At 65.8% G+C, this 57,671-nt stretch carries 48 protein-coding genes (2 of these 48 running past the window's edge); 27 read left to right on the forward strand and 21 right to left on the reverse strand.

What is annotated here, in order from left to right:
* Nucleotides 1-87 carry the beginning of a CPBP family intramembrane glutamic endopeptidase gene (locus RFA01S_RS02035; protein WP_032385340.1) on the reverse strand. The gene continues 723 nt to the left of window position 1, outside the view, so 87 of the gene's 810 nt are visible here — the first part of the coding sequence; the start codon lies at nucleotides 85-87; its stop codon lies off the left edge, out of view.
* A 35-nt stretch (nucleotides 88-122) separates the two neighbouring features.
* Nucleotides 123-893 carry a DUF2470 domain-containing protein gene (locus RFA01S_RS02040; RefSeq protein ID WP_032383014.1) on the reverse strand — a complete coding sequence of 257 codons (771 nt, stop codon included), beginning with the start codon at nucleotides 891-893 and terminating at the stop codon, nucleotides 123-125.
* A 124-nt stretch (nucleotides 894-1,017) separates the two neighbouring features.
* Here RFA01S_RS02040 and RFA01S_RS02045 point away from each other — a divergent pair, with 124 nt between their 5' ends.
* From RFA01S_RS02045 to RFA01S_RS02055, 3 genes are read left to right on the forward strand one after another with little or no spacing between them, the layout of a single operon-like run.
* Nucleotides 1,018-1,740, forward strand: coding sequence for a hypothetical protein (locus RFA01S_RS02045; protein WP_032407186.1), 723 nt, complete (start codon nucleotides 1,018-1,020; stop codon nucleotides 1,738-1,740).
* A gap of 9 nt (nucleotides 1,741-1,749) precedes the next feature.
* Nucleotides 1,750-2,682: a prephenate dehydratase gene (gene pheA, locus RFA01S_RS02050; RefSeq protein WP_032374194.1), complete on the forward strand. Its 933-nt coding sequence runs from the start codon at nucleotides 1,750-1,752 to the stop codon at nucleotides 2,680-2,682.
* The gene (locus RFA01S_RS02055) at nucleotides 2,679-3,344 is read left to right on the forward strand and encodes a histidine phosphatase family protein (protein ID WP_032374193.1); all 666 of its coding nucleotides are present in this window, start codon (nucleotides 2,679-2,681) and stop codon (nucleotides 3,342-3,344) included. Before pheA ends, RFA01S_RS02055 begins: the two co-directional genes overlap by 4 nt.
* Here RFA01S_RS02055 and RFA01S_RS02060 read toward each other — a convergent pair.
* The 4 genes from RFA01S_RS02060 to RFA01S_RS02075 all read right to left on the reverse strand — a co-directional run bounded on the left by RFA01S_RS02060 (nucleotide 3,337) and on the right by RFA01S_RS02075 (nucleotide 6,420).
* Nucleotides 3,337-4,200 (reverse strand): ESX secretion-associated protein EspG, encoded by an 864-nt coding sequence (locus RFA01S_RS02060; protein ID WP_072691979.1) that lies wholly within the window; start codon nucleotides 4,198-4,200, stop codon nucleotides 3,337-3,339. The genes RFA01S_RS02055 and RFA01S_RS02060 overlap by 8 nt on opposite strands.
* On the reverse strand, nucleotides 4,197-5,387 hold the full coding sequence (locus RFA01S_RS02065; RefSeq protein WP_052060675.1) for a PPE domain-containing protein: 1,191 nt from the start codon (nucleotides 5,385-5,387) through the stop codon (nucleotides 4,197-4,199). Before RFA01S_RS02065 ends, RFA01S_RS02060 begins: the two co-directional genes overlap by 4 nt.
* A gap of 66 nt (nucleotides 5,388-5,453) precedes the next feature.
* Nucleotides 5,454-5,765 (reverse strand): PE family protein, encoded by a 312-nt coding sequence (locus RFA01S_RS02070; RefSeq protein WP_032407187.1) that lies wholly within the window; start codon nucleotides 5,763-5,765, stop codon nucleotides 5,454-5,456.
* A gap of 88 nt (nucleotides 5,766-5,853) precedes the next feature.
* Entirely contained in the window at nucleotides 5,854-6,420 is a 567-nt protein-coding gene (locus tag RFA01S_RS02075; protein WP_032407399.1) for a histidine phosphatase family protein, read from the reverse strand.
* A gap of 248 nt (nucleotides 6,421-6,668) precedes the next feature.
* On the opposite strand from RFA01S_RS02075, the gene RFA01S_RS02080 reads away from it, so the two are divergent.
* Both RFA01S_RS02080 and RFA01S_RS02085 read left to right on the forward strand, forming a co-directional pair.
* On the forward strand, nucleotides 6,669-6,863 hold the full coding sequence (locus tag RFA01S_RS02080) for a CbtB domain-containing protein (protein ID WP_027494840.1): 195 nt from the start codon (nucleotides 6,669-6,671) through the stop codon (nucleotides 6,861-6,863).
* Nucleotides 6,854-7,624, forward strand: coding sequence for a CbtA family protein (locus tag RFA01S_RS02085; protein WP_032407188.1), 771 nt, complete (start codon nucleotides 6,854-6,856; stop codon nucleotides 7,622-7,624). Before RFA01S_RS02080 ends, RFA01S_RS02085 begins: the two co-directional genes overlap by 10 nt.
* A gap of 130 nt (nucleotides 7,625-7,754) precedes the next feature.
* On the opposite strand, the gene RFA01S_RS02090 is transcribed toward RFA01S_RS02085, so the two are convergent.
* Entirely contained in the window at nucleotides 7,755-8,087 is a 333-nt protein-coding gene (locus RFA01S_RS02090; protein WP_027494838.1) for a metallopeptidase family protein, read from the reverse strand.
* Between the two features lie 13 nt (nucleotides 8,088-8,100).
* Nucleotides 8,101-9,183, reverse strand: coding sequence for a septum formation family protein (locus RFA01S_RS02095; protein WP_032407189.1), 1,083 nt, complete (start codon nucleotides 9,181-9,183; stop codon nucleotides 8,101-8,103).
* A gap of 34 nt (nucleotides 9,184-9,217) precedes the next feature.
* On the opposite strand from RFA01S_RS02095, the gene RFA01S_RS02100 reads away from it, so the two are divergent.
* Nucleotides 9,218-9,610, forward strand: coding sequence for an ankyrin repeat domain-containing protein (locus tag RFA01S_RS02100; protein ID WP_032407190.1), 393 nt, complete (start codon nucleotides 9,218-9,220; stop codon nucleotides 9,608-9,610).
* A gap of 11 nt (nucleotides 9,611-9,621) precedes the next feature.
* The gene (gene serS / locus RFA01S_RS02105) at nucleotides 9,622-10,875 is read left to right on the forward strand and encodes a serine--tRNA ligase (protein WP_032371704.1); all 1,254 of its coding nucleotides are present in this window, start codon (nucleotides 9,622-9,624) and stop codon (nucleotides 10,873-10,875) included.
* 7 nt (nucleotides 10,876-10,882) lie between these two features.
* Here the strand turns inward: serS and RFA01S_RS02110 are convergent, their stop codons facing one another.
* Entirely contained in the window at nucleotides 10,883-11,770 is an 888-nt protein-coding gene (locus RFA01S_RS02110; RefSeq protein ID WP_032407191.1) for a hypothetical protein, read from the reverse strand.
* 100 nt (nucleotides 11,771-11,870) lie between these two features.
* Between RFA01S_RS02110 and RFA01S_RS02115 the strand changes: the two genes are divergently transcribed.
* Nucleotides 11,871-12,611: a lysophospholipid acyltransferase family protein gene (locus RFA01S_RS02115; protein WP_027494833.1), complete on the forward strand. Its 741-nt coding sequence runs from the start codon at nucleotides 11,871-11,873 to the stop codon at nucleotides 12,609-12,611.
* 9 nt (nucleotides 12,612-12,620) lie between these two features.
* The gene (locus RFA01S_RS02120; RefSeq protein ID WP_032407192.1) at nucleotides 12,621-13,106 is read left to right on the forward strand and encodes a GNAT family N-acetyltransferase; all 486 of its coding nucleotides are present in this window, start codon (nucleotides 12,621-12,623) and stop codon (nucleotides 13,104-13,106) included.
* 9 nt (nucleotides 13,107-13,115) lie between these two features.
* On the opposite strand, the gene RFA01S_RS02125 is transcribed toward RFA01S_RS02120, so the two are convergent.
* Together RFA01S_RS02125 and RFA01S_RS02130 are read right to left on the reverse strand one after the other, a co-directional pair.
* Nucleotides 13,116-14,531 carry a sensor histidine kinase gene (locus RFA01S_RS02125; protein WP_238325100.1) on the reverse strand — a complete coding sequence of 472 codons (1,416 nt, stop codon included), beginning with the start codon at nucleotides 14,529-14,531 and terminating at the stop codon, nucleotides 13,116-13,118.
* Complete coding sequence (locus RFA01S_RS02130) at nucleotides 14,528-15,211, reverse strand: response regulator transcription factor (RefSeq protein WP_072691980.1); 684 nt, start codon at nucleotides 15,209-15,211, stop codon at nucleotides 14,528-14,530. Before RFA01S_RS02130 ends, RFA01S_RS02125 begins: the two co-directional genes overlap by 4 nt.
* A 127-nt stretch (nucleotides 15,212-15,338) precedes the next feature.
* Between RFA01S_RS02130 and RFA01S_RS02135 the strand changes: the two genes are divergently transcribed.
* Nucleotides 15,339-15,944, forward strand: coding sequence for a hypothetical protein (locus tag RFA01S_RS02135; RefSeq protein WP_139278358.1), 606 nt, complete (start codon nucleotides 15,339-15,341; stop codon nucleotides 15,942-15,944).
* A gap of 80 nt (nucleotides 15,945-16,024) precedes the next feature.
* On the opposite strand, the gene RFA01S_RS02140 is transcribed toward RFA01S_RS02135, so the two are convergent.
* The 6 genes from RFA01S_RS02140 to RFA01S_RS02165 form a co-directional block, all read right to left on the reverse strand.
* Nucleotides 16,025-17,374: an HNH endonuclease signature motif containing protein gene (locus RFA01S_RS02140; RefSeq protein ID WP_052060679.1), complete on the reverse strand. Its 1,350-nt coding sequence runs from the start codon at nucleotides 17,372-17,374 to the stop codon at nucleotides 16,025-16,027.
* Nucleotides 17,375-17,577: 203 nt separating this feature from the next.
* Entirely contained in the window at nucleotides 17,578-18,171 is a 594-nt protein-coding gene (locus RFA01S_RS02145) for a DinB family protein (protein ID WP_052060730.1), read from the reverse strand.
* Nucleotides 18,172-18,176: 5 nt separating this feature from the next.
* Entirely contained in the window at nucleotides 18,177-18,920 is a 744-nt protein-coding gene (locus RFA01S_RS02150; RefSeq protein WP_027494825.1) for a CPBP family intramembrane glutamic endopeptidase, read from the reverse strand.
* 19 nt (nucleotides 18,921-18,939) lie between these two features.
* Nucleotides 18,940-20,238, reverse strand: a complete 1,299-nt coding sequence (locus RFA01S_RS02155) for a YhgE/Pip domain-containing protein (protein WP_371829086.1) — start codon at nucleotides 20,236-20,238, stop codon at nucleotides 18,940-18,942.
* Nucleotides 20,239-20,385: 147 nt separating this feature from the next.
* On the reverse strand, nucleotides 20,386-20,898 hold the full coding sequence (gene msrA, locus RFA01S_RS02160) for a peptide-methionine (S)-S-oxide reductase MsrA (protein ID WP_027494823.1): 513 nt from the start codon (nucleotides 20,896-20,898) through the stop codon (nucleotides 20,386-20,388).
* Between the two features lie 55 nt (nucleotides 20,899-20,953).
* The gene (locus RFA01S_RS02165) at nucleotides 20,954-21,985 is read right to left on the reverse strand and encodes an NADP-dependent oxidoreductase (RefSeq protein WP_032374181.1); all 1,032 of its coding nucleotides are present in this window, start codon (nucleotides 21,983-21,985) and stop codon (nucleotides 20,954-20,956) included.
* A 75-nt stretch (nucleotides 21,986-22,060) separates the two neighbouring features.
* On the opposite strand from RFA01S_RS02165, the gene RFA01S_RS02170 reads away from it, so the two are divergent.
* Nucleotides 22,061-22,897: a Cof-type HAD-IIB family hydrolase gene (locus tag RFA01S_RS02170; RefSeq protein ID WP_027494821.1), complete on the forward strand. Its 837-nt coding sequence runs from the start codon at nucleotides 22,061-22,063 to the stop codon at nucleotides 22,895-22,897.
* 78 nt (nucleotides 22,898-22,975) lie between these two features.
* On the opposite strand, the gene RFA01S_RS02175 is transcribed toward RFA01S_RS02170, so the two are convergent.
* A complete protein-coding gene (locus RFA01S_RS02175; protein WP_032407196.1) occupies nucleotides 22,976-25,180 on the reverse strand; it encodes an N-acetylmuramoyl-L-alanine amidase in 2,205 nt (734 codons plus the stop codon).
* Nucleotides 25,181-25,428: 248 nt separating this feature from the next.
* On the opposite strand from RFA01S_RS02175, the gene cobM reads away from it, so the two are divergent.
* From cobM to RFA01S_RS02255, 16 genes are all read left to right on the forward strand, one after another.
* Nucleotides 25,429-26,172 (forward strand): precorrin-4 C(11)-methyltransferase, encoded by a 744-nt coding sequence (gene cobM, locus RFA01S_RS02180; RefSeq protein WP_032407197.1) that lies wholly within the window; start codon nucleotides 25,429-25,431, stop codon nucleotides 26,170-26,172.
* A complete protein-coding gene (gene cobF / locus RFA01S_RS02185) occupies nucleotides 26,169-26,918 on the forward strand; it encodes a precorrin-6A synthase (deacetylating) (protein WP_032407198.1) in 750 nt (249 codons plus the stop codon). Before cobM ends, cobF begins: the two co-directional genes overlap by 4 nt.
* A 67-nt stretch (nucleotides 26,919-26,985) precedes the next feature.
* Nucleotides 26,986-28,215 carry a UDP-galactopyranose mutase gene (glf, locus tag RFA01S_RS02190; protein WP_032366753.1) on the forward strand — a complete coding sequence of 410 codons (1,230 nt, stop codon included), beginning with the start codon at nucleotides 26,986-26,988 and terminating at the stop codon, nucleotides 28,213-28,215.
* Complete coding sequence (locus tag RFA01S_RS02195) at nucleotides 28,212-30,119, forward strand: glycosyltransferase (RefSeq protein WP_032407199.1); 1,908 nt, start codon at nucleotides 28,212-28,214, stop codon at nucleotides 30,117-30,119. Before glf ends, RFA01S_RS02195 begins: the two co-directional genes overlap by 4 nt.
* Nucleotides 30,097-30,633 (forward strand): phosphatase PAP2 family protein, encoded by a 537-nt coding sequence (locus tag RFA01S_RS02200; RefSeq protein ID WP_174557191.1) that lies wholly within the window; start codon nucleotides 30,097-30,099, stop codon nucleotides 30,631-30,633. Before RFA01S_RS02195 ends, RFA01S_RS02200 begins: the two co-directional genes overlap by 23 nt.
* Nucleotides 30,630-31,535: a decaprenyl-phosphate phosphoribosyltransferase gene (locus RFA01S_RS02205; RefSeq protein ID WP_027494814.1), complete on the forward strand. Its 906-nt coding sequence runs from the start codon at nucleotides 30,630-30,632 to the stop codon at nucleotides 31,533-31,535. Before RFA01S_RS02200 ends, RFA01S_RS02205 begins: the two co-directional genes overlap by 4 nt.
* Nucleotides 31,513-33,378 (forward strand): arabinofuranosyltransferase AftB family protein, encoded by a 1,866-nt coding sequence (locus tag RFA01S_RS02210; RefSeq protein ID WP_032407200.1) that lies wholly within the window; start codon nucleotides 31,513-31,515, stop codon nucleotides 33,376-33,378. Before RFA01S_RS02205 ends, RFA01S_RS02210 begins: the two co-directional genes overlap by 23 nt.
* A 213-nt stretch (nucleotides 33,379-33,591) precedes the next feature.
* Entirely contained in the window at nucleotides 33,592-34,602 is a 1,011-nt protein-coding gene (locus RFA01S_RS02215) for an alpha/beta hydrolase (protein WP_174557192.1), read from the forward strand.
* 331 nt (nucleotides 34,603-34,933) lie between these two features.
* Entirely contained in the window at nucleotides 34,934-35,947 is a 1,014-nt protein-coding gene (locus RFA01S_RS02220) for an alpha/beta hydrolase (protein WP_027494811.1), read from the forward strand.
* A 219-nt stretch (nucleotides 35,948-36,166) separates the two neighbouring features.
* The gene (locus RFA01S_RS02225; RefSeq protein ID WP_081371246.1) at nucleotides 36,167-38,068 is read left to right on the forward strand and encodes an alpha/beta hydrolase-fold protein; all 1,902 of its coding nucleotides are present in this window, start codon (nucleotides 36,167-36,169) and stop codon (nucleotides 38,066-38,068) included.
* A gap of 83 nt (nucleotides 38,069-38,151) precedes the next feature.
* A complete protein-coding gene (locus RFA01S_RS02230) occupies nucleotides 38,152-38,703 on the forward strand; it encodes a DUF732 domain-containing protein (RefSeq protein WP_032374174.1) in 552 nt (183 codons plus the stop codon).
* A gap of 9 nt (nucleotides 38,704-38,712) precedes the next feature.
* A complete protein-coding gene (locus RFA01S_RS02235) occupies nucleotides 38,713-39,666 on the forward strand; it encodes a cutinase family protein (protein ID WP_027494808.1) in 954 nt (317 codons plus the stop codon).
* Nucleotides 39,667-39,955: 289 nt separating this feature from the next.
* Nucleotides 39,956-40,954, forward strand: a complete 999-nt coding sequence (locus RFA01S_RS02240; protein ID WP_027494807.1) for an LLM class F420-dependent oxidoreductase — start codon at nucleotides 39,956-39,958, stop codon at nucleotides 40,952-40,954.
* A 179-nt stretch (nucleotides 40,955-41,133) separates the two neighbouring features.
* A complete protein-coding gene (fadD32, locus tag RFA01S_RS02245) occupies nucleotides 41,134-43,032 on the forward strand; it encodes a long-chain-fatty-acid--AMP ligase FadD32 (protein ID WP_027494806.1) in 1,899 nt (632 codons plus the stop codon).
* Nucleotides 43,033-43,074: 42 nt separating this feature from the next.
* Nucleotides 43,075-48,114, forward strand: coding sequence for a polyketide synthase Pks13 (gene pks13, locus RFA01S_RS02250; protein WP_032407201.1), 5,040 nt, complete (start codon nucleotides 43,075-43,077; stop codon nucleotides 48,112-48,114).
* Between the two features lie 3 nt (nucleotides 48,115-48,117).
* On the forward strand, nucleotides 48,118-49,662 hold the full coding sequence (locus RFA01S_RS02255; protein WP_027494804.1) for an acyl-CoA carboxylase subunit beta: 1,545 nt from the start codon (nucleotides 48,118-48,120) through the stop codon (nucleotides 49,660-49,662).
* 163 nt (nucleotides 49,663-49,825) lie between these two features.
* Here RFA01S_RS02255 and RFA01S_RS02260 read toward each other — a convergent pair whose 3' ends face one another.
* From RFA01S_RS02260 to RFA01S_RS02270, 3 genes are all read right to left on the reverse strand, one after another.
* Nucleotides 49,826-50,797, reverse strand: a complete 972-nt coding sequence (locus tag RFA01S_RS02260) for a hypothetical protein (protein WP_032366761.1) — start codon at nucleotides 50,795-50,797, stop codon at nucleotides 49,826-49,828.
* Between the two features lie 316 nt (nucleotides 50,798-51,113).
* Nucleotides 51,114-54,431: an arabinosyltransferase domain-containing protein gene (locus RFA01S_RS02265; RefSeq protein ID WP_032407202.1), complete on the reverse strand. Its 3,318-nt coding sequence runs from the start codon at nucleotides 54,429-54,431 to the stop codon at nucleotides 51,114-51,116.
* 75 nt (nucleotides 54,432-54,506) lie between these two features.
* Nucleotides 54,507-57,671, reverse strand: partial view of an arabinosyltransferase domain-containing protein gene (locus RFA01S_RS02270; RefSeq protein ID WP_238325101.1) — the 3' portion only. It continues 6 nt past the right edge of the window; the window shows 3,165 of its 3,171 coding nt (coding positions 7-3,171); the start codon falls outside the window, past its right edge; it ends in the stop codon at nucleotides 54,507-54,509.

Consider the following 57,671-nt stretch of genomic DNA (forward strand, 5'->3'; position numbering starts at 1 on the left):
CTTGATGGTCGTGCGTTCGCGAGCATCGGGCGGTGGAGCGGCGCTCTCCGGCGGCGGTGGCGTCAACCAATTCCTGAAGTCGATCACGGCACGAGTGTGCCCTGTTGTGCCTCGCGGCGGCGTCAGCCCCGGGCGCGCAGACCGTTGAGGAACGGGCAACCGGCGAGGACCCGGAGGGCCCGGCTCAGGGAGATCGTGTCGTCGACGGGCGCGGCGAAGCCCAACCGGACGTCGTTGTCGCCGCACTCGCCCTCGATACGCAGACGAATGCCGTAGCGGTCGATGCCCAGCGGACGCACGCGTCCCTGCCGCAGCGACGGTGGGAGGCGTCGGGACAGTTGCGCGAGGAGGTCGGGATGGTCGGAGTCGAGGTGCTCGAGCCAGCTCGTTTCCATCTCCCAGAACGGATCGGGCTCGGCTGCCAGCAGCGAGTCGACGTCGACCGGCTCGGCTCCGGTGCTGTCCGCCACCACTGCGGAGCCGACGATCAGACGCACCAGGGAGGTGGTGTGGCCGACGTCGAGCAGAGCCGCGTGGGGATGCTCGGCGGCCACCGCGCCGGCCATCGGGCGCATCAGCGATTCCGGCACCGGGCGTAATTCTCCGCGCAGCCACACCAGTGACCGCACCGGTTCGCGCAGTGCGAGAGGTGCGTGATCGGTGAGCTCGACGACGGCAGGAACGCCGGCGCGGGAGGACTGCCACCTGATCGCGTCGTCGATGGAATCGGTGGGGACGGCCAGAATCATCTCGCCGTTGGGTCGCAAGTGGTGCAGGGACGTCACGACGGGGTCGCTGCCGTCGATCACGAGAGCTGCGCCCTCGGCGCGCATGCAGGCGCTGCGTACGCGCTCGGCGGTGGACGGTCCGGTGGTGGTGGTTGCGCCGAGCATGGGCTCCTCCGATGCGATCGGTACAGTTGAATGGCCAGTAGGTGAGGCATACCTAAGTAATGTGCCCCTAAGTTAGCCGGATGTGGCGGGTATCGCAAGGGCAAGCTGGGACTACCGTGAAGACGTGCCGATTCCGTTGACCCTCGGTGTGCCGCACCGACCAGACCCGAACGCGCTCGTCGCCGGACTGCTGCAGCCGTTCTGCGCCGATGCCCCGGCCGTGCAGGCCGCTCCACGCGCCGCCGAGTACGGCCCGCCCGTCGTGCTGGCCTCGACCCTGCTGACGCTGCCGCCCACCGAGAACCTCGGGCGCATCGTCGTGCGACTCGACATCGACCCGGACGAGCTCCGGGGCTCGAGCGCAGGCAACTACGAAGCCGTTCGATTCGAGGTCGACGCGGTCCCCGAGCATCTCGCCGACGCGCTCGGGTTGCGACTGCCCTCGCCCCTCGTCGTCTTCCCGGTGTTCGACGCGATCGACGTGGCCGAGACCGCGGAGACCATCGTTGCCGCTCATCGGACCCCCGGCATCGGTGTCGGCGACACGGCGAGGCGTATCGCCGACGTGCTCGCCGTCGTCTCGCATGCCGATGTCGGTCTGGTCGCCCGCGCCGACACCGGAGACGACGTGATCGCGATCCTCGCGGCGACGGTGGCGTCGCTGCGCGGAGACGACATCGCGTCGGCTCTGGCCGCGCCGAATGTCGACGCTCTGCGCAAGCTCATACCCGAGGCCGCCGAGGCCGTGCGGGAGGTACTGCTGGGGGTCGAGATCGCCGACGCCGTCGCCGCCCGCGCCCGGCTGGTCGACGTCGGTTTGATCGCTTCGGGGACGTCGACAACGTAACCTCGAGACGTGCCTCGCATCGCTTACTTCGGCCCATCGGGAACGTTCACGGAGATGGCGCTGGCGCAGTTCGAAACGCTCGGCGCATTCGATGGGGTCGGCCTGGTCGGGGACGTCCAGAGAGTGTCGGCCGCGAGCCCGCCCGCGGCGCTCGAGGCCGTCCGATCCGGTGCCGCCGACGCCGCAGTGGTTCCCATCGAGAGCTCCATCGAGGGGGCCGTGCCGCCGACGCTCGACGCATTGTCCGAAGGACGGCGATTGCAGATCGTCGCCGAGACCGAGATCGAGGTCGCGTTCACCATCGTCGGCGGGCCCGGTGTCACGCTCGACTCGGCCCGCACGATCAGCGCGTACCCCATCGCCCTCAGCCAGGTCCGGCAGTGGTTGCAGGCCACGATGCCCGACGCCGTCGTGCAGTCTGCGACCTCGAATGCCGGTGCGGCAGAAGATGTTGCCGCCGGCGTGGTCGACGCCGCTGTCTCGACACGGTTGGCCGGGGAGCGATTGTCTCTGCCGACGCTGGCCGACGGCATCATCGACGTCGAGGGTGCGCGCACCCGCTTCGTGCTGGTGACTCCGCCGCAGCCGGTGCCCGCCCGCACCGGTGCCGACCGCACCTCGGTGGTGCTGAAGCCGCCGAACGACCCGGGTACGCTGCCGGCAGCGTTGGCGGAGTTCGGAATTCGCAACATCGATCTGACGTTCATCGAATCACGCCCTACCCGTTCGCAATTGGGCACCTACATGTTCTTCGTCGATTGCGCCGGGCATGTGGACGATCCCCTCGTCGCCGAGGCGCTGACCGCGTTCCACCGGAAGATGCCGCTACGTTTCCTCGGATCATGGCCCACGGCAACGACATCGGGAGGTTCGGTGCCGCAACCGATCGACGAGCACGTGCAGTGGTTGTCCGAAATTCGTTCCGGTCGGGGTGATCTGTGATGGGCAAGCTCATTCTCGTTCGGCACGGGCAGACCGTCTCCAACGTCGCGAAGAAGCTGGACACAGCGCCGCCGGGAGCCGAACTCACCGAGCTCGGGCACCGGCAAGCCGAGGCGTACGCGCAGACACGGCTGGGTAATCCTCCCGCCGTGTTGGTCTCGTCGATTGCTCTGCGCGCCAAGCAGACTGCGGGCTACGTCGAGCGCGGCACCGGAGTGCCCCTCGTCGTGACCGACGGTATCCAGGAGACGTCCGCCGGAGAGCTGGAAGATCGAGACGATCCCGAGGCGCACCGACTGTTCACCGAAATCTTCTACCGGTGGCATACCGGAGATCTGGATGCAGCCGCGCCGGGCGGCGAGAGCGGGCGCGCAGTGTTGGCGCGCTACGTCCCGGTGCTCGACGAGCTGCGTGGACAGTACTTGGGTGACGACACCGCCGGAGACGTCGTCGTCGTGAGCCACGGGGCCGCAATTCGATTGGTCGCGGCGGCCCTCACCGGTGTCGACGGCACCTTCGCCGCCGACAACCATCTCGACAACACCCAGACAATCGAGCTGTTGCCGCTACCCGACGGTGGCTGGGCATGCGCCAAGTGGGGCACGTTCCTGCCGCCGTTCGAGGGCAAGGGCAGCGACAAGGCAGACAACCCGATCAGCTGATCGCTGGATTGCCGATCGCTGGGTTCGTGGTCGCTGGGTTGGTGGTCGCTGGGTCGTTGGCCGACGAGATCAGCTCTGTCAGAGCCGCTGTCACCCGGTGATCCGACGCGCCGGTCAACGAGCTCCACGAACGACCGTCCGCGGCGACAGCGGAGGTGGCGACGATCCGTCCGACGCGGGTTTCGAACAGGGCCACCGGACGCCCGGCCCCGCGCCGAGTCCCATGCCTGCGGGTCACGGCCGTGATCTCGGTCCTGCCCGCGCACGTGGCCATCGCCGAGGCCAGAGTGAGGGCCCGGTCGTCGGCGATTCCGATGCTGCGCAGACGGGAAGCGGTGCCGCCCACGTCGGACGGTGCCGCGTCCAGTGCCTCGGCCAGCAGGTCGGTGGGCGCGTTGATGCTGCCGGGATCGAACGGCGGTGCCGATCCCAGCGACGAGACGAGATCGCGAGCCGGATCCCCGGCGATGACGCGCAGGGTGACGATGTTCTCTCGCCGTACCGCCGACACCGCGATGGTGTCGTCGGATGCGATGCAGATCCGAGTCACGGGAACGGTGTCGCCCTCGAACTGTCGAGCCGAGACGTACCAGCGGGGTTGTTCCAGGACCCGCAGCCAGTGGCGAACGTCCTCGTGGACCGCGGTGCCGTCCCACAGTCCTGCCGCCGCAAGGGCCTGACGGCCGCGGTCGACAGCACGGTCGCGGGCTTTCGCGTCGTCGAAGCGCGGGAAGACGTCGAGCACGACGGGTAGTTCGGCAATCGAGAGCTCGTCGACCAGGAAATCCATCTCGTCGACACCGAGTGCGGCACTCGGCAGTGTGTGGCCCACCGGCACGGTTCCCAAGTCGATCACCGACCGTTCTCACTCGTGTTCTCGAGGGCTGGGTCCGGCAGTGCCGGGTCTGCTCCGATGACCGACGGTGCCACCGTGCGGCCGTCGGCGAAATGCTCGAACTGTTTCAGGTATTCCGGGGTGTCGTGTTCGTCGTCGTCCTGCGCTCGTGTTCCCGACGCAGGCGCAGCACCAGCTCCGGTTCCGCGCTGAGCGAGACCACCCTCGGCTGCGGTCGGTGCGCCGACCGTGGAAGCAGGAGTGCTCTGTACTGCACCCGCGAGTGCCGATCCACCGCCGAGGGGACTCGACGCCGAACCGGGCATTCCCGGTCCGCCGCCGATGCTGCCGCTGCTTCCGCCCAGTCCGCCGTATGCCACCGGACGGGTGGATGCCGGCCCGACGGCGAGAGGTCCTGAACCACCGGGTGCGAAAGAGTGGCCGATGCCGGATCCGGGTCCACTCGGCGGCGGCGTCGAGACCAAATTCGATGCCGCGGTGGCCACCGTGGATACGCCTGTTCCGGCGATCGAGGTGGCGGCACTGCCGAGCTGCCCGGCTGCGGCCGCCACGCCAGGGTTCTGCGTCGCGGCCATCAAACTGCCGACCGCAGCCTGAACGGGAGACGTCATCAGCGCACCGTTGGCGAATTTGCCGAGACCACTGCCGGATTCGGACACGATGGCGGGCGCATGATCGAACGTCGTCTTCGCGATCAGGTGCGAGGAGACCAGCTCGAATCCCTCCATGACCATGGCTGCGCGGATGTCGAGCAATCGATCTGCGACCTCGGCTGCCTCGTAACTTCCGTTCAGTGCACCGCCGGTCGACGCAGCCGTCACCTTGGCAGCTTGCACGGCACCGATCTCGACGAGCGACGGCATCGTGGCCAGTGCGACGCCGTACGAGGTTCCCGCGGCGGGGGCTTCGATCGACAGTGCCGCTGCCTTCAGTGCGGTGGCTCCGGTCCACGTGGCGAACCGGGCGAGGGCGGCCTGCGCGAGTAGGGCCGACTCACCCTCCCAGCCCGCGGTCAGGGCTGTCGTGATGGCGGCGATGCTCACCGAGGCCTCGGTGAAGGCCGCGGCCACCGAACCCCAGGCCCCGCCTGCGACGTGTAGAGGCACCGGTCCGGGCCCCAACAGTCGCGTCGAATTTCCTGTCGCAGTTCGTGGTAGCCACACCACACCTGTCACACCGAGCGTCATTGTCCAGCCCCCATGATGTTCGAGCCCCCGTGTCGTTTTCGAAACCGCTGCCGGTCGATGAGTGCGTCAGATGCCGGCGAGCCCCGGCAGGCCCCCGGCGGTGTCGTCGTCGGTCGCCAGGTAGTCCGCGGCCTGCTTGCGCAGTTCCTCGGCGGCCCGGTGTAGCTCCGAAATGCCTCGTGCTGCAGCAGGTCCGAAGGTATCGGCCGCGGTGGCGAAGAAGCGATCGGTCAAGAGCGACACCTCGTCGGTGCCCGGCGGCAACGGCCGAACAGGAAGAGCCGTGGCAGTGACGGCGGCCTGCAATCGGGCAGCGACCGCATCGAGTTCCGAGGCAGCGAGCTGCAGAGCCACCGGATCGACTTTGATGACGGTCATGAGCACGCTCCCTGCGATCGACGAACTGGGCTGTCGGTAGGTAGGACGCCGCCGTGCCCGGATCGGTTCCATCGATGCCGGAAAGAATTCAGAGAGACTTCTGTGCCACCGAATCCATCGTCCACAGCGAGCCTCGGCGATGGATCGAGGTGCGCGTCAACGGTGCGACGTCGACCCGCCAGAACGAGCTGACCGGTGCCGCCAGCACCAGCACGACCGCGGCCCTGATCACTGCGGGTGCGGTCACGGCCAGCGTGCGGCCCGGCGTCGAACCGGCCTCATCGAGCCACGTCCGGACGCGAGCGAACAACGCCTCCAGAGATTCACCGCCCGGCGGTGTGAATGCCGGGTCGCCGAGCCAGGCCATCGCGTCGGCATCGGGCAGATCGGTCATCTCGAGACCGGACCACCCGCCGTACGCGACGTCGGCCAACGCGGGTTCGACAGCGACGTCGCTGCCGAAGATGTTGGCAGTGGATCGGGACCGCAGCTCCGGGCCGGACATCACTCGGTCGGCACGCGGAAAATCGGTCACCTCGGCCAGTGCACGCACGCCCGCCTCGTCGAGTGGCTCGTCGGCAGGAAAGCGGCCCGAGCGCATCGCATCGGTCCTGGCGTGGCTCACCAACGTCAGGCGGGTCGCAGGCGCAGTCACCGCGTCATTGTGGCATCGGACGATGTTTCTCGAGGACAGTGATTGACACAGAGTCGAACGCGGTGCCACAGTGCGCAGGTAAGACGCGATGTACGCAGGTAATCCGGTGAAAATCCGGAACGGTTGCGCCACTGTGATCGACGTCGGGCAGATGTCCGAATTCGAGAGCCAGAAAACTCGTACATCGCATGGCCGTCCCTTCATCTCCGAAGGGACTACGGGACGCACAATCCCAGGAGGACACCCCCATGGCAATACTTCATGCACCCAGCAACACGACGGAATCGGCGGCCCTCGCCGTCATCGTCGCCGCGACGATACTGCTCGCGTTCGTTGTGCTCTACCTCGTCGGATTCGACCAGGGCGCGATCTCGCGCAGTGGCATGTACATGCACGAACTCATGCACGACGGCCGCCACCTGCTGGGCCTGCCATGCCACTGACCGGGACATTCGTTCAGTTGCTGGTGCGAGGTCTGCTCGCCGGTCTCGTCGCGGGACTGCTCGCCGGCGGAGTTGCCTTCGTCATCGGTGAGCCGCACATCGATTCGGCCATCTCCATCGAAGAAGCAGCAGGCGAGGCACACCACGCCGCCTCCGATGCGACTGCTGCGCATTCGCACGGCGACGAGGACGCCCTCGTCGGTCGCGACGGGCAACGCGTCGGACTCTTCCTCGCCACTGGACTCGCCGGGCTCGCACTCGGCGCGATCTTCGCATCGGTACTGCACTACGCCCGACGGTTCAGCTCGCTCCCGGGCTCGATCCTCGCACTCCTCGGAGCCGGGGCCGGATGGCTGGCAATCGAAGCGGTGCCGTTCTTCAAGTATCCGGCCAACCCACCGGCCGTCGGGGACCCGGAGACGATCACCCAGCGCACCTGGCTGTGGTTAGCCTCGGTGATTCTCGGTCTGCTGGCCGTGGGCGTCGCGATCTACGTGGCGAAGGCGGTGGCGTCGCAGTCGTCGGTGGCGGTTCGCGTCGGTGCTCCGACGGTGGCGTTCCTCGTGATCGTCGGTGTGGGTTATGCACTTCTACCGGGTGTGAACGAAGTGGGTTCGGACTTCCCGGCGACCCTGCTGTGGGAATTCCGACTCTCGTCACTGGCCACGCAGGCAACTTTGTGGCTGGCTCTGGGACTGGGCTTCGCATTCCTGACCGACCGCGCGGTGCGACCTGTTCGCCGAGAGGCTGTCTCGGCTTAACCCTGTTTTGCCCGCCCCCCCAGGTTGGGATCAATGCGCCTTTGTTGCAGTCTGACCGACTGAAACCCACATTGATCCCAACCGGGGGTGGCATTACGGGGGTGGGGGTGGCGATCGGGGGCGAGCGCGATCAGCCGAATCCCAGTTGATGCAGGCGTTCGTCGTCGATGCCGAAGTGATGGCCGATTTCGTGCGCGACGGTGATGGCGATTTCGCGTCGAGCCTCGTGTTCGTCGTCGACCATGTCGAGGATCGGCTTGCGGTAGATCGTGATGACGTCGGGCAAGTGGCCGCTGTATTCGTAGCGTTCGGTCAACGCGATTCCCTCGTACAACCCGAGGATGTCCTCGGTGGGGTGTTCCTCCTCGACGAGTACGACCACGTTGTTCATGAAGTCGGTGAGTTCTCGCGGCAGGGTGTCGAGAGCGTCGGACACCGCTTCTTCGAAATCGACGCGGGTCATGTGCGTGGGGATGTCAGCCTCCGGTGGTGATCGGAGCGGCACCGGGCAGCGGAGTCGGGAGGGCGCGGCCGTCGGGGGCTGCGGGCGGCGGTACGGGCGCGGCACCGTTGATGAGGATGTCGCCCTTCGCGCTGCCGACGATGGTCGCGAATCCGCCGGAGTCGAGTTCCTTGCCCACCGAGCAGGTCACCTGACGGCTACCGGCGAGCCAGCTCGAGACGTCGATCGTGTCCCAGAACAACGTCAACGTCTTGTCCCGCAGCGCGTTCTCCGAGCCGAGGTATCCGTTGACGGCGTCGGTGCAGGTCTTCTCCAGGTACGCGTCCTGGTCGCCTTCCGACGGATGCCCGCCGGGGAACTGCTGCGTGAGGTTGATCACCGAGGCAACCTCGAACGCGTGGGGAGTCGAGCAGTCCACCGGGTCGGCAGGCACGTTCTGGTTGATTCCGATGCACGTGCCCGTCGGCCACACCTTGGACTGGTCCTCGTCGAGGATCGAGCCGGTCATCTCGAGCAGCGCACCGGTGTTCGACGGCATCTGCACACCGCACCGCAGCGTGCGCTCGCCCTTGGCCCATCCGGCCTGGCTGGGGAACATCAGGCCGACGCCGTAGCGGCCGTTCGGGTCGAACTTGGCACCGACGTAGCCGTCGACGGCGGCGGTGCAGTGCTCGTCGCGCAGTTCGCCGAAGCGCAGCGCTCCCGGGTACGGCGCGCCAGGGCCGAATTCGATGCCGGGGTAGACGCTCATGTCGATGTCGCGGGCCACCTCGAAGCGGTGGGCGTCGGCGCACGGCACTTCGCTGAGGTCCTGACGATCGGTCTCGGGATCGTCGGTGGGCGTCCACTGCAGGCATACGCCCGGGTCGGCGGCACCGAAGGACTTCGCGGACACCGGACCTGCGGTGGCGGGGCCACTGGCCGTCGAATGCGTGGTGATCTTCTCGGGAGTCGAGAATCCGCCGGACAGGAACACTGTTGCCCCCGCGGCCAGGACTGCACCGACGGCCACCATGGCGAGGCCGCGTCGAGCAGTGGTGGCCGAGAGAGTTCTCCGACTCTCGCTCGTCGTGGGGTCTGGTTCTGTAGCGGACATCGCCCTCCATCATGCCCGAGTATGTTCGGTCGACATGAGCGACCCAACGGGTGACGACGACATCAGTGAGCTGGCCGGTCGACTGTTCGCAATGGCACGTACCGGTGACGCCGTCGGTCTGGCGAGTTACGTCGACGCCGGAGTTCCGGTGAATCTGCACAACGAGTCGGGGGACACCCTGCTCATGTTGGCCGCCTATCACGGTCACGCCGATGCGGTACGGGTGCTGGTCGAACGCGGTGCCGATGTGAACAAGGCCAACGACAAGGGTCAGAGCCCACTCGCGGGCGCTGTGTTCAAAGGCGAGGACGAGGTGGTGCGGCTGCTCGTCGACGGCGGAGCCGACCCACACGGCGGCCACCCGTCGGCGATCGACGCAGCCACGATGTTCGGACGCGAGGACTACCTGGGCTTGCTCGGCAAGTAAGGTTTGCTCTCGTGATCGACCTGAAATTGCTTCGCGAGAACCCCGACGCAGTGCGCGCCTCGCAGCGCACCCGAGGCGAGGACCCCGCTCTCGTCGACGCTCTTCTGGACGCCGACGCCTCCCGCCGCGCCGCTGTGTTGGCCGGGGATCAGCTGCGCGCTGAGCAGAAGGCGCTGGGCAAGAAGGTCGGCAAGGCTTCGGCCGAGGACCGTCCCGCGCTGCTGGCCGGGGCATCGGAACTGGCCGCGAAGGTCAAGGCGGCCCAGGCAGCCGAGGCCGAGGCCGACGCAGCTCTCGACACGGCTCACCGGGCGATATCCAACATCGTCGAGGAGGGAACGCCCGCGGGCGGCGAGGACGACTTCGTGCTGCTCGAGACCGTCGGCGACGTCCCCGAGTTCGACTTCGAGCCGAAGGACCACCTGGAACTCGGCGAGTCGCTGAACCTGATCGACATGGAACGCGGAGCCAAGGTGTCGGGCTCACGCTTCTACTTCATGACCGGCTACGGCGCGTTGCTGCAGCAGGGGCTGCTTCAGCTCGCCGCGCAGAAGGCCGTCAAGAACGGGTTCACCATGATGATCCCGCCGGTTCTCGTGCGGCCGGAGATCATGTCGGGAACCGGCTTCCTCGGCGCACACGCAGACGAGATCTACCGCCTCGAAGCCGACGACCTCTACCTCGTCGGAACCTCCGAAGTTGCTCTCGCCGGCTACCACTCGGGCGAGATCATCGACCTCGCCGACGGCCCGAAGCGCTACGCCGGTTGGTCGTCGTGCTTCCGTCGTGAAGCGGGCAGCTACGGCAAGGACACCCGCGGCATCATCCGCGTCCATCAGTTCGACAAGATCGAGATGTTCTCGTACATCAAGCCCGAGGACGCGGCGGCCGAGCACCGGAAGCTGCTGCAGTACGAGAAGGAAATGCTCGCCGCAGTCGAATTGCCCTACCGCGTCATCGACACCGCAGGCGGAGACCTCGGGTCCTCGGCCGCTCGCAAGTTCGACTGCGAAGCTTGGGTCCCCACGCAGAAGGCATACCGCGAGCTCACCTCGACCTCGAACTGCACGACCTTCCAGGCCCGACGCCTCGGCGTGCGATACCGCGACGAGAACGGCAAGCCTCAGACCGCCGCCACCCTGAACGGCACCCTCGCCACCACGCGGTGGATCGTGGCGATCCTCGAAAACCACCAGCAGGCCGACGGCACCGTCCGAGTTCCCGAGGCCCTCGTGCCTTTCGTCGGGACCGATGTCCTGAAGTAATTCAGGATCAGGCGATGTCGCCGATGCAGTAGCCCTCGCCGCCGATCGCCAGCAGGAACGTGCGATTCTGGTACACCCCCGAGGCGTCGATGATGTCCGCATTGACCTGCGTGTAGACGCCGTTCTGAGCCGTCACGAACACACTGTCGGGATCGAACGAGGTGATGCTCGGCAGAATTGCCGGGTTCTCGGCCAGAGGTGGGGAAGTAGGAGACCCGGTGCCGTTCGGATCCCACGTGCCGCGGCTGTCGCACACCAGCGGGTAGCTCTCTTCGACGTCGCCCCGATTGACGGGGATACCGGCGATGCGTCCCAGATAACGATCGACGGTGTAGACCGCGTCCGTCGCGTCGAACACCGGCGTCGTGCCGGTGGGATAGACGGTAGGGCAGGCGTAGCCCGACGCGATCTCGCTGCGCTTGATGGCGACCGTTGCCGCGGGTCCGGTCCACGTCACCGCGTACTGACCGTCGACCGCGGGAGCCGCCACCGCTGCGAGGATGGCGCCGGTGTCGAAGTACATCGTCGGAATGTCGGTCGGCGGCACAGTCCAGCACCTCGCGGTGACGACACCTATTCCGCCGCCGGTGAGATCGTTGACGAACGGCCGTAGCGCCGCGGCGGCCGCAGGATTTCCGGGGGCTTCGCCGACGGGCGGACCCGGTGGGATGGGCGGCGGTGCCGGGGTGGTGGCCGAGGGCTCTGGGGTGCTCGGCTCGGCGGCATTCGCGGACTCGGCGGTGGACTCGGCACTGCTGCTGGACGGGGCTGCGTCCTGATCGGATGGGATCCCGACCGCGGAATCGCAGGCACCGACCAGCGCAATCATCGCTATCAGCGGCAGCGCGGTTCGGCAGACTCGGCTGCGCCGCGGTGAAGCCGCTCTGTTCTTCACGTGAATTCTCTCCCCCGTAGCTTCTCGAACTGCGCACGACCCGACCGCGCTCCTGGCCGGACCTTTCTCCGACCCCGTCCACCGACTACGCTAACCGACTGTGGAACCCGTCTACCGATCAGTCATCGGCATCGCTCGCACAGTGTTCGCGTTCGAGGGCCTGAAGTTCGAGGTCGAGGGCGAGGACCACATCCCTGCTACCGGTGGAGCGGTCATCGCCGTCAACCACACCGGATACATGGACTTCACCTACGCCGGGTTGCCGCCGCGGCGAGTGAAGCGCTACATCCGCTTCATGGCCAAGAAGGAAGTCTTCGACAACAAGATCTCCGGACCCATCATGCGCGCGCTCAAGCACATCCCCGTAGATCGTGGGGCAGGTGCGGAGTCCTACAAGTCGGCCGTGCAGAGTCTGCGCAACGGCGAACTGGTGGGCGTCTACCCCGAGGCCACCATCAGCCGGAGCTTCGAGATCAAGGAATTCAAGTCCGGTGCAGCGCGGATGGCCATCGAGGCCGGCGTCCCCATCATCCCGACGGTCATCTGGGGTGCGCAGCGAGTGTGGACCAAGGGCTACCCGAAGCGATTGGGCCGCACCAACACTCCGATCTCCATTGCCGTCGGTGAACCGATTGCGCCGGTCGGGCCGCCGAACGAACTGACCGACAAGCTGCGGTCGGTCATGCAGAAGATGCTGCTCGAGCTTCAGGAGGGCTACCACCACGAGCCCGGCGCGTACTGGGTTCCGGCCCGACTCGGTGGCAGTGCCCCGACCCTGGAGGAAGCCGACAAGCTCGACGCCCAGGATCTGGCGGCGCGCGCAGCCAAGCGCGTCGAGTAGTCGGCGGGCATGAACCTCCGCGGTGAACGGGTCGTGTTGCGGCCGATCACCGCTGAGGACGTGCCGGAGCTACGCCGAATACTGCACACCCCCGAGGTGCATGCGCGGTGGGGTGACGAGGACGCCGACGAGAGCTGGCCGTTCGACAACCCTGAAGAGACCCGCCTGGTTGTCGAATTGGACTCCGCGACAGTCGGTTTGATCCAGTACGGCGAAGAGACCGACCCGATGTACCGGCACGCGTCGATCGACATCTTCCTCGATCCGGCTGTACACGGCCGCGGCGTCGGAAAGGACGCGGTAGGCACGCTGGTGCGCTACCTGACAGTCGGTCTCGGTCATCACCGCCTGGTGATCGATCCCGCCGCCGACAACGCAGTGGCCATAGCCTGTTACAGCGCAGTCGGTTTCGAGCCCGTCGGGATCATGCGCAAGTACGAGAAGGGGCCGGACGGCTGGCACGACAGCCTGCTGATGGACCTGATCGTCGACTAGCTGACATGTTCACGCGTTCAGGGGGAGAGTCAGCCGGAATCGCGCGCCCGAAGGCCCTGCGAGGCAGACGAGTTCGCCGCCGTGGGCGCGCGCCAGTGTTCGAGCGATCGACAGCCCCAGTCCGACGCCACCGGATGCTCGGTCACGGGCGGAGTTCAGCCTGACGAGTCGTTCGAAGATGCGCTCACGGTCTGCCTCTGCGACACCCGGCCCTTCGTCGTCCACGGTGATGAATGCGTGGGTGTCCCTGCCGACCGCTACCCGAATCGTGCCGCCGGACGGGGTGAAGCGACCGGCATTGTCGAGCACGTTCGACAGGATCTGTTCGATACGTCCGACGTCGATGTGAACCGGAATCGGTTGCGCGGCAGCGACATCGAACCAAATATCCGGCATGAGTAGAGCTGCTCGCTCCACTGTGCGGCGGGTGATGTCGGCGAGGTCGGTATCGGTTGCGTCGAGATCCGACGTGTTCTCCGCGCGGACGGAATCGAGCATGTCGCCCACCAACCGTGACGCCCTGCTCGATTCCCCGACCAGCAGTTCGCTCCAGCGTGCGACTCGATCGGGGCGATGCTCGGCGTCGCGCTGCAGCGACTGCGCCAACGCCGAGATCCCGGCGACGGGAGTGCGCAGCTCGTGTGCGGCGTCGGCCAGAAAGCGCCGCATGTCCTCCTCGGCGAGGCGGGCTGTGCGCGCCGCTGCTGCCTCGCGGCGCTCGGCGTCCTCGAGGGCGTCGAGCATCTCGTCCACGGCCGAGGCAGTACGGCCGAGGTCGGTGTTCGGTTTGGTGGGAAGCAGCCGTCTACCCCTGTCGCCGTTGGTTATTCGGCGCGCGACCGATGTCATCGAGTCCAGCGGGGACAGTGCTCGCCGTACGGCAAAGGTGAGTGCAGCGGCGGCCAGTAGCAGCGTCACAGCACCCGCTACCAGCATGAGGATGCGCAGTTGTCGCCGAACATCGGCGATAGCGGTGGTATCGCCGAGGAGAGACAGCGTCGAACCGTCGGGCAACGGTTCGGTGATCTCGAACGAATCGGACGGGGGCGCAGGAGGATCCGGCGGACCAGGGGGACTCGGAGTTCGCGACTGGCGCGCAGGCGGAGCCGGGGTGGCAGGCTGGATGTCCGGGCCAGGCGGTCCGCTGCCGGGAGCGCCGTACACCGTGCCGTCCGCAGCGGTGACCCGAACTCGGATGGCGTCGCCCTGCAGGGCCTGCACCAGATCCCCGGGCCCGACGCCGCTCTCCACGAGCTCGACAGCCCGAGTTGCCCGGTCCGACAACCGCGCCTCCAGATCACGCCGAAGCTGTTGACCCAGAACGACATCCACCGACGAGCCGACAATCACCAGCAGTGCCGCGAACAACACGACGACGGTGGCGACCACCCGCATCCGAAGCGACGGGGTCGGCGTCCGCTTCACTGCGGAGCCCGCAATGCATAACCCAAGCCGCGGACGGTATGGATCAACCGCGGCCCATGCGCTTCCATCTTGCGACGCAACGCACTGATGTGAACTTCCACCAGGTTACCGTCGTACGCGCCGTAGCCCCAGACCGATTCCAGGATAGAGGTTTTGGAGACGGTACGTCCGCGCTGTGCGACGAGGAACGTGGCCAAGCGGAGCTCCGTCGCCGTCAGATCGAGAACCTGACCTGCCCGAGTGACCACTCCGGCGGGCTCGTCGACCAGTAGATCACCGACCTGGACCGCGTCGGACGAACGACCGCGACGCCGCAGCACGGATTTGGCGCGGGCGACGACCTCGTCGAGTTGGAAAGGCTTGACCACGTAGTCGTCGGCGCCGTCACCTAGGCCCCGCAACCGGTCGGCCAGCTGGTCTTTCGCGGTGACCATGATGATGCCCGCGTCGCTGCTCTGCCGGACGACGTCGATGAGATCGAACCCGTCCCGTGCACCGGGCAGCATGACGTCGAGGATCACCACATCGGGACGAAAGCCTGCCATCGTGGTTTCGAAGTCGTCGCCGTCGGGCAGGGACACGGCGGTAAAACCCGCGTCCTCGAACGCGGCCACCAGCGCTTCCCTGATGGGTAACGAATCCTCCACCACCATCACCCGGGGAGCGGAACTGTATGTCATGCCTCGATTGTCACCCACCAGCTGAAGTGATCCTGAAGATGCGCTCGGCTTCAGGGTGACTTCAGCTAGCGGCGGCAGTGTCGGTGACAGACCGAAACGAACGACGCAGTCCGAACAAGGAGTGAACGTGAACGATCAGACCCAACCGATTCCCGCCGCATCGAACCCCGAGCCCACCCCGAGCGCCCAGGCAACTCGGGAGAGCAAGCCCAAGCGGTGGACGGGACGGGTACCGCTGGCCGCGACCGCAGCAGCGGGACTTGCCATCGGAGCCCTGGTGACCGCGGCTGTGTTCGCAGCCACCGGACCCGACGCCTCGCCTGGCGTGTCGACCGTGGCGTCGTCGTCTGCCCTCGGACAGCGAACCGATGGCGGCGGCGGGTCCGATGTGCCTACTGTACCGACAAGCCCCGAGGCGACGGATTCCGGCGACGGATCTACGGTCCCCGCGGTTCCGACGCCACCGGGACCCGCGGACGGAACAACTCCGGCCGTGCCGGATAACGGCGCAACTCCGCCTGCCCCGCCCGCGGGTGGTCCGGGCAAGGGCGGACCGGGCGGGCCACTGTGCGCTCCGGCCGGTGCGACGCCCCCGGCTCCGGCTGATGGTGCGACGCCTCCCGCACCGCCGACTCCGGGTGCCGAGGGTGACGGTGCCACGCCGCCTGCACCGCCCGCTCCGGCTGACGGTGCGACGCCTCCCGCACCGCCAGCAGCTCCCTCGGGTTCCTGAGCCCAATCTCTTCCAACCCCGCACCGTGTTCTCGGTGCGGGGCTGGTGTGTTTGTGTGGGGCTGGTGCGTTTGCGCGGGCCTAGGCGATGTGAGGGCCTGCTCGGGCGTGGGATTGTCTCGGTTGTCGGTAAGGGTCGACGGATGCCGGGGGTACGAACCAGGGGTGCTGATCGGTGCCGATGAACACTTCCCAGTCGGAGTGGTGAACGAGGCGGTGATGAAACCCGCACAGGAGGACGAGGTTGTCCATGTCGGTGGGTCCACCGTCGGCCCAGTGCCAGATGTGGTGACTTTCGGTCCAGGCGGCGGGTTTTCCGCAGCCGGGGAACGCGCACCCGTGATCGCGGGCAGTCAAGGCGCGTTTCTGTTTCGCGGTGACGGTGCGCGCGGTGCGGGCGAGGTTGAGTGGGTTGCCGTTCTCGTCCATGACGATGGCGGTGAGGAGGCAATCGCAGGCCAGTTGGCGGGAGGTCTCGCGGGAGAGGGGCCCCATCCAGGGCAGCCACCCGACCGAAGTGCCGTCACCGAACAGGTCACGATACGCACCACGATTCGCGCCAGGGTCACGATCTACACCCTCACCGTCACTCCGGCTATCACCCTCGTTGTCGGATTGTTCTGCAGCGCGGGTGGTTTCGTCGTCGGTGATGTCGCTGTTGTTCTGGCCGCTCTGGCTTTGGAGGTCTCGTAGTCGGATGTGCAGGTTGACGTGTGGTTTTTCGCCGCCTTCGGTGGGGCGGTCACTGGAGGCGAGGTAGCGGTCGAGGATGTGCCCGAAGGCGTCGGCTCTGCGCTTGGCGGGGCTGCGGTCGTCTGGGGTGCCGTCTGCGGCGGGTCGGGGTTCGGTCAACGGCGAAAGCGCGGTGAGCAGTTTCTCGCCGGTGATCGCATCGAAATCACCTTTCAACACCAGCCGCCCGTTCAAGGTCTTCGAGGCGAAGAGTTCGTTGCGGTCGGTGTCTTCGGCGGGCGGCTTCTTACCGGCGAAGGTGTCCTGCAACTTGGTGATGGCTGCGCGGATGCGGTGGGTACGGGCTTCGGGCCCGGTGGCGGCGGCGATCAGAGCTTTACGAGCGAGATCGCGGCCCTCTTGGGGGAGGTTCTTCGGGGGTGTTTCGGCGAAGGTGAGGATCAGGGCGGCGTGGTCGACGGTCATCACGCCGGTGTTGACGGCGTCGGCGATGTCGGGAAAGTTCTTCATGCCGCGGGCGAGGGCAACGATCTTGGTGGCTTTGGACGGTGAGAGAAGGGTGGTGGAGGTCAGCCAGCCGGCGGGTCCGGGGAAGCCGCGCTTCTCTCGGCTCACGCGGGTGTCGATGTCGGCGACCAGAGCAATCCGCCGTGCTTCCAGCAGTTGGATCCGGTGGGAGACATCAGCGGCGTCGGCGAGGAGTTCGCTCTCGCTCAGTTGCCAGATCTCCGTTGCCATGGACCAAGTGTATCGAACGGGTGTTCGATGCGCAATGATGGTGCAATCGAAAACTATTGCTGTGCATAAGGATTCGTGAATCGAAACCTGTCGGTGGCCCGTGGTAGCAGCCGGTCAAGTGCGATCTCTCGCCCTTATGGCTTGCCCACACTCCTTCCGGCGGTCGATCGCCGGAATCTCGAACGGAGAGGCAGATCAATCCGTCAGGTCGTCGGCGAATTCCGATCCGCTTCTTGCGCAACGGTTTCGAGCTCGGTTCGGTACTGTGCCCACCATGCTTCGTCGCCGTCGGCCATGTTCTCGTTGCCGTGACGCATTCCGACGGTCTGGTCGATGAGTTCGCGCACGATGTCTGCGTGCCCCGCGTGCCGGTTGGTCTCGGCAATCATCTGGACCAGGACTCGGTGCAGCGTCACTTCTTGCTTCTCCACCGGCCAGTGGAGGACGCGTCCGGCCGAGTCGAGTTCGTGGGCGTCGATGGACTTGTCGGAGTGTTCCCAGGCCTCTCGGTACAGGGCGACAATGGATTCCGACGATTCTTCGACGGTGGCCCACATGTCGGAATTCAGCCGGGCCATGCCCTCTGCTTCCAATTCCGCGAAACGAGCTGGAAACTCACGACCGAACGTGAGGCCGAAGTAGCCGTATTCGACGATGGCGAGGTGTTTGACCAACCCCAAGAGGTTGGTTCCCGTCGGCGTCATCGGTCGTCGCTTCTGGTATTCGGTGAGGCCGTCGAGCTTCCACAGCATGTTCTGGCGAGCGATCCGAAGGTATTGGTGTAGCTCGTCTTTCATGTCGTTCAGCTCGTCGATGCGTGCCACACGAGTGCTGCGGCCAGTGCGCCGAGTCCGTTCAGCGACCAGTGCAGGGCGATGGGTGCAATGAGGCTCCCGCTTCGACTGCGCAGCCAGGTGAAGACGACCCCGGCTGCGGCGGTCGCGACGACTGCGAGCGCGATCCCGACGATTTGCCCGAACAGCCCGCCGCCGAGAAATCCGCTGAGTCCCACGTTCCCGGCGGTCAGGCCGAGCGAGGACGCGATGTGCCACAGGCCGAACAGTAGGGATCCCGCCGCGAAGACTCCGCGGGCACCGTAGATGCGGCCCAACGTGCCGTGCAGCACTCCACGGAACGCGAGTTCTTCCGGGATGACCGTTTGCAGCGGGATGACTATCATCGAGGCGACCAGCGCCGCGGAGATGGTGGCATAGCGATCGGCCATGAAGAAAGGCCGCGTCATCGGCAGTAATGCACCGATGGCGATGACCGTCAGGACGATGCCGACGGCACCGAGTGCGTAGAGCGAACCAGTCTTCCACTGCTTGGGTGACAGTCCCAGCTCGGCCCATCCGAGTCCGCGACGGTTCGACAGGATCACCAGGAGAACGGCGGCGATCGGAACCGTCGCGATACTCGCCCACACCGTGGTGAAGTGTGCGATGAGGTTGGTGCCCACGAGGACGAGAACGACGATGGCGACGTCGAGATAGGCGCGGACGGCCCGTCGGGGTGCCACGCTCCCGGCTGGATTGACGGCAAGCATTGGATCGAGTGTACCGGCGTCAGCTGATGACACCCGGAGAATCGAGGCTTCTGTCGAGGCCCTTACGGTCGTAGAGAAGGGTGAACACCAGGCCGAACACGAGCCCGATGAGCAGCCCGAGGGACGTCATACCCACCGAATGCAGCAGGCCGGCGTCGGGCGAGGCGTTGAAGTACAGGATCGATCGGGTGCCGAGGAAAATCTGATGCATCGGCTCGAACTGGGCCAGCCACGTGAAAATCGGCGGGCTTGCCTCGAGAGGAATCGTGCCACCCGAGGACGGCAGGGCCAGGATGATGAAGACGACCAAGTTGACCAGCAACCCTGCTGTGCCGAATGCGGACATCACCGCCAGCGCAGTGAATCCGACGGCGGTGATCGCGAACGCGCCGTACATCCACAGGGTCCACGCATGGGTGATGGGCATACCCAGTAGATGGCTGATCAGTAGGTACAGGGCAGATACGAGCATGGCCAGAACGAACATCACCAGCCACTTGACCAACAGCGTCTGGAACCGGCTGATCCGGGTGGGTCCGCGGTGGATGTACTTCGGGCCGATTTCGGTTGGAGTGAACCCCAACAAGCCGTCGACGAGGGTGCTGACGATGGTCGCACCGGTGAATCCCGCCAGGACGAGCAGTAGCGCGTAGTAGAACGCAGACAGGCCACCGCCGGTACCGTCGGGCAGTGGATCGTGCTGGGCAACAATCACATTGATCGGCTGCGCCAACGTCAGAGCGCTCGCGCCCGCCAGGGGAGTGTCGCCGAGCTGCTGGCGAACCTGATCGGTGATCTGTTGGCCCACGGTCTGATTCACCGATTCGAATGCAGGAGTGGCCACTCCGGTCACGAGCGACATTCCGAAGCTACCCGCCCGCGGATTGGTGTAGACGGTGATGATCGGCTTCTCGATATCACCGGGAACGATGCTGCCCTCGGCCAGGATTCCCATTCTCTTGGTGAAATCACTGGGGATGACGATGGAGCCGTAGACCTCGGCCGTGGACAGCAACGATTCGGCCTGCGCCGGGCCTACCTCGCGGAAAGCGACCTTCTCGGAGTCGACGTTCTGAATCAATCCGTCGACGATGTCGTTGCCGATATTGCGTTGCTCACCCGCAAGGGTGTCGCCCTCGTCCTGGTTGACGATCGCAATGGGCAGATCGTGCAAGTTACCCCGTGGATCGAGAACGCCGCCCAGATACAGGGCCGCGAGAAACGACATGAGGGTCGAGACGACAAGGATCGGAGCGAGCCAGAAGCGCGGCGAACGAAGGACGTCGGCCATCGACCGAGGGGTTCTGTCGGAGGTCACCGGATCAGTGTCGCAAGTTCGGCTGCTACGTGCGCGGTAGTTCTACCTGTGGACCGTCGGCCGTCCGGAATGGGCGTTACGCCCACCCATGTGCATGGAACTTCGTAGCAGGCTACGAAGTTCCATGCACATGCGGCGCAGCCGCTCCTAGGCGGTTGCCCGACGCGGCAGCTTCCAGTCCGGGCGAACCCAGTGGCAGGTGTAGCCCTCGGGGTACTTCTGCAGGTAGTCCTGGTGCTCGGGCTCGGCTTCCCAGAAATCTCCTGCCGGGGTCACCTCGGTGACGACCTTGCCCGGCCACAGGCCCGACGCGTCGACATCGGCGATCGTGTCCTCGGCCACGCGCTTCTGCTCGTCGTTCAGGTAGAAGATGGCCGAGCGGTAGCTGGCTCCGATGTCGTTGCCCTGACGATTCTTCGTGGTGGGGTCGTGGATCTGGAAGAAGAACTCCAGCAGATCCCGGTACGACGTCTGGGTGGGGTCGTAGATCACTTCGAGGCCCTCGGCATGGTTGCCGTGGTTGCGGTACGTCGCGTTGGGGACTTCGCCGCCGGTGTAGCCGACGCGAGTGGAGACCACCCCGGGCAGCTTGCGGACGAGCTCCTCGGCTCCCCAGAAGCATCCTCCGGCGAGAATGGCGGTTTCGGTGGCTGCAGACATGTGCTCTCCTAGTTCTCTATCGAGCGATACGTGGGGTTCAACGAACGGGTCGTCCTCATAATTCCGAATCGTGGGTGCGTTCGCCGACCTCGAGGACGAGTTTGCCGGTATTGGCACCGTCGAACAACAGGTTGAGCGTCGATCCGAACGCTGTGATTCCGCCGATCTCGATCTGCTCGCGCGCGGTCATCTTGCCGCTGGTGAGCAGCTCCGACAGAGCGTCGACGCCTTCCTGGTAGCGGTCGAGATAGTCGAAGATGATGAACCCGGTCATCGACGCACGGTTGATCAGCAGGGACAGGTAGTGCGCGGGTCCGGGCTGCGGTTCGGTGGCGTTGTAGCCGGAGATGGCCCCGCACAACACCACTCGCGCACCCTTACGCAGGCGCGAGAGCGCCGCATCGAGAATCTCGCCGCCGACGTTGTCGAAGTAGACGTCGATGCCCTTCGGTGCGGCGGCCTTCAGGGCCTTGTACACCGACTCGTTCTTGTAGTCGATCGCCGCATCGAAACCGAGTTCCTCGGTGAGCCAGGCGCATTTCTCGGGTCCGCCGGCAATCCCGATCACGGTAGCTCCCTTGGCTTTCGCGATCTGACCCGCGATGCTGCCGACGGCACCAGCCGCCCCGGAGATGACGACGGTATCGCCCTCGGCCAGCTTGCCGACGTCCATCAACCCGAAGTAGGCCGTCAATCCCGGGAAGCCGAGGGCACCGAGCCACGTGGGTGCCGGTGCGATCGATTCGTCGACCTTCTGCACTCCCGACCCGTCCGAGATCGCATGCTCGGTGACGCCGAACGAGCCCGAAACGACCTCGCCGACAGCGTAATCCGGATGCCGGGACTCGAGGACGCGGCCGACGGCATGAGCACGCATCACCTCACCGATGCCGACGGGAGGCACATACGAGCGCGCATCGTTGAGCCAACCGCGCATGGCGGGATCGAGGGAAACGTAGTCGACGGTGACGACGAATTCGCCGTCGCCCGGGGTGGGGATGGGTTCCTCGGTGAGATCCCACGTCGACTCGTCGGGACGCCCCACGGGCCGCTGAGCCAAGCGGATCTGACGGTTCACGGATGTCATCTACCGTTCCTTCCACATCGAAGACGTGCATGTCGAAAACAGGGTCCTTCGACACTAGGGCAGAATGACGTCACGATGACCAACGCGCCGAACACCACCCGCCTCGCCCCTCGCCTCGTCGCCAGCGATGTCGACGGGACCCTGCTCGACCAGCACGAACGTGTCAGTGAACGCACCAAGCGAGCTGTCGCGGCCGTCGTAGCGGACGGAGTGCCGTTCGTGCTGTCCACCGGTAGGCCGCCGCGGTGGATCCACCCCGTCGTCGACGGTCTCGGATACGCGCCGATGTCGGTGTGCGCCAACGGTGCGGTCATCTACGACGCGGCCACCGATCGCGTTCTCAGTGCGGAGACCCTCGATGTCGAGACGTTGCAGTGGCTGGCCGACGTCGCGTACCGCGCGCTACCCGGCTGCGGTCTCGCGGCCGAGCGCGTCGGCCGATCGGCGCACGACGCGGCCACGCCGCAGTTCGTCAGCTCGCCCGGCTACGAGCACGCGTGGCTCAATCCCGACAACGTCGAGATGTCCGAGGACGACGTCGTCGACGTCCCCGCGGTGAAGCTGCTGATACGACTGTCGGGATCGACCAGCGGCCACATGGCAAACATTCTCTCGCCGCTGATCTCCGGCCGCGCCGACCTGACCTTCTCCACCGACAACGGGCTCATCGAACTGTCGGCCCCGGGCGTCACGAAGGCGTCGGGCCTGGCCAAGGTCGCCGAGACCCTGTCCGTGGACGTCGCCGATATCGTCGCCTTCGGGGACATGCCCAACGACGTCCCGATGCTGTCGATGGTCGGCCTGGGCGTCGCCATGGGCAACGCGCATCCGGCCGCCGTCGCCGCCGCGGACGAAGTGACCGTCACCAACGCAGACGACGGAGTGGCGCAGGTACTCGAACGCTGGTGGTGATTCGCTGGTAGGGCGGCGCATCGAACACGACAAGGGCCGAGTCACCACGGTGACTCGGCCCTTGTCGACTGTCCGAACTCAGCCCGCGGGTGCGGGCTCCGGTGCCGGAGCGGGCTCCGGTGCCGGAGCGGGCTCGGCAACAGGTGCCGGCTCCACCGGCGCGGCGACCGGCTTCTGCATTTCTGCGTTGTACGTGTCGTTGTACGTCTTGATCACCGTGGTGACGATTCCGGTGAGCTCGTTGAAGATCAACGAACCGTTCTCGAAGTCCGTGCGGAAGCCCTCCGGCACCTTGAACTCGTCGGTGAGCGGCAGACCGAGGACGCCGTCGACACCGCCCTGCTGCAGGTACTGCTGGAAGATCTTGCCGATGACGGCCACAGCCTGTCCGGCCATGTTGGTGATGATCTCGCCGTTCTGGAACTGCGCCTTCTCACGGCCGCCGCTCACCTGCACCAGGCCGCTCACCGGCACACCGAGTGAGCCGGTCTCGCCGCCCGAAGCCAACCACTTCTGTGCAACAGGACTGGTCGATGCGAGACGCTGCAACTCGGCGACCAGCGCCGGGATGTTCTCGCCCAGAGTCGAACTGACGTCGGTGCCCGGGCGTGACGGTGCCGGGTCGGTCACCGCGGTGTCCGGTGCGGTGGCATCGGGCGCGGTCTCGGGTGCTGCCGGTGTGACGTCGCCGCCACCGCCGAGGTTCGCGGCCGCGATGTCGCGGATCTCCCCGAGCCTGGCGTATCCGGCATCACCGGGGCATTCGGTGTTGCCGACGTCGCGGTGACCAAAGATCACCGGCAGGTCGACGCTCTTGCCTTTGCCGATGAACGTGAAATCCGTTCCCTCGGAGGTCATCGTCGTGGTCCCCTTGGGATCCAGACCTGCCTTGCCGAGTCGCCAGCCGAGGAACTTGCCGACCGAATCGACGGTCTCCTGCGACGGATCCTGAGTGGAGTAGTCGCCCATCATGGCCACTCCGACGGTGTTCTCGTTGAATCCACCGGCGTGCGCACCCTGGACCGGCTTGTCCAAGCCGCCGGCGCGACCCTCGAAGATCTGGCCGTACTTGTCGACCAGTGCGTTGTAGCCGATGTCGCACCAGCCCAGAGTCTGTGCGTGGTACGCGTAGATGGCGCGGACGATCTCGGCCGACTCGGACTTCGAGTAGTCGTTGCTGCCTGCGGTGTGGTGCACGGTGGCACCGCCGATGAAATCGTCGATTGTCGGGTTGGCGCAACGGATCGACTCGTCAGCACCCCACTGGGCTCGGGTGATGACGTTGGGACCTGCATCGCCTGCCACCGGAGTGGCGAGGTCGCTGAGTACGGAATCGGCGGGGGATGTGCCGGGGGTGATGAGCACGGCGCTGATGTCGCTCACTGCCGACGCCAACTGCTCGGCCGACACCTCAGGAGCGGCGTCGGGCGCAGCGGGCTCTATCGGTGCCGGATCCTGTTGGCGCAGCGGCTTGCTCGACGACGCGGGTGTGTAGCCCAAAGGCTGCTCCGCAACGGCGGGAGCAGGTGCAGGTGCCGTGGCATCGGAAGGCAGCGGAACCACCGGGACCTCCGGAACCGGCGGCGTTGCAAAGCTTTCGGGAGCAGCGCTGCTCGTCAGCGGAGTCAACAGCACCTGCACGGCCTTGGTGAGCCCCACGAAGATCGGTTCGGTGCCCTGCTTTTCCGCAGCGGGAACGGCGTCGCTCGCAGTGGTATCCACCGGTGCGGTCTGCAGCCACGGGCCCCAGGATCCGTCCTCGAGCTGCCGACGAACCTGCGCGCTCGCGCCGTTCAGCTGCTCGGAGGTCAACGCCACCATGCTGAACGGGGTGTCCTGCGAGATCTCCTTGACTGCGGCTCCGAGCGGCGGACCGGTGGGGTCGGCAGCCTCAGGATTGACCGGTGCCGAGGCGTCCACCCTGGGGATCGGGGCCTGCGCGGTTGCGCCACCCGGAGCCGGCGTCGTGAGACCCGGGATGTCGGGAATCTCGATCGGCGGGATCACGATGGAATCCGGCAACGGCAGGTATTTCAGATCGGAGAGCCGCAGATCGGGCAGCGGCAGGCCGGTGAGCTCCTGCAGCGGAATGACGATGTCCGGTGCTGCGCTCAGCGCGGTCTCGACGATCTTCGTCGGCACGGTGACCGGGGTTGTCTCGTTGGCCGGTCGAACTCCGGTGGTCGTGCTGTCTGTCAGCCCTGCGACCGCAAACGGGGTCGCGACGGCGAGTAGTGCGACAGCACCGAGAACGATCGACGGCTTCGTTCGACGGTTCGGCAAGGCGGTACTCCCTGGTTGGTGGTAGGTACGCGTCGTAGGATCTCTACTGCTGAACAACATGAATCACATCAGCAACATGAGTCCCATCAGACACAAGGCTAAACCTTAGCTTGACAGTTAGCCACAGCCGGGAAGTTCCAGTGGCGCGGCGCGTCGGGGCTTGCATTCCTGGGTCATTCCGCAGGCTCCACTCCCGCCTTCATGGGTCATTCCGCAGGCTCCACTCCCGCCCCCTACGCTTTCCACCTGTGACTGTGCACTTCATCGGAGCCGGACCCGGAGCGGCAGACCTGCTCACATTGCGGGCCGTCGAGTTCCTGCGATCCAGTCCGGTGTGTGTCTACGCCGGTACCTACATCGACGACGCCATCCTCGAACATTGCTCGGCCGGTACTCGCCTGGTCGACACCGCGAAGCTCGATCTCGATGCCATCACCGCCGAACTCATCGCCGCCGACCAGCGCGGGGACGACGTCGCACGCCTGTGCTCGGGTGATCCGTCCCTCTACTCCGCGATCGCAGAACAGTCGGCTCGACTCGACGCCGCGGGTGTGCCGTGGGACATCACGCCGGGAGTGCCCGCCTACGCGGCCGCTGCGGCCACGTTGGGCGTCGAGCTGACCGTTCCCGAGGTGACGCAATCGGTGGTCCTCACTCGCGCGCAGGCCCGCTCGACGGCGATGCCGGACACCGAGGCGCTGGCCAATTTCGCCGCCACTCGCGCGACGTTGGCACTGCATCTGGCCATCACTCGCACCCGCATCATCGCCGACGAACTGACGGAGTTCTACGGTCCGGAGTGCCCCGCCGCAGTCGTCTTCCACGCCAGCAAGCCGGACGAGCTGATTCTTCGCGGCACCCTGGGCGACATCGCCGACCAGGTCGAGGCCGCCGGGCTGCGGCAAGCTGCGGTGATCCTCGTCGGTCCTGCTCTGGCTCGTCGCGTCGTCGCCGAATCCCACCTGTACGACGCCTGCCGGGACCGCTCGTGAAAATCCATCTGATCGGCATCGGCGGTGGTCACCCGGATCAGGTGACGGTGCAAGCCGTCGAGAAGCTGCGGGCTGTGGACGTGTTCATCGTGGCCGACAAGGGCGCGTCCGTCGGGGATCTGGCAGCAGCCAGGCAGGAGATCCTCGAGCGCCACCACGGTGGCAGCTACCAGGTCGTCGAGGTGCCCGACCCCCCACGCGACCGGTCACCTCGGCAGTACGAGACCGCCGTCCTCGATTGGCACGACGCCCGCGCCCGGGCGTACGCCGACGTGCTCGACGGTCTCGCCGACGGCACCGTCGTCGGGTTTCTCGTCTGGGGCGACCCGGCGCTCTACGACAGCACTATCCGCGTCGTCGAGCGGATCGCCGAACTGCGCGGCGACATCGAGTTCGATGTCACACCCGGCATCTCCAGCGTGTCCATGCTGGCGGCGAGTCATCGACTCGTGCTCAATCGCATCGGGGGCCCGATCGTCATCACCACCGGCAGAAACCTGGCCGGCGACGTCGCAGCCGGGCTGGACAACCTCGTCGTCATGCTCGACGGCAACCTGGCCTGCAGTGCGCTGACCGGCGCAGGCTGGGGCATCCACTGGGGAGCCAACCTGGGTACGACCGACGAGAAGCTCGTGGCCGGGCCGCTCGACGCCGTGCTCGACGACATTCGCCGCGCCCGCGCCGAGGTCAAAGAGGCGCACGGCTGGGTGATGGATACCTACCTGCTCCGACGCCTGCCAGGTTGACACCGGACCGGCCGGGCGGTGCCTGGCGGGGTGGAGCCGTCACGATCGTCGGATACCCTGGTTGCCCGTGACTGCTGTAAGCCCCGAGACCACCTCTTCCGACGCCACCGCGACCGGCCGCTACGACCTCATCGTCGTCGGATCCGGGTTCTTCGGTCTGACCGTGGCAGAACGGGCGGCGTCCCAGCTGGGCAAGCGTGTTCTCGTTCTCGACCGGCGGCACCACCTGGGCGGCAACGCGTACTCGGAAGCCGAGCCCGAGACGGGTATCGAGATCCACAAGTACGGTGCGCACCTGTTTCACACGTCCAACAAGCGCGTGTGGGACTACGTCAACCAGTTCACCGACTTCACCGGCTACCAGCACCGCGTCTTCGCGCTGCACAACGGTCAGTCGTACCAGTTCCCGATGGGCCTGGGGCTGATCTCGCAGTTCTTCGGAAAGTTCTTCTCCCCGGCCGAGGCGCGGGCCCTGATCGAGGATCAGTCCAGTGAGTTCGACTCCAAGGACGCGCAGAACTTCGAGGAGAAGGCGATCTCGCTGATCGGACGTCCGCTCTACGAGGCGTTCATCCGGGACTACACGGCCAAGCAGTGGCAGACCGATCCGAAGGAACTGCCCGCGGGCAACATCACCCGGTTGCCGGTGCGTTACACCTTCGACAACCGCTACTTCAACGACACCTACGAGGGGCTGCCGGTCGACGGCTACACCGCGTGGCTCGAGAACATGACACGCGACGAGAAGATCGACGTTCGCCTGAACACCGACTGGTTCGATGTACGCGACGAGTTGGTCGCCGAGAGCCCGAACGCCCCGATCGTCTACACCGGGCCGCTGGACCGCTACTTCGACTACTCCGAGGGCGAACTGGGCTGGCGCACCATCGATTTCGAGACCGAGGTGCTCCCGGTCGGCGATTTCCAGGGAACGCCGGTGATGAACTACAACGACGGCGACGTGCCGTTCATTCGGATCCACGAGTTCCGGCACTTCCATCCCGAGCGTGAGTACCCGACCGACAAGACGGTCATCATGCGCGAGTTCTCACGTTTCGCCGAGAGCGGCGACGAGCCGTACTACCCGATCAACACCCCCGACGACCGGCAGAAGCTCGAGGCGTACCGCAACCGCGCGAAGGCCGAGACGGCCTCCAACGGTGTGCTGTTCGGTGGTCGACTCGGCACGTACCAGTACCTCGACATGCACATGGCCATCGCGAGCGCACTGAACATGTACGACAACACCCTGGCCCCGCACTTCGAGACCGGCACCGCTCTGGCGGGGGACAAATGACCGCCAAGCACCTGCTCGAGGACGGGGTCGCAGACGTCGCGCCGGTCCTCGGAAAATCGCTGTTGCAGCGTGTACTGCTGCCCCGTTCGGGTGAGCCGCTCGACGTGCGCACGCTGTACCTCGAAGAAGCGACCACCAATGCCAAACGCGCGCACTCGCTCTCGCGTACCTCGCTCACCATCGGCGGCGAGTCCGAGGTGTCGTTCTGTACCTACTTCAACGCATTCCCGGCGAGCTACTGGCGGCGCTACAGCATCCTGAAGTCCGTGGTGTTGCGCGTCGAGGTGTCCGGCCACTGCCGAATCGACGTCTACCGGTCCAAGGCCGATGCGTCGCGCATCCACGTCGAGGGCCGCGAGGCCGTGGACGGCGATGCGGCGCAAGAGTTTCTGATCGACCTCGGCCCGTTCGAGGACGGCGGGTGGATCTGGTTCGACATCACCTCCGACTCCGAGGTGGTCCTCGAGAGCGCGGGTTGGTACGCGCCGATCGACGCTCCCGGCGAGGCGACCGTCGCCGTCGGCATCCCCACGTTCAATCGACCCACCGACGCCGTCAAAGCGCTTGTCGCCCTTGGCTCGGACCCGTTGGTGCTCGACGTGATCCAGGCCGTCATCATGCCGGATCAGGGCACCCGCAAGGCAAAGGACGAACCCGGCTTCGACGAGGCCGCTGCTGCGCTCGGTGGCCGTCTCGCGATCCACGATCAGGCGAACCTCGGTGGGTCCGGCGGCTACAGCCGGATCATGTTCGAGGCGCTGAACAACACTGCCTGCCAACACATTCTGTTCATGGACGACGACATCGAGATCGAGCCCGACTCGATTCTGCGGGCGTTGGCGATGTCGCGTTTCGCCAAGGTGCCCACGCTCGTCGGCGGCCAGATGCTGAATCTGCAGGCGCGTAGTCACCTGCACGTCATGGGTGAAGTGATCGACCGCGGGAACTTCATGTGGACCGGCGCGCAGAACGTCGAATACGACCACGACTTCTCCGAGGACCCGCTGCGCACCAGCAAGCTGCTGCACCGCCGCATCGACGTCGATTACAACGGCTGGTGGATGTGCATGATCCCGCGCGTCGTCGCCGAGGAACTCGGGCAGCCACTGCCACTGTTCATCAAGTGGGACGACGCCGAATACGGCTTGCGCGCACGCGAAGCCGGCTACCCGACGGTGACGCTGCCGGGTGCCGCGATCTGGCACATGGCGTGGAGCGACAAGGACGACGCCATCGACTGGCAGGCGTACTTCCACCTGCGCAACCGTCTCGTTGTCGCGTCGCTGCACATGCCCGGCGACGGCAAGGGCCTGGTGCTCGACACGATCAAGGCCACCGTCAAGCACCTGCTGTGCCTCGAGTACTCGACGGTCGCCATCCAGAACCTCGCGATCCGTGACTTCCTGGCCGGTCCCGAGCACATCCTCGACATCCTGCCGACGGCACTGCCGACGGTGCACGCACTGCGCAAGGAATTCCCCGACGCCGTCGTTGTCGGCAGTTCCACGGAGTTGCCGCTCGCATCGGGTGAGGAAGTCGGAGCCGTCGGCCTGCCGACCAACCCGATCTCCAAGGTCCGTCGTCTGGCCAAGGGCTTGCTGCGCAACGTCAAGCCTGCGCACGAGCAGCACCACGAGCGTCCGCAGCTCAACGTGCCGACTCTCGACGCACGCTGGTTCCTGCTGTCCCAGGTCGACGGCGTCACCGTCACGACGGCGGACGGCCGAGGTGTCGTCTACCGCAAGCGCGACCGCGCGCAGGCGGCGGCGTTGCTGAAGGAAGCGCTGTCGTTGCGCAAGCAGTTGGCAGCCGAATTCCCTGCGCTCAAGGCTCGATACCGTGATGCCGTGCCGCACCTGACCAGTAAGGAAACGTGGGAACGTGTCTTTCGTTACCAGGCGTAAAGGCCAGACCGAGGTGCCGACCGAAGTGCGCATCCTCGAAAAGGTGCAGGCCACGGTCGGCAGCGCCCCCGGTGCGATCACCGTCGCGCGCGGGATGTCGCACTTCGGCGAACATGCCCTCGGCTGGGTGGCGATCGCAGGTATCGGCGCTGCTCTGGACGCGCCTCGGCGACGCCAGTGGGCGTCGGTGGCCGTCGGTGCCGTCGGATCACATGCCGCGTCCATCGTCATCAAGCGCATCGTGCGCAGGCCGCGTCCCCACGATCCGGCCGTCCGGATCAATGTCTCGACGCCGAGCAAGCTGAGTTTCCCGTCGTCGCATGCGACATCCACCACAGCGGCTGCGGTTCTCCTCGGCCGCGTGACCGGGCTACCGTTACCGGCGGTCCTCGTCCCACCCATGTTGCTCTCGCGCTTGGTGCTCGGAGTCCATTACCCCACCGATGTGCTGGCCGGATCTGCACTCGGCGCGTTGACGGCTGCTGCCGTCGTGAAGTTCGAAGGAGACAAATGAGCGAGGATGCCGCACCCGTAGGCGCACCGCCGAAGAATCTGGCGGACGGCATCGTCAAGGCGCTTCGCCCGCGTCAGTGGGTCAAGAACGTGCTGGTCCTGGCCGCGCCGTTGGCGGCAGGCTCGGTCACCGATCGCGACGTGCTGCTGTCCGTCGCGCTCGCGTTCATCGTGTTCTGCTTCGCCGCCTCCGGTGTCTACCTGGTCAACGACGCCATGGACGTCGAAGCCGACCGCGCGCACCCCACCAAGCGGTTCCGGCCGATCGCTGCAGGAGTCCTGCCCGTCACGATCGCCTACGCGATGGCCGTGGTGTCGCTCGGACTCGCCGTCGGCCTGTCGTTCTTCGCGAACTGGAAGCTCGCGCTGGTCATCGGCGTCTACATCGTCATCCAGCTGGCGTACTGCTTCGGCCTCAAGCACCAGGCCGTGCTCGACATCTGCATCGTCTCCTCGGGCTTCCTGCTCCGGGCGATCGCCGGTGGCGTCGCTGCCTCGATCCCGCTCTCGCAGTGGTTCCTACTGATCATGGCGTTCGGCTCGCTGTTCATGGCGGCAGGCAAGCGCTACGCCGAGCTGCAACTGGCCGAACGCACCGGGGCGAAGATCCGTAAGTCGCTCGAGAACTACACCACGACATATCTGCGCTTCGTGTGGACGCTGTCCGCGACGGCCGTCGTCATCTGCTACGGCCTGTGGGCTTTTCAACAGGACGCCGAAACGGACTCCAACTGGTTCGCCATCTCGATGATTCCGTTTACTATCGCAATCCTGCGATACGCAGTGGATGTAGACGGCGGCGAGGCAGGCGAACCCGAAGAGATCGCGTTGGGAGACAGGGTTCTCCAGCTACTCGCCATAGCGTGGATCGGAGTGGTTGGTGTCGCTGTCTACCTCGCCTGACCAGCGAGACACGCGAGAAGACACCCCGGCACCGGCGGTCTCGACCAGGGCGGTCTTCTGGGTCGGGACCGTCGTCACCGGTGCCCTGTTTCTGTGGGGTGCCTGGGAACGTCGCTGGATCGCCGACGACGGCCTGATCGTCCTGCGCACCGTCCGCAACCTGTTGGCCGGCAACGGCCCGGTGTTCAACGCGGGCGAGCGGGTCGAGACCAACACGAGCACCATCTGGACGTACCTCGTCTACGCGGGTAGCTGGCTCAGCGACGGCCGGCTCGAGTACGTGGTCCTGACGATCGCGCTCGTGCTGTCCACAGCGGCCGTCGTCATCGCGATGATCGGCACGTTCGCCCTGCGTGGGCGCACTGCGTCACGCACTCTCTTCCTCCCCGCCGGTGTACTGGTGTACATCGCGGTACCGCCGGCCCGCGACTTCGCGACGTCCGGGCTGGAGACCTGCCTGGTCATCTTCTGGCTGGCGGTTTTGTGGCTGCTGATGGTGCGCTGGGGGCAGCGCCGCGGAGGTGGCGTCGAGCTGCTGCTGCTGGCCTTCTTCGCCGGCCTGGGCCCGCTGGTGCGCCCCGAGCTGTCCATCGTGTCGGTTCTGGCACTCGCGATGATCTTCCTCGCCCCACAGACGTGGTTGTCGAGGCTGCGCGTGTTCGCATTCGCGGGCGCGGTTCCCGTGCTGTACCAAATTTGGCGCATGGGCTACTACGGCCTTCCGTACCCCAACACCGCAGTGTCCAAGGACGCCGGCGGTGCCAAGTGGTCGCAAGGGTGGGCGTATCTGACCAACCTGATGGGACCGTACCTACTGTGGCTCCCGCTGGTGCTGCTCCTGCTCGGTGCCGCCCTGTCGGTGACACGAGTGCGCCCGACGCTGCCCAGAACAGTGGGCGGCCTGCTCGCCGCGTTGCGCACGCCGACCGCTGTCGTCGTATTCGTGCTCGTCAGTGGATTGTTGCTCGCGGTCTACGCAATTCGAGTCGGTGGCGATTTCATGCACGGGCGAACATTGTTGCCCGCCCTGTTCACGCTGCTGTTGCCCATTTCAATATTGCCCGTCGCGCTCCCGCAACGATGGTCCGGTAATCGTGCGACTGCTGCTTTCGTCGCAGATGTATTCGTCTGGGGTGGGATCGTCGTCTGGGCTGTGATTGCGGCGAACACGACGGGAATGCCCCAGGGCTCGATCGTCGGACGAAGCGGAATCGTCGACGAACGAGCGTTCTATTCGCTCAACACCGGGCACGCTCATCCGATCCTGGCGTCGGACTATCTCGACTATCCGCGAATGCGGGCGATGGTTCAGGCGATCGACGACACCCCGGACGGCGGATTGCTGCTGCCGTCCGCGCAATTCACCTACTGGGATGTCGTCCCGCCGCCCCTCCCGATCCCCGAGGGTGGATTCGGTCACACCGTCTACTTCCTCAACCTGGGGATGACGAGCATGAACGTCGGCCTCGACGTGCGGGTCATCGATCAGATGGGGCTCGCGTACCCGTTGGCATCGCACACCGAACGCCTCGAGAACGGCCGTATCGGTCACGACAAGAACCTCTACCCGGACTGGGTCGTCGCCGATCTGGGACTGGTCGGCATCCATCCGTACCTGCCCTGGTACATGGACGAGGACTGGGTGACCGAAGCTCAGGTGGCGTTGACCTGCCCGGACACCCAGGAAATGCTGACGTCCTACCGAGCACCGTTGACGAAGGATCTGTTCGTCCGGAATGTGAAACGTTCGTTGTTCTATGCCGGTTATCGATTCGACCGGGTGCCGAAATACGAAATACAGCGATGTGATCTTCCGGCGCCTGTATTGAAGGCCGATAATTAGCCAGCAGAACACGAGAAGATCACCGGGTTGCGCCGATTCGGTCTCGACGCGAAGATGAGCTGTCTCGATCCTGTAACGGACGACGTACTTCGTGCGATAAGTGCGGAGGATATGTATGCGCCAGACCCTGGGTCGGGCGCGTACATGATGAACTTGCGAGATCAATCGTTGATTGCGTAACCGATGTGACGAAGCTGCTGAGAGGTCGAGTGCATGCTGGGTAGATGGAAGAGCCGGTCCGGGGACAAGCGAGCGGGCTCCTGGGGACGCCGCGCCGCAACATCCATGCTGATGGCAGTGGTGCTACCACTGGGATTGGCCGTGGCGGGCGGTGGCGCAACTGCCAACGCAGCGTTCGACGGCAATGCCATCGACGTCTGGACGGACTCGAGCATGGGCCCGATCAAGAGCCGGGTGTGGCGGGCAGCGGACGGTAACACCAACCGCGTCGTCTACCTGCTCGACGGCCTGCGCGCCACGACGGACATCTCGGGCTGGGAGCACGAGACCGACGCCGGAGCAGTTCTCGCCTCGTGGAACATCAACGTCGTCGAGCCGGTCGGTGGACAGTCGAGCTTCTACTCCGACTGGTACGCACCGTCCAACTTCAACGGTCAGAAGACCACCTACAAGTGGGAAACCTTCCTGACGCAGAACCTCCGCGAGAACCTGCGCGCGAACTACGGCTTCAACCCGAACCGCAACGGTGTCATCGGCATCTCGATGGGCGGCTCCGCAGCCCTCACGCTGGCTGCGTACCACCCGGACCAGTTCAGCTATGCCGGTTCGCTGTCGGGCTACCTGAACATCTCCGCGCCCGGCATGCGCGAGGCGATGCGCCTGGCTCTGCTGGACTCCGGCCGCTACAACATCGACGCGATGTGGGGCCCGCCGTGGGATCCGGCATGGCTGCGCAACGACCCGTTCGTCTTCGCGCCTCGCTTGCGTGACAACGGCACGCGCGTGTGGGTCTTCGCAGGCAGCGGTTTGCCCGGCGGTCTCGATCGCCCGCAGAGCTTCATCGATTACTACAACACCGCGAACGGTATGGGCCTCGAGGCCATCGCCCTGGCGAACAGCCGTGCTTTCCAGATCCGCATGGCGAGCATCGGTGCCAACAACGTCACGTATGCGTTCCCGGCCGTCGGTACCCACCAGTGGGGCTACTGGGGCGAGCAGATCCGCGTCATGGCACCGGACCTGAGCGCCAACATCGGTAACTGATCCACCCGGCAGCGTTTGCTGTCGCAGTCCCCGCTTTCGGCCCTGTAGTGATATTTCACGACTTTTCAGGGCTGTTCAGCGGGGACCGCGCAGGATAGTCTCCTGTTTCAGAAACTTGCAGAGGCGAAACTGGGACGCTGATCACAGTTTTGCCTTGGAACCGCTCGATGGAATAACCTCCATCGAGCGGTTCGCCTGTTATGCAGCAGAACCTCGACGTTTCGACACACCACAGCTTCACCCCGGCCTCATGGGCCGTCAGTCAGCCCTGTTCGATTGCCGGGGGCCGCTACGACAGCGGAGACCGCGTAGATGAGAGAGAGCACGATTCATGCGATTTGCCGGCCTCAGCAGTAACCCGAAGGCGTCATCACGCTGGCGTCAGCGCCTGCTCGGCGTGGGTGCTGCCGCACTCGTTCTGCCGATCGCAGCCGGTGTCGTCGGCGGCGCAGTCGCAGTCGCTGCCCCCACTGCCGTCGTCCATCAGACCCCGGCCGGTGGCCGCGAGGACCTGATCGTCCCGTCCGAGATGGGTCCGATCAAGGTCCAGGTCCAGTGGGCGGCACGCGGCGGAAACGCTGCTCTCTACCTGCTCGACGGCCTGCGTGCCCGCGACGATCGCAACGCCTGGACCTTCGAGACCAACGCGCAGGATCAGTTCGCCAACGACGACGTGACTCTGGTCATGCCCGTCGGTGGACAGTCCAGCTTCTACAGCGACTGGTACACCTCGTCGAACTTCAACGGCCAGGAAGTCACCTACAAGTGGGAGACGTTCCTGACGCAGGAGCTCCCGGCGTTCCTGGAGAACTACGGCGTCTCGCGCAACAACAACGGTGTTCTCGGACTGTCGATGGGTGGTTCGGCTGCCCTGACGCTCGCCGCGTACCACCGCGACCAGTTCAAGTTCGCCGGCTCGCTCTCGGGTTACCTGAACATCTCGGCCCCGGGCATGCGTGAGGCGATTCGTATCGCGATGCTCGATGCCGGCCGCTTCAACGTCGACTCCATGTGGGGACCGCCCTGGAACCCGGCGTGGCTGCGCAACGACCCGTTCGTCTTCGCACCCAGGTTGCAGGGCCTGTCGCTGTACATCTCCGCAGCCAGTGGCCTGCCCGGCCAGTTCGACCGCCCGGCCGCGCCGATCGATTTCTACAACACCGCCAACGGCATGGCGCTCGAGGCACTCTCGCTCGCCAACACCCGTGCATTCCAGATCCGCATGGGCACCCTCGGTATCCCGGCGACCTACAGCTTCCCGGCCAACGGAATTCACGCCTGGCCGTACTGGGGTGCCGAGCTGTGGAAGGCACGCACCCAGATCCTGGACGCGCTGAACGCCTGATTCGGTTCCGTAACGTGCTCTCCGACAATGCCGCCCCACGCTCTCGCGTCGGGCGGCATTGTCGGTTCGAGCGCCGGCTCTTCGAGCCTCCCCAATTCACATTCGCACCACCAGTCACAGCGAGTCTGCTGTTCGTGGCCATCGGGCACGTGTAGAAAGACATACGAAGCATGTCTCGAGACGAGACCTTCGGTCGTCACAGGAAAGAGAGTCACCATCATGCGCACTGCGCTTGTTCGGTTCGGTCGTACCCCATCGGCCGGCACACGGGCTCGGCGAGCGGCAGCAGCAGTGACTGTTGCCTCCGCGCTGATGATTCCCTTCGCGACGACGACGTTGGCCACTGCAGCCCCGGTTGCTCATGCCGCCCCGATGGCGCAGACCGGCCCCGCCTACACCCAGGCCGGTGGAGCAACCGTCACCTCGGTGGACTGGCTCTCCGATCGCCGCGTCGCACTGTGGATCCAGTCGCCCTCGATGGGAACGCCCATCCAGGTGCAGCTGCTGCTCGCGCGTGACTGGAACATCAACCCGCAGGCCACGTTCCCGCAGGTGTACATGTTGGACGGACTCCGGGCGACCGACCAGGAGAACGGCTGGACGGCCGAGACCGACGCCGAGGCGTACTTCGCCGACAAGAACGTCAACGTCGTCCTGCCGATCGGCGGACAGTCCAGCTTCTACTCCGACTGGGTCGATCAGGACAACGGCAAGAACTACCAGTGGGAGACGTTCCTGACCAAGGAGCTGCCGCCCATCCTGGCCAAGGACTGGCGCAGCACCGACAACCGCGGCGTCGTCGGGTTGTCGATGGGTGGCACGTCGGCAATGTTCCTCGCGGCCCGCAACCCCGGCTTCTTCAAGTTCGCCGGTTCGCTGTCGGGCATCCTGACCACCACCTCCCTCGGCATGCCGCAGGCCATCCAGTACGCGATGACCGACGCCGGCGGCTACAACTCCAAGGCCATGTGGGGCGCACCGTCCAACTCGCTGTGGGCTCAGCACGATCCGTACCTGCTGGCCGACAAGCTCAAGGGCGTCAGCCTGTACATCTCGAGCGGCAACGGCTCGACCGGCCCGTACGATCAGCCGTCGCCGATTCCGGGCGTCAGCACCAACTACGCGGGCATGGGCCTCGAGATCCTCTCGCGACTCACTTCCCAGACCTTCGCCACCAAGCTCAACCAGCTCGGAATCCCCGCGCAGGTCAACTACCGCCCCTCGGGAACGCACTCGTGGCCGTACTGGCAGTTCGAGTTGCACCAGCTGTGGCCGCAGCTCGCCACGGCACTCGGCGTCGAGGTCGACAAGCCCGCCTGCAGTGTCGCGGGCATGATCGGCAATGCGAGCGGCGCGAACTCGTGGCTGGGTCCCTGCCTCACCGCGGAGTACAACGTCGCCGGTGGTCGAGCTCAGGACTTCACGTTCGGTCGGGTCTTCTTCACTCCCGACACCGGGGCGCAGGTGGTTGCCGGCGCTATCGGCGGCATCTACCAGGGCAACAAGGGCCCCGAGGGTGCGCTCGGCTTCCCGAAGACCGGCGAGATCGCCACTCCCGACGGCCGCGGCCGCTTCAACGCCTTCCAGAACGGCATGGTCTACTTCACGCCGCAGACCGGAGCCCATGTGGTCAAGGGTGCCGTGCTAGACGAGTGGGCAGCCCAGGGGTACGAGGGCGGTCCTCTGGGATACCCGGTGCTCGACGAGGTGGCAACACCCAACAAGCCCGGCTCGGTGCAGGGCTTCGAGATCGGCGCGATCTACACCTCGCCCGACGCGGGCGTGCATTCTGTGCAGGGCATGATTCTCGGTAAGTACGGTGAATTGGGTTGGGAGAGTGGACCTCTCGGGTTCCCCAAGTCCAACGAGATCGGCCCCATCCGGGACGGCGGACGGTTCAATCAGTTCGAGACCGGCAACATCTACTGGAGCCCGGTCAGCGGAGCCTGGTCCATGCCGTACGGCCCGATCTTCGACGCCTGGGGATCGGTGGGCTACGAAGGTGGCCGCCTCGGCTACCCCACCAGCGATCAGTTCGACATCGACGGTGGCGGTAAGCAACAGAACTTCCAGTTCGGCATCATCACCGTCAAGGACGGCAAGGCCACGATCGCTCCGTGACCGGAGGCAGTCACGGCTTCAGAGTTCTCTCAGAGCGTGGCTGTACTCTCGCCTGCGACCCGACGACCGAAGGATTTCGATCGATGACGCGTAACTCTCTGGCCAGAACTCTGTCCCTCGGCGTGCTCGCCGTGGCGGCGAGCTCGATGCTGGTGGCGTGTGGAAGTGACGACTCGACGGCCACCGGCGCGCCGACGAGCACCACCACGGCAGCTGCGACGACGACCGAGGCGAGTTCGTCGACGTCGGCGGCCGAGAGCACCACCACTACTGTCGCTCCGACCACCAGTCCGGGCGAGGCGGCGACGGCACCGCCGGAGCAACCCCAGGCCGTGCCGGACGACTTCCCGGGGCCGACGGAGAGCCAGATCGACAACCGTGGCCAGCGTTTCCTCGACGAGCTGAAGAGCAAGGGCGTCACCCCGGCGGGCAACGGCGACATCGCGGTGTCGACGGCCAACTACATCTGTGCCGCGCAGGCGCAGGGCGTCGCAGCCGACGAAATCACGACCTACGTCACCGCGAACGTCGGCGTCGAGGCCAGTGCTGCCGGAACGCAGATGAACGAGACGCAGGCCCAGCAGGCAGCCCAGACCTACATCGCCGCCGCGCAGGCGACGTACTGCACGCCGTAGTTCGCGCTGATGGCCAAACGTAAACGCAGAGTTCTGCCGGTGATCGCCTTCGCGGTGATCATCGGGCTCGTCATCGTGGCCCTGTGGTACCTCCTCGCCGGGCGTCTCGGACCCGGACCGGGACCGGTACCGCCGCCGGGGCCCGAGCAGCCGACCTCGCAACCGGCGGACTGCCCGGACGTCCAGGTCATTGCCATCCCCGGTACGTGGGAGTCGTCGTCGACCGACGACCCGTACAACCCGACCGCCAATCCGGTGTCGCTGATGCTCAACGTCACCCGGCCGCTGCAGGAGCAGTTCCCCGGATCTCGCGCGGACGTCTACACGGTTCCCTACGTCGCACAGTTCTCGAACCCCATCGCGCTGCCGCCGGACGGCCAACAGTCGTACAACAACAGCCGTACCGAAGGCAAAAACGTTGCGGTGCAGAAGATGTCGGACGTCGCAGCGCGATGCCCACTGACCAACTTCGTCATGGCCGGCTTCTCGCAGGGAGCAGTCATATCCGGCGACATCGCGGCCGACATCGGCGCAGGTAACGGACCCATCTCCGCCGATCGTGTCCTCGGCGTCACCCTCATCGCCGACGGCCGCCGCGACGGAGTGTCGGGTACCGACGTGCCGGGACCGCTCGACGGCGTCGGAGCCGAGGTCGCCCTCGGGGGACTCGACCTCCCCGGCATCACCATGACGGGGCGTCGGGACGGCGGATTCGGCGCGCTCGACGACCGGACCAATCAGATCTGTGCGCCCGGCGACCTGATCTGTGCGTCCCCGTCGGATGGACTGTCGCTGCGCAACATTCCGCAGAGCATCCAAATTCTGATCGGGGCGGCGGGCAATCCGGTGCACGCGTCGTACAACAGTTTCGTCGTCGACGGTTCCGGCACGACGGCCACCCAGTGGACGGCAGCGTGGGCGGCCGATCTGATCGAGAATGCGCCGACGCCTCCGCACTCGTGATCGGGTCGTGTGGACGACGGCGTGATCGGGGTCGTGGGTAGCGCAGTGACCGGTGTCATCGATAACGGACAGGTCACAACGCGGCGTGTCGCCAACTGGTGCAGGGCACAAACCTGTGGTCTACGACCCCCAGTCGGTGGGATCCGCTCCCGCGAGCGGCTAGAGTGACGCCTTGGACCTGCGCGGATCGGCCCCGGCCGACTGCCCCGCACGGTGTGCCCAGACCCCCGGTACCGACCACCTCAGACCCCAGGTACCGGCCGCTCCAGACCCCAGAGGAGAGCAATAGATGAGTTCCGCCGAGGCCGCGACCCCCGGGCCGCGCAAATTCCGCTTCGCTGCAGGCGGAGAGGGAAACGCGGAGGAGGGCGGGGCTCGGAAGTTCATCAAGCTGGCTCAGCAGGCCGAGGAACTGGGTTACGACAGCTTCATGATTCCCGATCATCTCGGTAATCAGGTCGGGCCGATCGCGGCGCTCGGAGCTCTCGCCGTCGCCACCGACAAGATTCGGCTCGGCACGGCGGTGCTCGCCAACGGCTTCCGCCATCCCGCGGTGCTCGCCAAGGACGCGGCAACCATCGATGTGCTCTCCGGCGGACGGCTCGAACTCGGACTCGGCGCGGGCTGGATGCGCGAGGAATACGACAAGGCCGGCATCACCTACGACCGTCCCGGCGTCCGCATCGAAAAGCTCGCGGAGACCCTCGACATTCTCGACGTGTTGCTGCGCGGCCAGGAATGCAACTACGAGGGCAAGCACTACACGATCACCGGTCTCAAGGGCAGCCCTCGTCCGCGGCAGGGACCGCGTCCGCCGATCTGCATCGGCGGCGGCGGCCCCAAGATGCTCGCGCTGGCGGCCAAGCACGCCGACATCATCTCCGTGGTGCCGAGCACCTCGAAGGAAGGCAAGTTGCTGCTGTCGGGCATGACCATCGAGAAGACTCTCGAGCGCGTCGAGCTCATCCGGGCTGCCGCAGGGGATCGGTTCGACGACATCGAGCTGAACTGGGCGATCACCACCATCGTGGTCACCGACGATCGCGAGCAGATGGCCGAGATGGCGTTGGCCGCGCTGGACAACGGTTATCCGCCCAACGTGGACGTCGACGTCAAGCTCACGGTCGAGGACATTCTGTCGTCGCCGTACCTCGCCTTCGGAACGTACGAGGAAATCGCCGATCAGATCCGTAACGTTCGCGCGCGGACGACGATGTCCTATGTCGGGGTTTTCCCCACACAAATGGAAGCATTCGCTCCGGTTGTCGACTTGCTGAAAGGCGAGTGACGCAGGCGCGTGTCGGTAGCATGGAGTCGGCCTCGAGGTCGACCGAAACCGCCACCGCTGGAGTTACCACTTAGTAACATAAAACGCTGTTCGGGGTCTGCATCGATGAACGTCGTCAATGCAAGGCCAGGTCACGCACGATGTGTGGCAGCGATTCGTGTCGGAGGAGATTGAAGAAAATGAGCCACACGTTCGATGATTTCATCGATGAGAACGGCCACATCACCATCGGTGAAGGGCAGACACTCGTCCGCCACGTCGAGGCGAACGTCGAAGAGAACGCCGACACGCTCGCGTACCGGTTCATGGACTACTCCCGGGAACGGGACGGTGAAGCGCACGAGTTGACCTGGTCACAGTTCGGCAAGCGGCTGCGCGCTGTCGCCGCCCGTCTGCAGCAGGTCACCGAGCCCGGTGACCGCGTGGCGATCCTCGCTCCCCAGGGCCTCGAGTACGTCATCGCGTTCTTCGGTGCGATCTACGCGGGCACCATCGCGGTGCCGCTGTTCGATCCCGACGAGCCCGGCCACACCGACCGCCTGCATGCCGTCCTCGGCGACTGCAAGCCCAGCGCGATCCTCACCGCCAGCAACTCCGCGGCGGGCGTTCGCGCGTTCTTCCGCGCGCTCCCCGCTGCCGAGCGGCCACGCATCATCGCCGTCGACGCCGTTCCCGACAGCGTCGGCGAGACGTGGGTCGAGCCCAAGGCAGGGTTGGACGACATCGCCTACCTGCAGTACACGTCCGGTTCGACGCGGACCCCGGCCGGCGTCGAGATCACGCACCGCGCGGTCGGCGTCAACGCGCTGCAGATGGTCGACAGCATGGAGATCAACTACGACTCGCGTGGCGTCACCTGGCTGCCGATGTTCCACGACATGGGTCTGCTCACCGTCATCCTCCCGGCCCTCGGTGGCAAATACATCACGATCATGAGCCCGCGCGCGTTCGTGCAGCGGCCGTGGCGCTGGATCAAGGAACTCGCCGCGGTCTCCGACGGAGCAGGCACGTTCGCCGCGGCACCGAACTTCGCGTTCGAGCACGCCGCCCAGCGCGGACTGCCCAAGAACGGTGAAAGTCTCGACCTGTCGAACGTCATCGGCCTGATCAACGGCAGCGAGCCCGTCACCACGTCGTCGATGAAGAAGTTCAACGAGGCCTTCGGCCCGTACGGTCTGCCGAAGTCCGCGATCAAGCCGTCCTACGGCATGGCCGAGGCCACGCTGTTCGTCTCGACGAGCAAGCACGCCGACGAGGCCAAGGTCGTCTACGTCGACCGTGTCGAGCTGAACGCAGGCAACTTCGTCGTCGTCGCACCCGACGCTCCCGGAGCCATCCCGCAGGTATCGACCGGAACCGTCGCCCGGAGTCAGTGGGCCGCGATCGTCGACTCCGAAACCGCCACCGAGGTGCCCGACGAACACGTCGGCGAGATCTGGCTGCACGGCGAGAACATCGGCAAGGGCTACTGGGGTCGCGAGACCGAGACCAGCGAAACCTTCCACAACAAGCTCGTCCACCGCGTCGCCGACGGTTCGCACGCCACGGGTGCCCCAGAGGGTGCCAACTGGATGCGCACCGGAGACTTCGGCGTCTATCACGACGGCGAGCTCTACATCACCGGCCGCGTGAAGGATCTCGTCATCGTCGACGGCCGCAATCACTACCCGCAGGACATCGAGTTCTCGGCGCAGGAAGCAAGCAAGGCTCTGCGGCCGGGCTTCGTCGCGGCATTCGCCGTCCCGCTCAACCAGCTGCCCGACGTCGTGTTCGAGTTCAGTGGTGCCGCGTTGACCAAGGATTCGGACGACAGCTCCGAACAGCTCGTCATCGTTGCCGAGCGCGCTCCCGGCTCGGGCAAGGCAGACCCGGCTCCGATCGCCGACGAGGTGCGCACCGCAGTCTCGGCGCGGCACGGCGTCACGGTCCGCGACGTCCTGCTCGTCCCGGCCGGTTCCATCCCGCGTACGTCGAGCGGCAAGATCGCCCGACGCGCGTGCAAGGCCGCCTACATCGAGGGCACCCTGCGCGGCGGTTACCAGCAGACGGCATTCCCGGACGCCGAACTACCCGACTGATCTCTGGGCCTCCCGTTCCTTCGATACATAGCTTGGTGAGTAATGGCTGAACAAGAGACAGACAAGATTCAGAGTGCCGACGGGACGGACCTCACGGTCGCCCAACTGCGGGATTGGCTACGCAACTGGGTTGCGGACGCGACGGGTCAACCCGCGTCTGCCATCTCCGACGACCGTCCGATGGAGGAATTCGGTCTGTCCTCTCGCGATGCCGTCGCGCTGAGCGGTGAGATCGAGGAGCTGGTGGGGGTCACGCTGACCGCGACCGTCGTCTACCAGCACCCCACCATCGCGTCTCTGGCCAAGATCATCATCGAGGGCGAACCCGACGAGCCGGTGGGTACCGTCGACGACGCGTTCTACACCAGCGGCGTGCAGTCGGGCGACGCCCATGACATCGCGATCGTCGGACTGTCGTCGCGCTTCCCCGGCACCGGTCACACCCCCGAGGAGATGTGGTCGCTGCTCATCGAGGGCCGCGACGGCATCACCGACCTGCCCGAGGGCCGGTGGAAGGAATTCACCTCCGATCCCGTCATCGCCGCAGCCGTCGACGCGACGGTCACCAAGGGTGGCTACCTCGACGACGTCAAGACCTTCGACGCCGAGTTCTTCGCGATGTCGCCCAACGAGGTCGTCAACGTCGACCCGCAGCAGCGCCTCGCGCTGGAACTGACCTGGGAAGCGCTCGAGCACGCACACATCCCGGCCAGCTCGGTCAAGGGCCGCCAGGTCGGCGTCTTCATCGGTAGCTCCTCCAACGACTACCAGCTCATCGCCGTCAGCGACCCGGCCGTGCACCCCTACGCACTGACCGGCACCTCCACCGCCATCGTCGCCAACCGCGTGTCGTACTTCTACGACTTCCGCGGGCCGTCGATCGCCGTCGACACTGCCTGCTCGTCGTCCCTCGTGGCCGTCCACCAGGCAGTGCGCAGCCTGCGCACCGGCGAATCCGATCTCGCCGTCGCAGGCGGGGTCAACATGCTGCTCGCCCCGCCGATCACCGTCGGCTTCGGTCAGACCGGCGTCCTCGCTCCCGACGGCCGGATCAAGGCCTTCTCCTCCGACGCAAACGGCATGATTCGCTCCGAGGGCGGCGGACTCGTCGTGCTCAAGCGACTCGAGGACGCCGAGCGAGACGGCGATCAGGTGCTCGCTGTCATCGCCGGATCCGCCATCAACCAGGACGGCCGCTCCAACGGACTCCTCGCGCCGAACCCCGACGCACAGGCCGACGCACTCCGATTCGCATACCGCGACGCCGGCATCAACCCGTCGGGCGTGGACTACATCGAAGCGCACGGCACCGGAACCATCCTGGGCGATCCCATCGAGGCCGACGCGCTGGGCCGAGTGGTCGGCCGTGGTCGCGACGCGGACAAGCCGGCATTGCTGGGCTCGGCGAAGACCAACTTCGGGCACCTCGAATCCGCCGCGGGCGCAGCAGGTTTGATCAAGGTCGTGCTGGCGATGCAGGAGAACAAGCTCCCGGCGTCACTGAACTACGTGGGCCCCAACCCGTACATCGACTTCGACAAAGCACACCTGAAGGTCATCCCGGAGGCCACCGACTGGCCGCGGTACACCGGCAAGGCCGTCGCCGGCATCTCCGGTTTCGGCTTCGGCGGCACCAACGCCCACGTCGTCGTGCGCGAGTACGTACCGGGTGAGACCTCGGCCGAATTCGACCCCGCTGCCGTGGATCCCGAAGCCGCGATGGTGGAGGGCGTCTACGAGGAGCAGCTCGATGCCGAGACGACCAGCCCGGTCGCCGAGGCCGAGACCATCCTGGCGGAGTCCGACAGTGTTCCGGAGACAGTGATTCTCGCGGTGTCGGCCGCGTTGCCGTCGCGTCGTAAGCGAGCGGCGTCGGAACTGGCCGACTGGCTCGAGACCGAAGAGGGCAGCACGACGCCTCTCGTCGATGTCGGCCGCACGTTGGCCCGCCGTAACCACGGGCGTTCGCGCGCAGTGGTTCTCGCGTCCACCACGGCCGAGGCCATCGCCGGATTGCGCGCCATCGCGGCGGGCAAGCCCGGACCGGGCGTGTTCTCCGCGGACTCGCCCGCGTCCAACGGCGCAGTGTGGGTGTTCTCCGGATTCGGCTCGCAGCACCGCAAGATGGCATCGCGGCTGTACCGAACCAACGCCGTGTTCGCCGCCGAGGTGGACAAGGTGGACGAGCTGCTCGTCGACGAAGCCGGCTACTCCATCCGCGAGATCATCCTCGACGACTCGCAGACATACGAGTTCGAGAACTCACAGGTCGCCATCTTCGTCATCCAGATCGCTTTGGCCGCAACGCTTCGCGCACACGGTGCCGAGCCGTCGGCCGTCATCGGCCACTCGATGGGTGAGGTCGCGGCAGCGTATGTCGCCGGAGGCCTCAACCTCGAAGACGCCGTCCGCATCATCTACGCCCGCTCGCGGCTGCTGGCCGAGGGCCAGGACGGCCTCGGTGCCGCCTCGCAGGGTGCCATGGCGCTGGTGGAGTACACCCCCGACGAGGTCAAGACCCTCACCGATCAGTTCCCGAACGTGGAGCCCTGCGTGTACGCCGCGCCGACGCACACCACGGTCGGTGGACCCCGCGCCGAGGTCGAAGCCCTCGTCGAAAAGGCCGAGGCCGCAGGCAAAATGGCCCGTCTGCTCGACGTCAAGGGAGCAGGTCACACCGCAGCAGTCGACGTACTGCTCGGTGAGCTCGCCGCCGAGCTCGCCGGAATCGAACCGAGCAAGCTCACTGCCGGTGTCTACTCCTCGGTCGATCGTGAGGCGCACTACCGCGTCGGACATGCGGCGATTCACGGCGTCGACTACTGGACCAAGGGAATGCGTCACCCGGTCTGGTTCACCCAGGCCGTCAATGTTGCTGTGGGAGAAGGTCACACGACGTTCGTGGAGCTCGCCCCGAACCCCGTCGCGCTGATGTCGGTTGCCGCTACCGCGTGGGCTGCCGGCCTGGCCGACGCCACGTTGATTCCGACGCTCAAGCGCAAGGAAGACGAGGCCGACACGTTCCTCGCCGCGCTGGCGCAGCTGTACGTGCACGGTCATGCGCTGGAACTGGCGACGCTGTTCGAGTCGGGTCCGTACGCTGCAATCCCGCGAACTGCGTACTTGCGCAAGGAGTTCTGGCTCAACTCGCAGGTCAGCTCCAGTGGTAACTCTCGCGTTCCCGGTGCCCGGGTGGCACTGCCCGACGGCCGCCACGTCTGGGAAGTCCAGGCCTCGGCCGTCTCGGGATTCGATGCGTTGGTCACCGCCGCTGCCTCGCAGGTGTTCTCCGATGTGGCGCTGGGTGCTTCGGTCTCGCATGCATCGGTGCCCGCGGCCGGCACGGTCGTCACCACATTGACCTCGCACCTCGGTGGGGCGTCGGTCCAGGTCCACGCACACGAGGGCTCGGCCTTCACCCTGCTGCACGAGGCCGTCGTCACCTCGGGTGATGCTCGGCCGGAACCCGTTGTGGCGGTAGAAGAGCGATCCTCGTCTCCGATGGAAGAGATGCCCGAGGTCGTCGAGACGTTCGGTGACCGCTGGGATCCCAACGGCAATCAGAAGCTCGAAGATCGGCTGGCGATCATTGTCGCCGAGTCGATGGGCTACGCACCCGAGGACTTGCCTCCCGAGGTGCCGCTGATCGAACTGGGGCTGGATTCGCTCAGCGCCGTTCGGATCAAGAACCGCGTCGAGTACGAATTCGACATCCCCACAGTGCAATTGCAGGCCGTGCGTGATGCGAACCTGCGTGAGGTGGAGAAGTACCTGCGCTACGCGATCGAGAACCGCGACGAGGTGCAGGCGCTGGCAGACAAGCAGGCCGCCGAGAAGGCTGCCGAGCAGGCTGCCGAGAGTGGCGCGACTGCACGCGACGAAGCGTTGGAGACGGCCGTCGCCGCACCGGAGACCGCGGTGCCGAGTGCGGAATACCAACCCGCACCGGTGGTCGCAGCGCAGACCGACCTGGGCGGCAAGGAAGCGTTCGCCGAGGCCGCCGGATCCGATGTGCCCCCACGTGACAACGCCGAGCGGATGACGTTCGCAACGTGGGCAGTGGTGACGAAGGAATCGGCCAAGGGCATCTTCAACACCCTGCCGATCCTCGACGACGAGACGGCCGAGAAGTTGGCCGCGCGCCTGACCGAGCGGGCCGGCGGCGAGATCACCTTCGACGACGTACTGGACTCGGAGACCATCGAGCAGCTCGCCGACAAGGTGCGCCCGCACCTTGAGGACGGCGAGATCGACGGTGTCGTGCGCAATCTTCGGGCCCGTCCCGAGGGCTCCACGGCCACACCGGTATTCGCGTTCCACTCGGCCGGTAGCTCCACCGTCGCCTACGAGCCGTTGCTGCGGAAGTTGCCGGCAGGCACGCCCATGTACGGCCTTGAGCGCGTAGAAGGACCCATTGCCAAGCGCGCCGCGGAGTACGTGCCGTTGATCAAGGCGATCCAGCCCGAGGGACCGTACGTGTTCGTCGGATGGTCGCTCGGCGGCATCCTCGCCTACGAGGTGGCGCGTCAGATGGAAGAGGAAGGCATCGAGGTCGCCTACGTGGGGCTGCTCGATACCGTCATGCCCGGCACCAAGATCCCCGACACCAAGGACGAAGTCCGCAAGCGTTGGGAGCGGTACGCGGCGTTCGCGAAGAAGACGTACAACGTCGACTACCCGATCCCGTACGACAAGTTGGTCGACTCCGACGACGAGGGCCAGATTCGAATCATCACCGATCTGGTCAAGCTCAGTGGGGCAAAGATTCCCGGCGGCATCATCGAGCATCAGCGGACGTCGTGGCTCGACAATCGGGCTATCCAGACAGCCGAGCTCAAGGAGTACGGCGGGCACGTCACGCTGTACCTGGCCGACAAGTACCACGACGACGCGATCGCCCTCGAGCCCGCATACGCCACCCGCGAAGAGCACGGTGGTTGGGGACCGGTGGTGAAGGACCTCGAGATCGTCTACGTCGGAGGCGACCATCTCGCGGTCGTCGACGAGCCGTACATTGGAAAAATTGCGGCCCATCTGTCGAAGACGCTCGAGAACATCGAGTCTGCAAGAACCGGAGCGTAGATTTTGAGTGGCACCACTGCGGAGAAGCTGGCCGAGCTACGGGCGAGGCTGGAACTGGCCAAGGAACCGGCCGGCGAGATCGGCATCGCCAAGCGCGCCAAGAAGGGCATACCCAGCGCCCGAGATCGCGTGAACTCGCTGCTCGACCCCGGCAGTTTCGTCGAGATCGGCGCGCTGGTGAAGGCCCCGAACGATCCGGGTGCCCTCTACAGCGACGGCGTCGTCACCGGGCACGGAACCGTCGACGGCCGTCCGATCGCAGTGTTCTCGCACGATCAGACCGTGTTCGGCGGAACCGTCGGCGAGATGTTCGGCCGCAAGGTCGCCGGCATCATGGACTTCGCGATCAAGATGGGCTGCCCGGTCGTCGGCATCAACGACTCCGGTGGAGCTCGCGTGCAGGACGCCGTCACCTCCCTCGCGTGGTACGCCGAACTGGGTCGACGCCATGAGGCGCTCTCCGGCCTGTGCCCGCAGATCTCGCTGATCCTCGGCAAGTGCGCCGGTGGCGCGGTGTACGCACCGATCAACACCGACATCGTCGTCGCCACCGAAGAGGCGTACATGTTCGTCACCGGGCCGGACGTCATCAAGTCCGTCACCGGCGAGGACGTCAGCCTCGACGAACTCGGCAGTGCCCGTGTCCAGGCCATCAACGGCAACGTGCACCACGTCGCTGCCGACGAGAAGGCCGCATTCGACTGGATTCGGAACTACCTGAGCTACCTGCCGTCGAGCTGCCAGGAAGAGGCACCGGTGATCAACCCGGGGCTCGAGCCGGAGATCACCGAATCCGATCGCACGCTCGACTCGTTCATGCCCGACGCCGACAACGCCGGTTACGACATGCACGACATCATCCTGCGCATCTTCGACGACGGCGAGTTCCACGAGATCGCCGCCCAGACTGCACAGAACGTCATCACCGGCTTCGCCCGCGTCGACGGTCGGCCGGTGGGAATCGTCGCCAATCAGCCGATGCACCTGTCCGGGGCACTCGACGCGAAGGCAGCGGACAAATGTGCGCGGTTCATCCGCCTCAGCGACGCCTACAACATTCCGATCATCTTCCTCGTCGACACACCCGGCTTCCTGCCCGGCGTCGACCAGGAAACCCTCGGCGTCATCCATCGCGGTGGCCGCTTCATCTTCTCGTTCGTCGAAGCGACGGTGCCGAAACTGACTGTCGTGATCCGTAAGTCGTACGGCGGCGGATACGCGGTGATGGGCTCGAAGCAGCTCGGATCCGACATCAACCTCGCCTGGCCGACCGCCCGCATCGCCGTCATGGGTGCCGAGGGCGCCATCAACATCATGAGTCGCAAGCAACTCGCCGAGGCAGGCGAAAATGCTCCGGCGCTGCGCAAGCAGCTCATCAACTTCTACAACGAGCATGTCGCAACGCCGTGGATCGCCGCCGAACGTGGCTACATCGACGCCGTCATCGAGCCCTCGCAAACGCGCCTCGAAATTCGCAAGGCCCTGCACATCCTGAAAGACAAGGAAGTGCACAAGAGTCCGCGTAAGCACTCTTTGCTGCCGATCTAGCCAAGCGCGCCCGTCCTGCGTCGGGGTCGCTTCGCTCCCTTTTGGGATCAATGTGGGTTTCAGTCGCTCTGACTGCAACAAAGCCGCATTCATTCATCTGTCTCCTCGAGCCAGAAGCGAATGAATGTGGCTTTGTTGCAGTTGGAGTGCTTGCAAGAGACATTCATCCGGTCGACGTCGCGCTCCGTCGAAGAACGAGGTTCGGACGGGGCCGCGCCAGAGCCTGTTGATAGCCGGCCCGAAGATCCGCGAGCACGCGCTGGGGGTCGTCCCGGATGTCCTGCGGCAGATGTGACACCACGATCGCGCCGTGGCGTTGCAGGAGAGCTCGGCGAGCCATCGTGTTCGCATGATCGATCGGCGAGAGGTGATGAGCGAGGGAGTCGATCTCCCACCCGAAGCAGACTGTGTCGAGGAAGCCGTCGGGGCTACCGAGGAATGTACCGTCCGAGGTGAACAGCCGGGCATTGTGAATCATTGGTGGGAGTCCGCTCGATCGGTAGAGCCGTTGAGCGTCCGCCTCGGCGACGGAGTGAGCGTTTCCTTCCAGATCCCTGATCGCCAACCGTGTCGATGCGCTGTAGCGTCTCGGCCCCTCCGCCAATTCGATTGCCAGCTCTTCGAGTGATGCCGCACCCCGTCTGATGATCTCCGCAATCAGAGCCGTGCACTGAGATCGTCCGCGTAGTGCGCGGGTCGCGTCGACGACACTCCGGGATACCGGAGCGCAGCGCGGACCGTGGTCGAACACGGCTTCGGGCATGCGCCAGGTGCGTTCGGATCGGACGAATTTGACGGATGCTCGCTGCATCTCGTTCGGGACGAGAATGTGAACTTCATTCGACGGTGGATTCGGCCCCAAGCCATGCACACTCAATGCCGCGTTCCCAGTGAGGATGCTGTGTGGACCGCCGTACGCCAGGGCAGCAGCCATTCGCTGTCGGTGAGATGGGAAGCCGTTGTGCAGCAGCACCACCCCTGGCAGCAAGTGCTGCCAGGGTCCGCCGGCTGCGCATCGGCCGGCTACCGTCCCGTCCGCGACACCGGCCGAGCGAAGCTGTGCCCTTGTCACGACGCCGTGATCGGCGACGTCCTCGAGCATCGATAGGTCTGTGGCCCAAACTCCCCGTTTCATGCCTCGACTGTCGAACGCGACACTGACACTTCGACGTCGAAAACGGCCGTTCGGGGGTTCCCTGTGGATGGTCGACGAGGTTGTGCACAAATGTCTCGAGGGCGTGTCTTGTGCACCGAAGACTGTCGGGGGTCGGTGGTAAGCCCCCGATCCATCGATCGTGCGCCAAACCCCGCTCCATCGGCCGTACGCCAACCCCGTCCGAATGAATGCGGGATTCAGTCAGTCAGAGTGCAACAAAGGGACATTGATCCCAAAAAGGAGCGGGCGACACCACGCGGAGGGCGGATGGGCGGGGCGGGCGAGGCTGGGTGGACTATTTCTCGAAGACTCGCAGCTTTCCGTCTTCGTAGAATCCCGATCGCGTGGTTTCTCCGGTTTGCAGGTCGGCGGGCACGGCGTTGGGGTAGTACTGCTCGTAGCGCTCGAGTGAGCCCCAGTCCCTGGCCCAGTCGTTTTTGAGGTAGGTGGGGACGGCAACAGGCTTGGCGAGTAGTTCGGACCATCCGAGCGGTCCGCCGTTCTCGCCGGACTGCCAGGTGTCGGTGGAGCTCACGGCCAGTGGGCGGTCGGGGAGGATGCGGTAGCCCGGTACCTCGGCGACGCCGTAGCGGTGGTCGAACGGTCGTTGGCACGGGAACTGGAGTCCGACGGCCCAGTCGAGCAGAACGGGCTGCTCACTGCCGATCATGGTGTTCAGGTTGTCCATCACCGGAACTCGCGGCGGGGTGAATGCCAGCCACTGGTCGCCGGTGAGGTTGGGGTCGTTGGCGACGATGCGGACGGCGTCGGCGTCGGGTGCGATGTCTGCCAACGGAACTCGCAGGTTGCGCCACGAGGGTGCAGGTCCGATGTCGCGAGGCAGGTAGGTGCCCTGTGCCTGGACGCTTCCGTCGGGCTGACGCTTGCCGTATTCGAGCAGCAGCGACTGGCCGTAGGTGAGGGCACCGGTGTCGTCGTAGGACCAGATACGTCCGGCCGCGGAGAACACGACAAGTGGTGCGTCGTCGCTGCGGGCGGGTAGCTGGTACCAGCTCGAGGTGGCCTCGGCCGGTTCCTGGATTCCTTCTTGGTAGGAGCCGAGGACGGGTGTGGTGGCGGGGTCGAGTCCGAAGGGCAGGGCGGCGGTGGAGCCGTTGACGCCCAGTGCGCCGGTGCCTCCTGCTGTGCCCGAGCTCTGGCCTTCCTCGAAGGCGGGGCCGACGGCTTGTTGGTCGGTATTGCCTTGTCCTGGTTTGACTTCCACGGCGTCGGCGCTGAGGTCGCTGGGGATTCCGTTGGCGGTGAAGTTGCGCAGGGTGTCACTGGCTCCGCCGAGGGGGCCTGCGACGGGATCGAATTCACCCGGCAGGGGGCTCAGTACATCAGCGTTGGGATCGGCTTCGACGAGCACGTCGTTGGCGAGTCCGCACGAATTGCCCAGTAACGATTGCACATTGGAGCGCGCGAGCGAGTAGGCGGGATATTGGGAGACGGCACCCTTGACGAGCGAGAGGACCTCGAACAGCACCATGATTCCGGCGATGACGGTCAGTGGTGCGGCAGCGAACTTGCGAATGCGTCTACCGCGGGCCGACGTCGGTTTCGGTTGTGGCGGTGCGTATCCCTCACGTAGGTATTGGAATGCCGCGACGGCGAGAACCAGTCCGAAGAGGACGAGGAACAGCGAGCCGGATTCGTTGCCACCGAGCGAGACCGTCTTGTCGAACCACGGCACGCCGTAGCTCGAGACGTACCAGTACCCGTTGATGCCCGAGAACGACAGCGCCAGAACGAACATCAGGCCGGCCGTGAACAGGGATCGATTCCGGCGTGAGCGCAGTGCGCTGGCCGAGACGGCCACTGCGGTCAGGGCAGCGAGCCCACCGGCGATTCCGGCGTAGGAACCGAAGTGGTGAGTCCACTTGGTGGGGTTGAACATCATGAAGAAGATGGTTCCGAGGACGACGCCGAGCAGTCGCCACGCAGGCCCGTTCGCGATGCCGGGAATGCGCCGGCGGCGCAGGAGCACGAACAGCGTGGTGAACAGGCACAGGAGCATCGCGAGGAACGCGAAGCGACGGGCCACGGAACCGTCGACGGTCTGGACGAAGAGGTAGTAGTACCTCAGGAAGTCTTGGTACCAAGCCTCGTTGGGGCCGATGATGGTGCGCACTCGGGTGGATTCGATGACGGTCGCGAAGGTCTGGTCGGCGAACACGACGACGAGGACGAGGACTCCGGCAGCGGCCAACGGTGCCAGCATGGCGAGGGTGCCGACCTGCCGGTGGCGTCGGACCACGATGCGAGCGATGGGCCGGGCTCCGGCGAGAAGCGCTGCCACACACATCAATCCGGTGGGCGCAGCGGCCAGGGTGAAGGCACCGATGAGGCAGGCGGCTGCGGCGGGGAGCAGTCTGCCGGTGGCGATGGAGCGTTCGATCGAGCACCAGGTCAGCAATGCGCCGAGGGCGACGATCGGCTCGGGACGCAGTCCGTTGTTGTACGGGAGCCAGAAGGCGAGGAACACCAATCCGCCGGTCCACAGCGCCACGTTCGATTTGCGCACGGCGCGTCCGAGGCGCGGCACCACCTCGCGGCTGATCACCATCCAGCACAGGACTCCGGCGATCAGGGCGGGCAGGCGCATCCACGGGCTTGCGGTCGAGATCTTGGCGAAGACGGCCAGGACGTCGTAGTACCAGCCGAACGGTGCCTCGGGGACGCCGAACCAGCGGAAGTAGTTGGCCATGTAGCCGGAATGTTCGGCCGCGCGGGCCATGGTGAGCAGATAGCCGTCGTCGGAGGTGTTGGCGCCGACGAAGTGCCAGCCGACGAGGACTCCGAGAACCGTGACGTCGACGCCGGTGAACTTCCACCAGTGCGACGGGAAGAAGCGGCGGTGCGCGCGGCGGTCGGTGCCGTCGAGCCGTGCGAGCGCGCCCATGGCCAGCAACGTGCAGGCGATCGCCAGCACCATGATCAACGACTTCAGGATGGTCGGAGTCGACGAGAAGCGGGAGTCGACGTCGACGGTGACCGACATGTCGGCCGGGGCCGCGCCACTGAGATCACTGAAGATGCCGACGACCTGCGGACGGAGGTCGCCGTCGAGCCGACCCTGGACGGGTTGGCCGCTCTCGTCGGTCAGCCCGGTGAAGGCTGCGGAGGTGTACTGGTCGTTCGAGGTGATCTCGATGGCGGCGCAGCGCGTGCTCTGGACGTCGGCGCGCGGTGCCGTCGCGACGACGACGTTGCGGTCGAGGACATCGACGTTCGACTCGCCGACGCGAACGAACAGGCTGTTGAGGGCGGCACCCTCACCTTGCGGGGGTGCGGTCGCCAGCAACAGCCCGCCCGACGCGGGTAGTGCGGCCACAGCAGAGCACGGGAGGGTGGCGGACAGTCGCAGGGGTGCCTGGGACACCAGTGGGGCGTCCACGTCCTGTAGGAGGCCGTTCTGCGGCCACTCGATACTCGCGGTGGTCTGCGTGACGGGTGCGAACGGAGTGATCAGTGCGAACAGCACGCCGAGTATGCCGGCCACCATCGCGATCAGCCGGGGAATCCGTACCTGAGCACGAAGTTCGTCCGAGGCTCCGAGCGGAGCGGGGACGGGGGGACCAGCTGATGAATCTGTCACGACGTCGGGCACGATTGTCGATGTTATGCGAGCGTGACTTCGAGGTCACACAGGCGCCGTCCCCGGATCCGATGGAGAAACAGGGAATCAGCCGGTCTTCATCGGTCCGTCGCTGGACAGTCCCGACCGAGACTGTTGCTCGACGGTGATCCGGGCGGCCGCGGCAGCCGGATCGAGTGGCGTGTATCTCTCGATCGACCCCCAATCGCGGGCGTAGTCGTCGGCCAGATACGACGGCAGAGTCTGGGCACCGAGCAGCAGTTCGGTCCACCCCAGCGGGCCGCCGCCGAACGAGTCTTGCCATGCGTTGGTGGATTCGGCTCCGGTTCGGTCGGGCAGGATGCGGTACTTCGGCACCTCGGCGACGCCGTCGCGATGATCGAACGGACGCTGGCACGGGAACGCCAGCCCGACCGCCCAGTCGAGCAGAACGGGGTCGGTGGACCCGACCAGAGAATTCAGCGTCTGAGTTTCCGGGACGCGTGGGGGAGTGACGGCCAACCACTGATCGCCGGCCATGTCGTTGTCCTCGGCGACGATGCGAACGGCGTTAGCGTCGGCGGGTAGGTCGCTCATCGGTACGCGCAGGTTGCGCCACGACGGTGCCGGGCCGATGTCGAGAGGCGTGACACGGCCGAGTGCCTGGACGTCGCCGCCGTCGCGGCGTCCGTATTCCAGTTCGACGCGTTGGCCCGGGGTGACGATGCCGTCCTTGTCCACCGAGCGAATTCGGCCTGCGGCCGCGATGGCGATCAGGTCGCCCTCTCCAGGCAGCGAATACCAACCGGAGGTCAGGGACGCGGGCTCGGTGGCACCGAAGCTGCCGAGGACCGGGGTCGTTTCGGGGTTCAATCCGAACGGCAGAGCGACTGTGCTGCCGTTGATTCCGACGTTCTCGTTGGTTCCGCCCGAGGTGCCTGCGGAGTTCGACGAGGTGGCCGACGCGCTCTCTTCGGAGTCTTCGGGGCGAATGGAGTTGGCACTGCCCTGGGCGGTGTCCTCGGAGTCGGCCGTCAGGTCTTCGGCGACGCCGTCCGGGGTGAATCCGGTGCTGCCACCTGCTCCCAGCGCGTCCGGGGCGGGGTCGATCGGCTGCAGGACGGATCCGTTGACGTCGGTCTCCACCTGCACGTCACCGGCGAGTCCGCACGAGTTGCCGGCGAGTGCGGAGAAGTTGGATCGCGCGATGGAGTACGCAGGGTATTGGGCCACAGCACCTTTGGCGAACGAGAGCACTTCGAATGCGACGACACCGCCTGCGACGATGGTCAATGCAGAGGGTGCGAAGCGTCGACGCGTGCTGGTTTCTGCTGTGCGATAAGGCAATCGGACATGTTGGTACGCCGCGTACAGCAGGGTCAGCACGGTCAGGCCGAGCAGGATGGTCGAGAAGCCCTTGCCGGCAATGGACGGCGGCTTGTCGAACCACGGAATGCCGTAGCTCGAGACGTACCACCAACCGTTCGAGCTGGTGAACGCCACCGCCGTCAGAAACAGCACTGCGGCGGTGAACAGCGTTCTGTTTCGCGGGGATCGGACGGTGGCCGCCGTGACGGCCACCGCTGCCAGTGCGCCGAGAGACGCGGCGAGACCGGCGTACACACCGAAGTGGTGGGTCCACTTGGTGGGGGTGAACATCATCAAAGCCAGTGCGCCCAGCACGATTCCGAGTATCCGACGCGATGGCCCGGTGGCGGTACCGGGGATGCGTCCGTTCTTGCGGAGCATCACCGCGATGCAGACGACGATGCACAGCAGCATCGCGAACATGCCGAATCGTCGGGCGAGCGAGCCGTCGGGGGAGATGGTCATCAACGCGTCCCAGCGCACCCGTTCCTCGAACCAGGGCACGTTGGGTCCGAGAGCCGAGCGCACCCGGGTCGCTTCGAGCACGGTACTCAGAGTTTGGTCGGCGAAGATCGCGATCACCACGGCCAGTCCCGACGCGATCAGCGGCGCGAGGACCGCGAGCAACCCCACTTGGCGGGCTCGTTTGACGATGATCATCACGATCGGGCGGAGTCCGGCGAGCAGCGCGGCGACGGCGATCAGTCCGGTGGGTCCGGCGGCGAGCGAGAAGGCGGCGATCAGTGTGCCGACCGCGGCGGGCAACAGTCGTCCGGTGGCGATCGCACGCTCGATCGAGCACCACGTGAGCAGCGCGCCCAGGGCGATGACGGGTTCCGGGCGCAATCCGTTGTCGTAGGGCAGCCAGAAGGCGAGGAACACCAGGCCTGCGGTCCACAGCGCGACGCGGTTGGTCAGTACCGCGCGCCCGAGGCGGGGGATGACCTCGCGGCTGATGACGAGCCAGCACAGCAGTGCGGCGATGGTGGCAGGCAGGCGCATCCAGATGCTGGCGGTGCTGACTTTGGCGAGGGCGGCCAGCATGTCGTAGTACGGCATGCCGAACGGTGCTTCGGGAACGCCGAACCAGCGGAAGTAGTTGGCCATGTATCCGGCGTGCTCGGAGACGCGTGCCATGTTGAGCAGGTAGCCGTCGTCGGAGGTGTTGGCACCGATGAAGTGCCACAACACCAGCACCCCGACGACGACGGCGTCGACGCCGGTCACCGACTTCCAGCGTGACGGCAGGAAGCGGCGGTGACGCCGACCGTCCACGCTGTCGAGGCGATGCAATGCGAACAGGGAGGCGACGACGGCCAGCGCGCCGACGATCATCGCCAGCAGCTTGAACGTCGTCGGGGTCGAGGAGTAACGGGAGTCGATGTCCACGCGCACGTTCAGACCGTCGACCGACGCGGTGAGGTCGGTGAAGATGCCGACGACCTGAGGTCGGACGTCGCCGTCGACAGTGGTGGCCGCGCCGCCGAGGTCGACCACCGTGCGAGCGGCGTTCGAGGAGATCGTCAGCGCGCAATCGGAGGCCAGGTCGGATACGGGAGCCTCGGCGAGAACGCGATCGCGAAGCAGCACCTGCAGTCGATCGTCGTCGACCCGCACGGTCAGTGCTCGCTGCTCGGTTTTCGCCGCTGCGATCGGAGCGGTGGACATCACCGTGCCGCCGCCGTCGAGCCGAGTGGCAGTACTGCACGGGATCGTCGCGTCCAGATCGAGCGGGGAGTAGCTCACCAGCGGAGCGTTGACACTACCGAACGAGCTCTGCGGCCACGACAGCGTGGAGACGTCCTGCTGCACCGGCAGCAGCGGAGTGGCGATGGCCAGGACGGCACCGATGATGCCGGTGACGATCGCTATCAGCCGGGCAGTCGTGATGTTCGGAGCGGTCGC

The organism is Rhodococcoides fascians NBRC 12155 = LMG 3623, assembly GCF_001894785.1.
Lineage (GTDB): Bacteria > Actinomycetota > Actinomycetes > Mycobacteriales > Mycobacteriaceae > Rhodococcoides > Rhodococcoides fascians.

Bases quoted from the DNA above. Each gene is read 5' to 3' on its own strand.
- RFA01S_RS02240 (WP_027494807.1), top strand. From the start codon at position 39,956: ATGAGTTCCGCCGAGGCCGCGACCCCCGGGCCGCGCAAATTCCGCTTC.
- RFA01S_RS02120 (WP_032407192.1), top strand. From the start codon at position 12,621: ATGAACCTCCGCGGTGAACGGGTCGTGTTGCGGCCGATCACCGCTGAG.
- msrA (WP_027494823.1), bottom strand. From the start codon at position 20,898: ATGTCTGCAGCCACCGAAACCGCCATTCTCGCCGGAGGATGCTTCTGG.
- RFA01S_RS02220 (WP_027494811.1), top strand. From the start codon at position 34,934: ATGCGATTTGCCGGCCTCAGCAGTAACCCGAAGGCGTCATCACGCTGG.
- RFA01S_RS02165 (WP_032374181.1), bottom strand. From the start codon at position 21,985: ATGACATCCGTGAACCGTCAGATCCGCTTGGCTCAGCGGCCCGTGGGG.
- RFA01S_RS02195 (WP_032407199.1), top strand. From the start codon at position 28,212: ATGACCGCCAAGCACCTGCTCGAGGACGGGGTCGCAGACGTCGCGCCG.
- RFA01S_RS02215 (WP_174557192.1), top strand. From the start codon at position 33,592: ATGCTGGGTAGATGGAAGAGCCGGTCCGGGGACAAGCGAGCGGGCTCC.
- fadD32 (WP_027494806.1), top strand. From the start codon at position 41,134: ATGAGCCACACGTTCGATGATTTCATCGATGAGAACGGCCACATCACC.
- RFA01S_RS02090 (WP_027494838.1), bottom strand. From the start codon at position 8,087: ATGACCCGCGTCGATTTCGAAGAAGCGGTGTCCGACGCTCTCGACACC.
- RFA01S_RS02140 (WP_052060679.1), bottom strand. From the start codon at position 17,374: ATGGCAACGGAGATCTGGCAACTGAGCGAGAGCGAACTCCTCGCCGAC.
- RFA01S_RS02040 (WP_032383014.1), bottom strand. From the start codon at position 893: ATGCTCGGCGCAACCACCACCACCGGACCGTCCACCGCCGAGCGCGTA.
- RFA01S_RS02095 (WP_032407189.1), bottom strand. From the start codon at position 9,183: ATGTCCGCTACAGAACCAGACCCCACGACGAGCGAGAGTCGGAGAACT.
- RFA01S_RS02225 (WP_081371246.1), top strand. From the start codon at position 36,167: ATGCGCACTGCGCTTGTTCGGTTCGGTCGTACCCCATCGGCCGGCACA.
- RFA01S_RS02230 (WP_032374174.1), top strand. From the start codon at position 38,152: ATGACGCGTAACTCTCTGGCCAGAACTCTGTCCCTCGGCGTGCTCGCC.
- RFA01S_RS02065 (WP_052060675.1), bottom strand. From the start codon at position 5,387: ATGACGCTCGGTGTGACAGGTGTGGTGTGGCTACCACGAACTGCGACA.
- RFA01S_RS02100 (WP_032407190.1), top strand. From the start codon at position 9,218: ATGAGCGACCCAACGGGTGACGACGACATCAGTGAGCTGGCCGGTCGA.
- RFA01S_RS02070 (WP_032407187.1), bottom strand. From the start codon at position 5,765: ATGACCGTCATCAAAGTCGATCCGGTGGCTCTGCAGCTCGCTGCCTCG.
- RFA01S_RS02085 (WP_032407188.1), top strand. From the start codon at position 6,854: ATGCCACTGACCGGGACATTCGTTCAGTTGCTGGTGCGAGGTCTGCTC.
- pks13 (WP_032407201.1), top strand. From the start codon at position 43,075: ATGGCTGAACAAGAGACAGACAAGATTCAGAGTGCCGACGGGACGGAC.
- RFA01S_RS02170 (WP_027494821.1), top strand. From the start codon at position 22,061: ATGACCAACGCGCCGAACACCACCCGCCTCGCCCCTCGCCTCGTCGCC.
- RFA01S_RS02145 (WP_052060730.1), bottom strand. From the start codon at position 18,171: ATGAAAGACGAGCTACACCAATACCTTCGGATCGCTCGCCAGAACATG.
- RFA01S_RS02080 (WP_027494840.1), top strand. From the start codon at position 6,669: ATGGCAATACTTCATGCACCCAGCAACACGACGGAATCGGCGGCCCTC.
- RFA01S_RS02235 (WP_027494808.1), top strand. From the start codon at position 38,713: ATGGCCAAACGTAAACGCAGAGTTCTGCCGGTGATCGCCTTCGCGGTG.
- RFA01S_RS02150 (WP_027494825.1), bottom strand. From the start codon at position 18,920: ATGCTTGCCGTCAATCCAGCCGGGAGCGTGGCACCCCGACGGGCCGTC.
- RFA01S_RS02205 (WP_027494814.1), top strand. From the start codon at position 30,630: ATGAGCGAGGATGCCGCACCCGTAGGCGCACCGCCGAAGAATCTGGCG.
- RFA01S_RS02130 (WP_072691980.1), bottom strand. From the start codon at position 15,211: ATGACATACAGTTCCGCTCCCCGGGTGATGGTGGTGGAGGATTCGTTA.
- RFA01S_RS02260 (WP_032366761.1), bottom strand. From the start codon at position 50,797: ATGAAACGGGGAGTTTGGGCCACAGACCTATCGATGCTCGAGGACGTC.